The sequence below is a fragment of the Legionella feeleii genome, assembly GCF_001467625.1.
In the GTDB taxonomy this organism is placed as follows: Bacteria; Pseudomonadota; Gammaproteobacteria; order Legionellales; family Legionellaceae; genus Tatlockia; species Tatlockia feeleii.
Map to the genome: position 1 here is coordinate 89,654 of NZ_LNYB01000085.1, position 41,041 is coordinate 130,694.

Below are 41,041 nucleotides of genomic sequence, written 5' to 3' on the forward strand. Positions count from 1 at the left end.
TCATTTTCAGGAAAGTTGATTATAATTAAGGTATGAAACTGCCAAAAAAGATTAAAAATAGTGCTCGCCGAGTACGTGAACACCTAACGCCAGCGGAAATTGATGAACTTATCCATGCAGCAAAAAGCACTGGACGACATGGCCTGCGTGATGCCACCATGATTTTGATGGCATTTCGGCATGGCTTGCGAGTTTCTGAATTGGTCTCCCTACGCTGGTCGCACGTTGATTTAAAACAGGGCCCGCTTTATGTTGTTCGGTTAAAAAATGGCATAGCATCACAGCATCCATTATTTGGCCCAGAGTTGCGGGCGCTCCGCCAATTACAGCGTGATTACCCAGATACAGATTATATTTTTATGAGTGAACGCCTATCCCCTATGACAACGGATACATTTCGTAAAATTGTTGCGAGGGCTGGTGAGCTAGCCAAGATTGGCATGCCGATTCACCCACACATGCTTAGGCATTCCACCGGATTTAAACTGGCTAATGATGGACGAGATACTCGGAGCATTCGGCATTACTTGGGGCATAAAAACATTCAGCACACAGTGCGGTATACGGAAATAGCAGCAATACGATTTAAAGAGTTCTGGAATGACTAACTGTCCGGAAATTTCTGAGGTTTGCGGCTACCCCTCCTAGCCATGAATATTTTTCTGATAGAACAAAAAATCTAGCCATTCAATTAGAAGGTGAAAATGCATTTTCCGATCGAATATTTCAAAAATATTTTGCTGATTTCTATGATGATAAAAACATTCGCGAGCATTATTTATTAGATAAATTCGGAAGTTTGTATTTAATTGATCATTGTAATCAGGACTCATTTCTAATTATTCATACCGATAAAACCCTTAATACCTTTGTGGATGTACATGGCGATGTGAAATGGGCTGAATCCATTATTTCAAAAATAAAAAGCAGAAAATTAATTCCTTTTTTTGGAAAGAATAGAGAGCCTTGGGAGGTTTCTCAAAGTGAATGGGAAAATTGTTTGCATCATGCCAACGTTTTACAAGGTGAAAAACAGAATTACTACATAGCTCATATAGAGAACAATAAGTGAAAATAAAGATTTTCTTAATAGTTTTTCCTTTTTTTTTAGCTTCCCACCAACTATTCTCAAAGTCATCAAATAGAGAACTCAATGTCACCTTGCGCTCATCAGAGATAACTCTCGATCCTGGAGGTGTTCAAGATAGCCAAAGTATGTTGATTTCACATCAAATTAACTGTCAGCTAGTCACAACAGATAGTTCAAAACTCATATACGATGTCGCGGAATCTATTATGTATATTAGCCCTTTAGCAATTATGATAAGGATTAAACCTACATCAAAATTCCACGATAACACTCCAATTACATCTGATGATGTGATAGCTAGTTTTGAATATATAAAAAAATCCAAAACAGTCTTCAATAGCTTTTTCTCCCTAATTAAAGATATTCGTAAAATTAACGATAATAAAATAGTGTTTATTTTAAAAAAAGAAAATCCCCAATTCTTAAAAATTTTATCGTCATCTATTTATCCAATTTTCAAGAAAGACTTTATTGCAGAGGCCGCTAAAAATAAAATATTATGGAACTTTCCGATGGGGTGTGGCAAATATAAAATTTCTCAATTTGAAAAAAATATAATTAAAATAGTTCCTATCAAAGATAAAGGGTTGCCAATAAATTTTCATATTATCAAAGAAAATCAAATTTCTTCAAATGACTTGGATAAATTTGACATAATCACTGTAAGTGTTGTGGGCGACACTTACAATATCGCAAAAAATTTCGATACAATAGAAATTTTCCATCCAAAACAATTTTATATTGGTTTAAACGTAAATAGTAAAAGATGGAAAAATAAAAAGGAGAGATGTGCGTTTTTAACACAATTAGATTTTAGTAAAATTATAAAATTGCATAGATCAGAAATAACTAAAGCAACTGATTTATTACCAAATGGAACATTAGGTTATAGTGATAATGGACAATATCTTAAAAAATTAAAAGAAAATGCCAAAAGATCTGTAGCAAGTGAAAGCAAGAACCCTTTGTGCATATCATATTTAACTGTATCTATTCAGGATGAATATAAGCAGGGTATTTTAGAGCCAGTAAAACAATATTTTCCAAATATATATGAAAAACCAATAAATAATGTAAATAAATTCGGTGGAAAATTTTTAGAGTACAATTGCGATGTGATTTTCTTCTCTTTGGTTAGCACCTATTTTGATGGGTATGAATTCTTAACTATATTTGAGAATAATGGCGCAAACTTCACTGGCATTAATGATAGAAATCTATTTGAAAAATTAACAAAAAGTCAAGAAGCATATTCACCAAAAAAAATGGCTCTAATTTACAGAGAATTAATTAATGATATTGCAAATTATTGCGTCATTAGACCAATCTTTACATACCCTTTTACAAAGGCTCTCATAAGAAAAAATTTAAAAGCACCAAGAATTGGTTTGTCACCCTTATATCAATATGATTTTGGAAATATTAGTTGAATAACAACAAACGAAAACTAGCAAATATAATTGCAAGATTTTTTATTTTCTCACTGATTATTGTTTTTATATTTACATTATTAATTGGACTATATTTTAATGGATTTTATGAAAAAGACAAACTCAATGAAAGTTCGCAAAAAATACATAATATACTTATGCAATTAATTGCTCCTTCATTGAAGATATCCGATATATCGGAAGTAAAAAAGCTTTTATATATGTCTTCAAGTAAAAATGAACAATTCATCATTAGAAATCAAGATAAAACTATCATTATGTCAGATTACGGGCAAAAGGATTTATATAATTACATAAGAAACTACAACCCCTTAAATTGCCCAAGTTCAAATCAATTGGAATCTATATGGCCTGTTAAGTACTTAATTACTTGTTCTCCATTGCTTGACCCGGAAAATCCATCTAGGAAATTAGGAGAGCTTTTTAGTTTAAAGAAAAAGACATCTTTTAGTTTATCACCCTTGATTATTTATATAGTTGCTTTCCTAATTGTACTTTTCTTAATTTTATTTTCTTTGTTGAAAAAAATGCTTGTTAAACTATTTTTAAACCCAGTTATTATCTTAAAACAATACCTTTCCAATTGCCCGCCTAACTCTGTAGAAAATATTTCCGAGAAAATAAACACTATTCCTTATGAGTTATATGAAATTAAATTAACCTTTGATCGGGAGTATTTAAAGAGAGTTGAGGCAGAAAAATATAAAGCTATCGTTGATATTATAGCAGGGCTTTGTCATGATATTCGGTCACCATTGGCATGTTTAGAATTATGTATTTCGGAAGCTAAAACTCATTTACCTAATCCAATTATTGAAATTCAATATGAGGCAATTAAGAACATTAGAAACATTGCTAATAATGTGTTAGAAAAGTATCGTGTGGATAATCAATCAAATTCAATTAATGAAATTTACATCAAATATTTCTTACTTTCATCAATTATTGAGACGGTTGTTTCACAAAAGAGATATGAATGGCGCCATTCCTCTGTGGATCTTGATTTGTCAATTAACGAAGACGCAAGCTCATTTTGGTTAGAATCAGATCCAAATGAAATCAAAAGAGTATTATCAAATCTTATAAATAATGCTTATGAAGCATTAAAACAAGAGAGGGGACAAATTAAAATTTCCATGACCAAAATGAACAATATAATTTCCGTTTGTATTTCTGATAACGGGAAAGGGATACACCCTCAGGATTTAGAGCGAATTCTAAAGGGCTACAGCACAAAACATCTAGGAAAAGGTTTAGGGGTGTCAACTTCTAAACAATTTATAGAACGGATGGGTGGAGGTATATCCATTTCCTCTACCATAAATGTAGGTACAAAGATGTACTTGGATTTTCCAATTAGTCAAAATCCCACTTGGTTTCCAGAATATTTGCTAATCTACAGTGATAGTGAAATTATTGTATTAGATGATGATACTTCGATTCACTCTTTCTGGAAAGAGAAATTAAAAAAATATGCGGTTAAGGTGAAAAGTTTTTTTTCTGAGCAAGAACTCCTTAATTGGCATCATAATAATAAAAGCGAAAATCAAATATTCATAATGGATTATCAATTAGGAACCGAGCAAGCAAATGGGTTAGAGCTCCTAAAAATAATTAACCCAGAAAAAAAAGGGTATCTAATTACTAGCTTTGCCGAAGATATTAATCTGCAAAACGAAATATCCAAGTTGAACTCATGGCTATTCCCCAAAAAACTACTTGGCTCAATTAAAATACATTTTAACGTTTAAGCAAATATCTTTTGTATTCCGCTAAGACTCCAATGATGTAATCGTTTTCATCAAATTTCTCAATGTGTTTTTCATAAATCATTGATTTTAAAAAATACACGGAATTTTCAACTAATAATTTTTTCAATATGGGGGTTCTTTGCATCTTGCTAGAAATAAGAACTATATTTCCATCTTGTGGAGTTAACTGGGGATCTATTAATAGTAAAGTTCCTCTACTGAAATCTTGATAGTTGTCTCCTTCAACTATTAAAGCAAAAGCATCTTTAGAGTAAGAGTTTTCAGATAAGACTGATAGTTGTGAAATATTTTTAACTTTTGATGGGTTAATAGCCTCGTCCCAAGATATCAATGGTAGAGAAGACATAGCTGGCTCAGGAGTCAAGCAGCTTTCCCCAATCAACTGACTAACAGTAATTGAAAAATGTTGAGCTATTGGAATTAATGTTAATAGCGTAGGATTTCCATTGGGTATGCCTTGACGAAGCCGATTTATAGTGGTTGTTGGAATCCCTGTGTAATGACTCAATTGAACACCATCAATTTCATACTGTTTCATCAATTGATTAAGAATTTTTCCTAACTTTTCTGATGGAGAGCTGTTAGTTCGATATTCACTATGCATTTTGTATGTTTTGAATGGCCTCAACACGACATTCTATGTCAATCCCTCTTTTTAGACAATTGGTGATAGATTTAGGTTTATCACTCCAAAACCCATAAATGGGTTGACTAAGACTTTTTAACGCAATAATATAACCATATACGGTTTTTTAACATTTTAAAACCATTCTTGGTTTTCGTTAGAGGACTATAGCTTCTAAATCTATCTTCTTATTTTTCTTTCAAGAAATGTTTGTTTTGCAATGGAAGAAATAAGCGAAGATTTTCGTTGGTGAACTAAATTGCAACAAATAAGCATTTTTAATAAAGCACTACGCCAGCTAGACGATCACCTCTTTGAGCTGCCCCATTTATGCCGGGTTTTGATGCATAGTTTGTTTAAGCACTGTGATTTTAAGACGGGGCGTATCACCAACATTACGATGGAGCAGATGCAGCGTGATCTCTATGTGGCTCCTGCTTCAGGCAGAAAGCGCCAGAAGGTGACTGCGGATACCATCCGTGGCGCCTTTCGCACGATTCAAAAATTTAAGCCAAAGGAATTTATCTTCTCGGTGGAGAAGCAACGCATTGTCATTGAGCTTCCTTTTATTCGAGATCTCTTTGCTGATTTTGACGCCCAGAATAAAGAAGCCACGGTCAAAGCAGGGGAGGGTGAGAGTGAGGAAACGCAGGCCAGCTCTTGCGAGAAGAGTGAAATACCCACTGTCTCAACAGCGGCTAAAATCGCCGATCTGACCTCAACAGCAGAACTCAATACCCCTGTAAAGAAGTTTAATATTAATAATATAAATAATAACAATAAGGCGTTGCCTAAAAAGCAACCAATCACCGATTCATTCACACCAAGTAGCGAGACGATTGAGCAAGCCCTCTCTCTTGGCTACCACGATGCCCATAAGCCCGAAGTCATTGCTGATTTCATTGCCAAAAACAAAGCCTGGGGGTCTGCTTTTGCGGATTACCAGCCGGTTTATTTAAATTTTTTGATGCGCCGTGCAGAGCGCTTACAGCGTAATAATCAACAACCATCATCCTCAGGGAGAGATTTTCATGCAGACCGCCGTCAACCGTCCAAAGCCCGCCCACTCACTGCTTCAGAGCGTGTTATCAGAGCCTATGCCGATGAGTTTGACTACTGTGAGCGAACCGGCCAGTTCTTCGAAAAAGGCTACCTTGCCCAAAGCATTAATCGCTGTGTTATGGAAGCAACTCTCTGACATTTATGAGTCGCGCTTTACCCGTGAGCATGGCGAGAGTGATGCCTCGGGTGTGTGGTATCAGGCGCTTAACGATTTAAGTCGTGACGACCTTCGTCATGGCCTTTATGCGCTCTATCGTGACATCCGTTTTGAAACCTGGCCACCGAACTGTACCCAGTTTCGCCACCTTTGTTTAAAGCGGACAGGGGAGGGGATACCGACAGTGCATGAAGCCTTTCGTGAAGTGCAGGCTCATTTATTGTCGCCAAAGCGTACCCGCTGGTCGCATCGGGTGGTCAAGCATGCGCTAGCCCGTACCGGTGTCGTCTTTATGGATAAGGCAGCTGTGCATCAGAGTTTTGCAGTCTTTAAATCGGTCTATGAGGCACTTTGCCAGCAGCTGGCTGAGGGTGTTTTGTTGGCCGAGGTACCAGAGGAGGCTCTGTTGCCTGTTAGAACACGTTCAAAACCCATTCCCAACCTTCAATCCCTACTGAGGAGAGCTTGATGAGCCAGTGCCTTTTTGATGCTGAAACACCGGAAGAATTACTGGAATTATTTCGCCTCTCAAGCCGCACCTTATGGCGTGCCTGGGATAAAACCCAGCACCCTGATTTATGGCTTGCCTGGGGGAAGGTGGTGGAGGCCTGCCAGCTTTTGTATCGCTGCGAGATGAAGGCGCAAGTGCATTAAAGACTCATTGAGGAGACAGGGATGGTCAAAGGAAAAAAAGAAGAAGCGGGGAAGGGGTTTATTGACCCGTTAATCGCGAAAGTGTTTTGCCTGCATGGTGTTTTTGCAGGATTGGGATTGATGGTTTTAGCGGTATTGCATCATTAACGAAAAAGGAGGGGAGTCATGCTGATAGTAACGCGTCAAGTTGGCGAAAGAATTCGTTTAGGAGCCAATCTTGAGATTGAGATACGGGCGATTGAGGGCAATGAAGTGGCGATTGCCATTCACGCGGATAAGCGCGAGCCTTTTCATGCCACGCCACCCCATAAACTGTACGGCACACAGGAAGGGCGCTTATTTCGTGCGGCCAATGTCGGCCACCTTTAATTATTTACACAGGGAGTTTACTGCAATGACCTTATTCACCCCAGCAACCCGCTTGACCTTATTAGGCTTGAGCACCGGCCTTTTAATGAGTTGTGCTGCCACCCAGACGGTACTCGAGCACGGCAAATTAAGTAGCGATACCAAATTAAGCAAGACCATTTTTCTAGACCCTGTTGCACCCAATCAAAAGAGCGTTTTCATTGCGGTGAAGAACACCTCTCAGGAGCAGCTGGATTTCTCGAAACCCTTAGCCCGTGCTTTAAAAGCACAGGGCTATCAGGTGATGGCAAGCCCTGAGCGTGCACACTATCTTCTGCAGGCCAATATTCTTAAGGTTGGCAAAATGAGTCAGTCGGCAAGCCAGACGGCCTTAGGTGGTGGTTTTGGTTCAGCACTGGCAGGCGCTGGAACTGGTGCGGCTATCGGTGCCTTGACCGACAGCGGCCACAACGTCTTAGTCGGCGGTCTTGCCGGAGGTGTTGTGGGGCTGGCTGCCGATTCGCTGGTTAAAAATGTCAATTACACCCTGATTACCGACGTACAGATTTCCGAGCGGGTGGGCAAAGGCGTTAAGGTGTCTGAGCAGTTTAATGCCTCTCTGGATAATGGGTCATCGTCAGGCACGGTTCAAACCTCCACCAGAGACAGTCAATTCATGCGTTACCGCACCCGTGTGGTCTCCACCGCGAACAAGGTGAATTTAAGTTTTAACGAAGCAAGACCCGTCCTTGAGCAGGGGCTTGTGAAAACCCTAAGCGGTCTTTTCTAAGATAAAGGACGCCTTTTAAGCGTCCTCACAACTTAACAAATTTTATTGAAACATCAGGCCATTAACGCCTGTCAGGGGAGCTTTGACCGTGAATTTCGCAAAACAACGACTACTGACGCCTGTTGCCTTGGCATCCATTCTTTTCACTGCCACAGGTCTTGCGGGCAACGTCACTCAGATTAACCGCTATGCGACGGTTGATAACAAGCCGATGGCTTCGCAGATAAATCCGTTACTGACCGTGCAGCAAATCCATTTTCCGCAGCAGGTTCATACGGTTGGTGAGGCGATGGAATTCTGGCTGCAGTACTCAGGCTTTGTTCTGGCCCAACCAGAACAGTTGCCGCAGGCTTTACGCGAGGTACTCAAACAGCCGCTGCCTCAGGTAGACCGTAACTTAGGACCGCTGACGGTGCAGGATGGGCTGGAAGTTCTGGCAGGGCAGCAGGTGTTCACCCTGGTGCAGGATCCTTTGCATCGCAAAGTCAGTTTTAAACTAAAGCCCCGCTATGCCGCGCTTTTAACCAGAACAAAAGGAGGCAGGGCATGAAAGCACTTGCTGCGCTAAAACACCGTATTCTGTTTCCGAAACGAAAAACCATGGCCTTTGTTCTACTTGGACTCACCATGTCCGCAGGCGCTTTCATGGGGCTTGTGGCCCGTGAGGCGGATGCTGCCGGCACTTATGAGGAGGCGAGCACAACCCTTGTCATGGCTCGGTTAAATGCCTTGCAGACTCAGATTACTTCGTTGCAGGAGTCCGTTGCAAAGCCCTTCTCTGAGGTTGACTTAGGTGCCATTGCCCGACAAATCAATGCGCTTGCCCTGCGTGTTGACGCCTTGAAACCGGCTGACTCCGAAGCGCTCACTCATCAGCTTTCCCAAAGTCTGACCAAGACGGAATCAACACTTGGCAGCCAGCTTAGTTCGATACAGGAGGCGGTCAGCCAGCTGCGGCCTGCAAAAACCCCTCGCTACCTAAAGCCTGCGAGCCTGCCCTTTAAGGTAGTGAGCGTGGACTCGATTCAGCAAACCCCTGTGGCCAGCGTGGCTTACGATTTTAAAACCATTCCACTGGAAAAAGGCGACCAGCTGGCCGGATGGCGGTTTTTAAGCATTGACTATGGCAGGCAGCGTGTGGAACTTGAAAACAGCCGCAAAGAGCGGGTTCTGCTGACGCAGGCTGAGATTGGCTAAGGGGAGACGCACATGATTTATCTCGTTCTTGCAGCAGCCCTGGTTGTTTCGACACTGGGAATGCATCGAAATCAGGCGGAGCCTGTAAAAAAGACGGCTGTGGCCATGACGAAACCGGCTCTGCCTAAACCGTCACCTGCCAGAAAGCAGGTACAGGCTCTCGATGCACGGCTGATGATGGATGGCATCGAGCTGATTAATTTAAGCGAGACAAACCATGCCTAACCGATTGCCAGCCCTCATGCTTTGCCTGCTCTGCAGCCCCTGTTTTGCGCAGTTAACCATTCCAGGTCTTACCGGCGGGGAGATTCAGGCACTGGCACTTCGTGATAAGACGCTCGCAAAAACAGGACTTGGGGTGAATGAGGATGAACTTGCGGCAGCAGAGAACAGCCGCAGCCTGGCACTGACGGAGGCCGAGCGCCATGAGGCATTGGTCTGGGGGCTTGGCGAGGAGGAGGAAAAGCGTTACCTGGCACTGATGCAAAGCCGCAGTGGTCTCTACTATAAGGGGCTTAACTTAAGTCCTGTTGATATTTTGGGTATCAATGCGCGCGATGAGGCCGAGCGTGCGCATTTTGCCGATTTAGCCGCCCGGCAGGAAGCACAGAAGGTCGCTAAGAACATCGCCTGGAATAACGCCTTTTACAAAGCCTACAATCAATTGTTTGCCCATGTGCCGGTAGTTGGTGACTTTGACCCATCGCCTTATTCGCCAACAGCCTACAAGCCGATACGCCTTCACGAAGGCGATACCTTGTTTCTGTTCATCAAACCAGAGGATGCCATAAAAACAGTCCTTTTGACCCTGATAGACGCAATGAATGCCAGCGCCAATACACGACTGCATCTCATGCTGATGAGCATGGATGACAGTGCGATTCAGGCGTGGGCAAACCAGCATCAAATTCCGCGCGAGCTGGTAAGCGATGGACGTCTTACCCTCAATCACGGTGAATTAAGTTTTGGCGCGCTGAGCACCCCTAATAAAACCACGCCCTTGTTGCTGTTGGCACGAAACGGCGCCTCAAGCGTTGTTGATTTGGGGGTATTTTAATATGCGGACCCTGTTTTTTTTCATTACCTGGCTTTTCATTGCGACCTGTTATGCGCTGAAAGTGATTGCGCTTGAGTCACCTGTTATTGATGCCGCGCCATACTTAGGGGCAGGACCGATTCAATCGACAAGGGACGGGATAAAACCGAGACCGCAGGCGTTTCCCTTGCCTGTAGTAAGCCGTATAAAGCCTGGCGTCGTTGGCAGGCATGCCATTAACAACAGCCGATTAAGCCATGTTCTTTTTGTCGTGGGGGATGACCTTGGCTCACGCGCCTGGTTAAAGGCACATGCAGCGCTTCTGCAAAAGAAAAAGGCGCTGGGTTTCGTTACCAATGTGGCCACCTCAGAAGCGCTGCATGAATTGACGCAATTAGCTGGCCTTCCCTTGCAGCCCGTTGATGTCGATGAGCTGGCCGCGTTGCTGGCTGTGCATCATTACCCCTTTGCCTATGATTCGGGGGTTGTATGGCAGTAGCCAGCAGACAAAGACCGATTAAAAAATCGTCCTGGGTTAAACGCATGCTGGTGAGCTGGGTTTGTGTGGCCTTTCTTGGGTGGCTGGGTTTAATGGGCTGGGCAATAGTGTCTTTGGCTCGTGCGGGGTTTGAGCCAACCGTTGATGCCATTGAAGCCCTTTCCCTAAAGCAGGCGATGGCTGTCAGTGCATTTGGCGATGCCTCATTGACAGCCTGGCTGAATCAACGAATTACTTTAAGAATCAGGGCTCAATCGGCGCGCGTCCTTGCCAGGGCAGAAGAGGCTTCCGGCAGACTTGCCCAACGTGCTCAGGCGCAAATGGATGCACGGCTCTGGTCGGAGACGGCTTCCATGTCGCCAGCGCTCACCCAAACCGTCAATGCCTTTTGCTTAAAGGCACACCAGATTTGGGTTTTAGCAACGCTTACCGGCCATTTACTGATGACCAAAAGTGCGGCACTGGTTGCCGCCATTCCCCTGTTTTTACTGGCCACTGGTGCAGGACTTGTGGATGGATTAAATCAACGGGCCATTCGCACCGCCTCCCTTGGGCGTGAATCAACCTATGTTTTTCATAAATCGATTCCTTTGGCGCGACGCGCCTTGTTTTGGCTCCTCTGCCTGTGGCTTGCCATCCCTCACGCCTTATCGCCAACGGTCGTGTTTGTGAGTTTAAGCGTGTTGCTCGCCTGCCTTGTCAGCGTGGCCGCCAGTCGATTTAAAAAATATTTATAGGAGATGCGATGAAAAAAACCGTGTTTGGATGGGGATTAATGCTCGTTAGTGCGGTGAGTTTCAGCAATGAGGCAGCACTTAATGAAACCCTGGTACGGGTGATTAATCAAATCAACGCCACGCTGCCCTTATTGGCCGAGGCGGAAGATGAAATTTCACCCAATGCACGCGTTCAATTGCATATCAGTGCGTTTGAAGGCAGCGATAAAAAGACCCATCCAGGGGTTCGCGATGATTTAGTGGCCATTCGCAACGCCTTGATTGACTACATCAACAAGCCTGCGATTGAACCGAAAACGGTCAAGCCTCTGGCCTTTGATTTTGTGGGGAAATAGCCATGAAAGAACAACTTGCCGGTGATTTTGCCAAAGCATTTAACGAAGCAGGGGGGCAACAGGCCCTGACCTACAGCGGCCTCATTCGCTTCGTGGCGTTGATGTGTGTGATTTTAGCCATTCTCTGGTCGATTGTGCATTTTATGAGTAACGAGGCGAAGGCATCGGAGGTCTTCCTGGTGGCTTTAGGCTCAAGAACCGTGCGCCTGCTCATCGGGCTCACCGTATTTATCGGTTTATTAACAACAAAAGGAAGTTAGACATGACGCAAACAATCAATCGCTGGGCAGCAAGGGCAAGCCTTGCTCTTGTCAATTTAAGCTACGCACCACTGCTCCTGGCTGATGACGGCTGGTTTCCGAAAGTGGCCGCAGCCGATGACATGTCTCAGGGTAGCAAGAGTGCCATGACCGTCTTATCCAGCGTGGTGAAACAGGGTCTGATGATTTTACTGTTCATCGTTTCGGTGGTGATGTTCACCAAATTTATAGCCACGGTATCCCATGGCATTGAGGAGGCTAAAAAACATGAAGGCGGCTCGCTGGCAGTCTTTGCCAATTTTGCAGTGATGGGCATTGTCTATCTGACCATCAGCATTGCAACGGGCTATCTGGGATACACCGTCATCAATAAATTCCAGCTCTAAGGAGGCAACATGACTACCCCGTCAAGCCGTCATTTATCCCACGATTTCCCTGCCTACAAGGGGCTTACTTTACGTGAGCTGATGAGTCTTGTGTTACTCACTACAGGGGCTGCCACAGCCCTGTTCACCCTCATCGGGTTTTTCTTAAGCTTTCCCGGTGCATCGGGATGCCTGGGCCTCGTACTCGGTTTTATTATCGGGGTAAGCCTCATGCCCAAACCGATTTCCCGCTTAAAGGCCGGGAAACCACCGGGGTATTTAATGAAAAAAGCAAGACTGAAACTTGCGCAATGGGGTCTGATGCAATCCCCTTATCTGACCCATGTCGGTCTCTGGCATACCTCCAAACGAGTAGGAGTGCGTCGTGTTTAATTACTGGAACAGGATTGATGCGCTCAATCAGGTTAATCGTGTGCTGGTCGTCTTTATTGTTCTTCTGGCACTGCTTGCTGCAGGACTCATCGCGGCCTTAAGCATGGCGCCTAAGAAGATGGAATTCTGGCTGGCACCCGGCATGGGTGCGAATGGCGGCTTAATGAAAGCAGGGGAGGTGCCTGATGAATACGTGCATGGCTTTGTTACCTCCTTAGTCCCGTCCCTGAATACCTGGTCTCAAATGGGAAAAGAGGAGTTTGCAGCGAACATTCAAAGCTTTCATTACTATTTCACCCCTCGCCATCAGGCGCTTATGACCGAGACCTTAACCGCCTACCAGCAGGCCCAGCTTTTTAATCGGGCGCAGGTAGCGAGCCTGTATCGTTTTTTAGAGCCCGCCGATGTGAAGCGATTAAGCAGCACCAGCTGGGAAGTGCATGTGGTCTTACGCATTACCCAGCGCCTAAACGACAAAAGCCCCCTGGTGATTGCAGATAAAATAGTGGATTACCACCTGCGGGTCGTCAAGGTGACCCTGTCCCGATTGCTCAATCCCTTTCAGCTGGCGCTTGATGGCTACACGAAGCCTGAGCGTCTGGTCAAAGACCTGTTAAGCCTGGAAAAGGCAGGAGACGACGATGCACGTTAAACGATGGCTTCTCACTATGATGCTTTTTGTCGGCACAGCGACTGCCAACGCGCTGCCCACACAGCATGTGCTCTGGGATAAAACACCCATCCACATTACGCTGCCATTGAATCAGGAGCGCCTGATTCGCTTTCCATTGGCCATTCGCATTGTGGATTCTGAACTCGACAAGGACGTGGGGCTTATGAAAATTCAGGAAGCACTTTACCTGCACGCCAAAAAACCCTTTGGCAATAAACGACTGGTGGTGCAGTTAATGCCTGAGGGCGAGCCCATTGTGCTGAGCCTTTCAGCAGACAAAGAGGCGACGGATGCAGCCCCCATTGATGTCTTAATGGCACCCGATGAGGACGATTCGCCAAGAGAAGGGCAGGAGGATGAGGTACAGCACAGCAGCACAGCAGCGAATGCAAATCCCGTGTCATTAACCCGGTTTGCCATTCAGTCGCTGTATGCGCCAGCGCGTCTGCTGGTAACCCCTCCCGGGGTGGTGCGCACAGCGATGCGCACCCATAAAACCATCACCCTGGTTTATGGCGCCGCTATTTTGGCAAGGCCCTTAATTTCCTGGCGGGGTGGGGATTTGTATGTGACCGCCATTGAATTAAAAAACGAGCTTAAAAAACAAGTCGTCATCTCGCCACGTCATTTAACAGGCAACTGGCAAACCGCGGCGTTTTTCCCAACCAATACGCTTGAGGCACGGGGAGGGGCTGATACGACCACGGTGTTTGTAGTCTCTGACCGACCCTTTGGCGAGGCATTATCACAGCTGCAGGAATTTGTCCGATGAAAAAGAACCTAAGCCTTAAGGTATTAACAGGGGTTGTGGTCGGTGTGGTGGCGCTGGTCTTAATCAATTCCGGAAAAAGCAGGGAGCCTGCTGCCGAGCGCTTAAGCAATCCCAACAACATCAATGAAGCCATCGCCAGTCAGTTTAATGACAACATTCGTGATGTCTCGGCCCGCCTGGTAGAGACCGAAGAAAAAATGCGCGCCATCGAAGCGCAGAATAAAACATTAAGCGAGCAGAATAGAGCCCTTAGCGCCTCGAAGGAAGACGGTGGGGTAATCGTTCGCCAGGAACTTTCGCCAGAGGCCGCTCAAACCATCGACGAGCTGAAAAAGGAGCTGATGCAATTAAAAGAATCACGCGCGTCTGCCAACAGGGATGCAGGCTACCCCGTAGGAGAGCTTGCTCAAAATGAAACGCGTCCTGCAGTAGTCGGCGTCACTGATATTGATGCACAACTGATGAAAAATCCCTTAAGTGAACAGGAAGTGCGTTACTGGACTAAATTCAATGAACGTCGAAAACGCGCTCAAAAAAAACGGACTCGTACCGTTAAAAATACCATGCCCAGTCAGAAAGCTGACAGGCACAGCATACCTTATTACACCATTCCCGCAGGAAGTGACCTGGGCAATACAACCCTGTTATCGGCACTCATCGGTGAAGTTCCCATTGACGGCAAGTTGATGCAGCCTTTATTTCCCTTTAGCGCCATGATTAGTCGCGGGGATTTAATGGCATCGAATGGCATCGCACTTCCTCCTGATATTTCAGGGATGAAAGTCAGTGGCTACGCCATTGGGGTTGGCTCCTTTTTAGATAATATTTCCTGCGTCAGGGCGTATGTCACCTCCGTTTTATTCACCTTTCAAGACGGTCATTTTGTCGTGGTCGGCCAAGAGCGGATGACCAGTTCGGTTGATTTAGTCAATAACGACAGCTTAGGCTATCTAACGACTGCCTACGGGAATCCGTGTATTCATGGCAACTACTACACCAACGCCCCGGCCGTTCTTACTGCCATGCTGGCAGCGGGGGGCATGGAAGGCGCAGGAAATGCCCTGTCACAATGGCAAATGACCTATTTTGCAGGCCCCAACGGGGCCAGTGCCGCCCCGACTGGCTCCTTTGCCCCTTATGCCGCAGGCGGCGCGCTGGCGCAGGGCTCTGCCAAAGCCGCTGACTGGCTTGAAAAGCGGATTCAAGGCAGTTTCGACATGGTGTTTGTCCCTGCCAGCCTGCCGTATCGGATGGGGAATCAGACCCGTTACCGCCCTAACCGGATGTCACTTCATTTCACTCAAACCATTCAACTCGATAAAGAACCCAAAGGGAGGGTATTGGATTATGGTCACTTACAACACTATACGCATGATTTTAGTCTCAGGTAGCCTGTTGCTGTTAAGCGCCTGTTCAAGGTCGGTCGCCTCAGGAATCATTCCTGAGGAAGGGCTTACTGTCAGCCAGATTTACAACCAGAGTGTAGAGGCATCCGCGCCTGCCTGGACTGCGCCCCGTTTTAAACGCAACGCCCGAGGGCAGATGGCAGTCAACTATCAGGGTGAAACACGAACTGCCGTGAATGAAACCAGCGCCCTGTTCAAGGCGCTCGATAATCCAGCGGTTCCGATTTACATCTACCCGCATGTGGCGCTCATTGGTGATGAACAGCTGATAAAACCAGGGTACACCACTGAATTTTTTCTCTATAAGCAAAACCAGTTCGCGCTCGCCAGTGAACGCTACTGATTAAGGAGAAGGGGATGAACCGTGTAAACAAGGCCATCAACTGGCTGTTAGGCGAGGGCAGCGAAAGCCCTCTGAAAACAAAAACCATCGAGCAGGGCTATGCCAAAGAGGGTCCTTCCCTGGCAGAGCGTCTGGGCTTTGTTGATTTTTGTGATGAAAAAAACCTGTTCTTACTCAATGACGGGGTGAGTGTCGGCAGCGGCTTTGAATTAGGCGACATTCCCGCTGAGGCCACCTCCCCTGAGCACCTGCAGGCGGTCTTTGCTAAAATCCGCGACACGTTTGCCAATGTGGTGCCCTTACACAAAGACGACCCCTGGGTTATGCAGATGTATGTCTGCGACGAGTTCACGTTAGAGCCGGTGCTAAGGCACATTCAAAACGCCATTGAGCCTGCGCTTTTAAAATCCGGATTTACCGAAGACTACCTCCATCGACTTCAGGATTTATTTCAAAAAATGGTACGCCCCGAAGGATTGTTTTTAGATCCCAAAACAGGGGCGGCCTTTCGTGGTCGACGAAGGCGAATTCGCGTGCTGTTTTATCGCCGCTATCAGCAGATTAAAACAACGCGGGAGGCGGCAGTAACGGAACATGAGGACGTATGCGCGCAGATTGCTGCCAAACTCATCTCGCCGGGACTGACGTTAAAACGCCTGACCGGCAAAGCCTTTTACAGCTGGTGGGTCAACTGGTTTAACCCAAGACCGGCACTGACTGGCGGCGACAGCGAAGCCCTGTTAAAACGCTTCCCCTATCCCCAAAAGAATAAGCCTGCCAGTTTTTGCTTTCCTCAAAACATCTTCTTTAGCCCTGTGGCAAGCGATGAGAAGGGGTTTATTTTTGATGGTATTAAGCATCGCGTACTCTATGTGGACGGCTTAAAAGAAGCCCCCGAAATTGGTCTGATTTCCCGTGAAAAACCGCAGGCCAATCCCAGGCATCGCTATGCGCTTCTCGACCGTTTGCCTGAGGGCTCTATTTATACGCTCTCGGTGGTCTTTGAGAGCGACGAATCACTTGATGCGCACCTGATGCGCATCGAAAAGGGGGTTATCGGCACAAGCCTTAAGCCCACCGAGGTGCGTCAGGACATTAAGTCTGCCCGTGATGAGCTGGCCTGTGGCAACCGTCTCTTTTGGGTGAATCAGGCGGTGTATTACCGGGGCGAGGATGACAGCAGGCTCTTGCAGATTGAAAAAGAACTGCACTCGCTGTTCATTGATGCCAGAATGCCGCTTATTCCTTCCCAGTTTGATTTACATCCATTAAACAGCTACCTCAACAGCCTGCCCTTTAGTTTTGTTCCCTCTTTTGCACGCAGACATCTCTGTTACGACCGCTTAGTGTTTGCATCAGAGCTTGCCGCCCTGCTCCCCGTGTATGGGCGCAATCAGGGGGCCAGACACCTTCCCTGCCTTACCTTCTTTAATCGCTTAGGGGAGCCTGTTCTATTTGATATTCTGCACCATGACTTCATCAGTCAAAACTCGCATATGGCTCTTTTTGCGAACTCCGGGGCTGGAAAGTCGGTGGCAACCGGCTGGATGATTAATTCCCTGATGGCCACTAAAAATGCGCGCATTGTTTTGTTTGAGATGGGCAACTCCTTTGACCGCATGCTCATTCACGCCAAAGCGATGGGGAAGGCCACCAAACAATTATTACTCAGCAACCAAAAGAGCAAGGCAATTCCCCTAAACCCCTTTTGTGAAGCCTACAAGGCGATACCTGAAATCAGTGAGAATTTAACGGAACAGCAGGCCGAAAAACTGGCGCAGAAGATGCTCGATTTACAAAGCAGCCTCGATGTCAAAGCGCAAAGCGTTGAGCTTGATTGTGATGAGGAATCACGCAGCTATTTAGGTGAGCTTTTGTTAGCCCTGCGCACCATGATAACGGAAGCGAACGAGAAGGAAGAAGCGCTCTTTTCCTTAAGTGATGAAACCCTGCTGATTGAAATTTTAAATGATGCCATCCTGACGTCCTTTAAAAATGACGTGCCGCAGATGCTGACTGAGCACGTATTGGACGCCTTTGCCAGGCGACTGGCACGTGAGGAGAACCCGCGCAAGAAAGACCGTATTCTGGAGATGCACGACCGGCTGAACAGTTATGTGATTAACAGCAGTAAATCGCGCTTTTTTAACGTCCCCACGGAACCACTGGGAGACTTTGACATTTTTCATATCGATATTTCAGCCATTAAAGACGATAAAGGCAAACTGGCTTTGGTCATGGTCTCCCTGCTGCCGCGCATCCTCGCGATGGCCGAAGCCACACAAAACGACAACAGGCCGACCTTTTTATTCATTGATGAAGCCCACTTACAGTTTCAGATTGAGGTCATTGTGTCCGCTTGTCTTCTGGCCGCAAAAGTGGCCAGGAAATTAGGGTTATGGCTCGTGCCTGTTACCCAGAACGTTGCGGACATGAGTTCAGAAAAAGCCACGAAGATTCTCTCACTGATTGAAACCTGGATTTTGCTGGGTCTTGATGAAAAAGAGCTTGCCAATATAAAAAAATTCAAACAGTTAACCCCGGAACAGGAAGCCCTGATTCGGGACATTGACTCGCAAAAAGGCGTCTATTCGGAAGCGGTTTTATTAGGCTCACGCTATCAGGGTTTGTTTCGCGTGATTCCACCGCGTTACCTGTTAGCGCTACTCCTGAATGAAAAATCAGAAAAAGCAACCCGACATCGTCTGGAGGAAGAACATGGCGTACTTAAAGCGGCAGAACTTGTGGCTAAAAGCCTTGAAAACAAAGACAGCAGCAGTCTTGAAGCGGATTTTTTTTATGACGATTAGCCTGCTGAGCACGGACACCAGTGCTGCGCGCATCGAGGTCTTTACGACCAGCGCACACCCTGTGGCGCTTAATGGGGTAAAGGCTCAAGTCTGTGTGCTTGATGCACTCACCGACTTGACTGCGGCGTTAAACCGTCCTGGTGCGGCGATTGCCAAAGTGGGGCAGGTCGATTCGGTTCACAATGCGCGTCTGACTGCCTTTTATCGCTGCCAGGCGCAGGCAGGACTGTATGGTCTGGCCTCGCTTCCCGCCATCGTTATTGACCGTACCTATGTAGCCTACGGTCTGCGGTCTGTGGATAAAGCCCTGATTGCAGGCCGACGTTATAGCGAGGTTCATCATGATTAAGTGGCTCCTCTACTCTGGCCTGCTTTTTTGCTCCATGACTGCGCTCGGCGTTGAAAGCACCCGACCGACAACGCCTGCCAGCACCCCTCAGATTGCCGCCAGAGTCTTCAAAAAAGGCATGGAAAACAGCCATTTTCGCATCATCGGCAGCTGCCTGTGGCTCGAAGGTCATTTTCCACCGAAAGTAACCCCAGGCCCCGCAGTCTCGCAGTTTATTCCTGATTTAATCGTGACCGTGTCCAATCACCCCGGTGAAAATCCCTGGGCTGAGGCGAATGGGCTTTATGAAAACAAAGCGGCATTAGCCGCCTGGCAGTCCGCGTTTAAAGCAGCCTTAAACCTGCCTCTTGGCTTTGGCGATGGCAGTGGGCAGCTGGCCTCACAGCGCCTTAATGAAGACCGAACCCGCGTGGTCAGTGTCATCGGCTCGCCCTCTGCGGTCTATCCACTCAAAGGGGTAACCCATCGCCCGGAAACCACGTTCATGAAACTGTATTACTCAAGCCTTGCGGATGCGGTGAATGAGAGGACGGAACTTGGCGAGCTCGCTTATATGGCAACGCATCCGCAGTTGTTAATCAATCATGAGATTGGCAGTGCGTCTTACTTTTGGGGTCATGAACTGCCTCGGTTAATGCGCATAACGCAACCCTCACGCTTTAGAGCCTCCGTCGTGGCGGCCATGCATGCGGCTGATATCGTAACCAACGAAGGCATGCACTTAAAAGTACCCACGACCAATGCCTGCGGCCCTCACTGCGTGGTCGCCAATGTGGTGTTTGACCCTAAGCAGAAGCAGGTTATCTGGCAGGAAGTCTACCCGAAAAACCGCAACATCATTCCAGGCGACAGCGCGGATGAGGGCATCGATGATGAGGCAAAAGGCAATGGCAATTATATCTTTGTGGTGTGGCGCAAATACAAGGGCTGTGTCACGCAGCCAGGTAAGCTCTTATGGGGAATGCCGCCTGTGGGCAGCCCTCAAAAACGATAGGAAGAAACAATGAAATTACGTGCAGCGGCGTTTGGTGTTTTATTCAGCAGCGGGGTTTTGGCAGGGTCGCTCTTTCCAGAGCAGTCCGACTATTACTATCAATTAGGGAGTTCCTCGGATGTGTTCGTTCCACCGCTCAATCGCGACCAGACCGTGACCATTGAAGGGTTTATTCATGGAGGCGGGTTAAGCTGTAATTTATTCAATCCGGTCGTCTCTATTACCAACACCTTTCAGGATTTAAAAAACTCCGTCAATGGCATCCCCGCCGGGGTCATCGATAATTTAAAAGGCTCGGTTGCAGGGTTCCCCATGTACAAGCTGCAACAGGCCATGCCGGGTCTTTATAATATTTTACAAAATGCCTCTGCCGGGGCGCAAAATGAATTTGCCTTAAGAGTCGCTGATTGCCAGGAAACAAAGCGAGCACTTGAGGAGGGCAATTCTCCGATTAGCGGCATGCTGTCCATCTCCGATTCTCAGGGGTGGCTGGATGCGGCAAGGCGCGCTAAAAATGGCGAGGCTGTTGATATTTCAAAAGCGGCCAAAGACATTGCCAATAAGGGGGAAGAATACGGACTGCCTTGGCTGCATCGAGGCAAAGGCAATGCAGGCGGGAGTAAACAGGTTCCGATTAAAGTCATTAATGATGTCGTGATTGCAGGGTATAACGTGCTGCTGAGCTCATCACGCGCCCTTGATGATACCACCGCGGTTACCGATGAGACGCTTAAAAAAAATCGGTTCGTACAACGCTGGCCTGCCCCGGAGGATGCAGCCAACTGGGCGGTTCTCGTGTTAGGCGATATTCAGGTGAGCCATAAAAAAGAGAAGGGCGCACACGATGCCCGTGCAGGCATTGGTCTATCCCCGCTACTTAAGAGTTGTCCTAAGCGTGCCAGCAGTTCCACCTGCGTGGCCAGTGTCAGTAAAACCCTGTGGAAACTGGTTGACAACGCGTTGCCGTTAACCGAGGAGAACCTGCGTAAAATCAGCGCGTCGAATGTGATGATTACCGATGAAATCATTACCGCCATTCAGCGTATGCCACGCGAGCAGCAAATCATCACAGTCGCCAAATTAGGCGAAGAGATTGCCATTCAAAACCTCTTGGAAGAAGCGATTATGTTACGCCATCTCTTACAGGCAGGCATGCAAATACAGGAAGTGCAAAATTTAAAACCAGCGCATGACATGGTCAATTCAGCGCTTACTAAACTCGATAAGGAAATCCACTCCTTGGCCTTTGAAAGTGACGTTCGTAAAAAAATGATGACCCAGACCTTAAATCTGATTATGGCCATACGCCGCCATGAGTTAGCGAAGGCCGTTCCTGGCAGCACGCATGAATCCAATCTGATTAAAAGCGGTGCGGTTTATCAAAACAGCGGCAAGAAGGAGTAGCGCCATGATTGTGTTCAGTCCCTTAGCGTTGTATACCACGTACCTCGGCTGGCAACAATACGATGTGCTGTTTGATGCCCTGTGGCAGACGGGGTTCTTATATCTTGGGTTTTTGATGGTGGGGTATCGCTATCTAAAAAACGTGCTGGCACCGGAAGGCTCGACCCATCATGCCGCAGAGCATGCACTCAACAGTTTTTTGTATGAACTGACCCTGACCTTCTTCATCTGCGCGATATTTGTCTACCCCTGCGTTCCTTTAGAACAAAAAGGCCTGTCATTTAAGCCGATGTGTACGATGAAAAAAGGCGCTGAGGTCAGTGAATCGCATATTAACAACACAGGAACGACTTATGATGAAGCCTTTGCCAACATACTGAGCAATCAGGTCAGAATGCCTATTGGCTTTGCACTTATACAAAACCTGTTTTCCAGTTTTAGCTATGGGCTTATGAAAGTTGCAGGATGTACTGACAGCCTCCAGTCAATCCAGGGCGATTTGATTTCAACCTACATTCCAGGGGCGCTGCGTCAGCAGGCCCTGCAGTTTCATCGCCAGTGCTTTTTAGAGGCACGTGGCAGTTATTTAAACGAGCCTCGCAGTGAGGCGGAACAGGAACAGATTAAAAAAATATTGAAGCGTCATGGTGGTGAGGACGATCTGAACTGGATGGGTTCTAAAACCTTCCGTACCTTTTATTACGGCAAATTAAGAGCAAGGGAACCAGTGCCCGGGTTCTCCTACAGTCAATACCCTAATTCCAATTTTGAGTCGGCAGCAAAAGAGGATGCATCGATTAAAAGCCACAAACCTGCCAATGGCTATCCAACCTGCAATCAATGGTGGGACAAAATTCAGGCTGACCTGGTGAAGGCATCCGAACGGGCAGGGTATTTCGACAAACACATTGGCAGACTTGATGTCAGTAAACGGGTTCTTGATTACAAGGAAAAGCATCAGTCTGCCTGGAATTCTGATTTAACCCCACAGGACTACATCGCCAAAGTCTTAATCCAGGACAACCGTGATTTGCAGGAACAAAGTGCTGAATCGCTGATGAATACCACCAACAGCAGCATCGGAACCTCGCTTTCCCGCGGTCTTGTGAATATAGGGCAATCCGTTAAATCGTATACCTCGACGCCTTTAAAAAGAGAGGCCACCCTGCAGACCCTGCCGGTCATGCATGCATTCTTCACGTTTTTCCTGATTGTCTTTACCCCGCTTGTTCTTGCTTTAAGCGGTTACAGCCCGCGTGCTTTAGGCGCACTCTGCGGCTTGTATGTCATGGCGATTTTTGTGCAATGCATCTGGCATTACGTGGGCATTTTAGAGCGCAGCGTCATTGACCCCATGGGCGACAGTGATTTGGTCGCTGCCATGCGCAACATGGCCGTGCTTTTTTACTACGTCGCCCCTTTATTGCTTTTTAAATTATCCAGTCATTTTGGCGGGGATGCAGGGGCTGGGCTGGCGGGTCTAATTTCGTCTTCACAGAGTGCCGCAGAAACATCTGCTGATTCAGGAGAAAAGACTGCCAAAATAGGGCTTAAGGTTGCATCGCGGGGGATGTTATGAGCGGGTTACTTCAACTAATCATATCTTCTCGTAGCCTCCCGATAATCTTTAAGACTTATCTCTCCTTTATGGAAAAGCTCACGGGCATCCAATTCATTATACCGTGGCGTTTTTTTGTCGAGGCCGGATATGGTTATCGCCGCATCAGCGACCAGCAAAGCTATCTTAAACAAACCCCAGGCCAGTTTCAGCACGCCTTTTGCGATGTTCAATGCAGTACTCATCAGGAGTCATCTCCATGTTAAAAAAGTTCCTTAGACCTTCGATTATAGTAGTAATCCAATTGATTTTGCCAGTGATTTTCATTGCCTGCATCACGCCATTTTTATTAAGAAATACGGACTCCCTGAATCAGTTTCGCCAGCTCGTTCAGCACTTCAAGTGGCCTTTACTCCTGATTCATGTCCTTTTTTATGCAGCTCTCTATGGTGCATGGCCATTTTTAATCAACCTGCTGCGTCAAAAACACGCCTGTTCCCCTGATGAGGGGCAGCTGCGATGTGCGCTGAATGTGCGGCTTTATTTAATTGGCGCCTTTGTCATTTTCGAAGTGTTAAATTTATTAAGGTAAGACCATGGCTAACCGATACCCTGTTGAAAATTTATTAAGAGAGCCCACGGAGATTTACTCTGCGCTGACCATTGGAGCACTCGCTCTTTTAGCGTACTGCCTGCCTCATGTGCTGTTATTAACCCAAACCATGGGACTTTATGCGGCGGCAGGCTTAGGCGGGCTGGGTGGTTATCGTGCACTGCAGGCTTATCGCGTCATTCGCTATCAAAAACGGTTGATGGCAATGCCTTATTATGCCATGTCGACCACTCAGGTTCCCCTGTCAAAACGCTGGCTTTTTGTAGGGCGCGGCTTTCGCTGGCTTCCCCGTCATACCCAGCGCCTTCATCAAATCAAACAGGTTGAAAATGAGCGTTTTTTACAACGAAACGCAATGCACCGCGCCGTCAGTGCTTTTTGTCAAAACCATGAAGCCACACGACTGGCTTCATGGCTTGGAAGTCCTTCCTGGTTAAACCCCTTTCGTCCCCTGCCTGACGTTGGCGGTAAACCCTATCTGCATGGGCTTGGTGACTGCGATAAGCCTGTTTATATCCCACAATCCATTCGTGTGGGACATACCTTTGTCGTAGGCACGACCCGAGTCGGAAAAACACGCCTGGCCAGCATTTTAATCAATCAGGATATCCGAAATGGAGATGCGGTGATTGTGGTTGATCCGAAAGGGGATCTGGAACTGGTCAGGGATATGTATTCCGCCTGCAAAGCCGCTCATCGCCTGGACGATTTTCGTATTGTTCATTTAGGATTTCCAGAACTGTCTGCCTGCTACAACCCCTTAAAGAATTTTGACCAGGTGAGTGAGGTGGCCACACGCATCACGGATGCGATTGCCGCTGAAGGGGAGGGCAAACAGTTTGCCGCCTTCGCCTGGAAATACATCAATATTGTAGCGATTTGTCTTGAGGAAATGCGCCAGCCCATTACCTACAAAACCATCGCTTTTTATATCAGTCGTCTTGATCAATTACTCATGGCCTATGCTGACACCATTATGCCGTGTCGTGAGCCTGGGTATTTGAATGAGGTTGCATCAATCATTGCCGATAATGATGCGCGCGTCGATAAATACGGCAATCCTTATCCGCCAATGGACAGGGCAAAAGCGGTTGCACAATACTTTAAACAATACATCTCCCACACCATTGCCCAGGGCAATGTGGAGTCGTTGCACGATCAGGTGATTATTGATTTATACGATGCAGCACGCATGGATAAAACCTATTACGACAAAATTACTGCCAGTGTTGGACCGGTCTTATCCGAAATTAATAAAAGCAATGCCTCGGGTATTTTTTCGTTTCATCAGGCGAGGTCTGAAATTGAGTTGATGGCCTCTATTAAGCACAAAAAAGTCATCTATATCGGGCTTGACAGCTTAACCAACCCCAATATCGCCCAGGCGGTGGGTAAGGCTTTTTTGTCTGATTTAGTCTCTACTGCGGGGAAAATCTACAAAGAAAGCCATGCCAGTTACCGCTTGAATCTTCATTGTGACGAGCTGTCGGAAATCATCCAGGATTCCTTTGTAAAAATATTAAATAAGGCGGGTGGGGCTGGTTTCCAGGTCACCGCTTACGCCCAGACCAAGCAGGATTTAGAAGTGGCTTTAGGCTCTAAAGCCATGGCCGAGGTTACGGAAGGAAACTTAAATACACTGATTATTCTGCGCCCAAAAAATGATGAGACGGCGAATCTGCTCATTAAGCTGCTGCCCACTGTCGATGTGGTCTCGCATACCCAGGTCTCTATGGTGAGTGATACCCCACATGGTGAAGAAGGCGTTTTTTTCAATACGACCAATGAAGACCGCGTGCAAAAAAACGCCATTGGCATGCTGGAGGTCAGCGACATTACCTCGTTGCCTAAAGGCCAGGCGTTTGTTCTGGTGAATGGCGGGGAATTGTATAAGGTTCGAATTCCTCTACCTCTCAATGATGGCCTTGCACCTGATGATATTAAAGAGGTTTTATGCGACATCAACAAACTCGAACAGCCCTTAACGCCTGCTGAAAGTCCAGACCTTACGCTTTGTCATCCGCTGCCAGAGGTTGACAAACCGGTTCAAGCGCCGTCAGAACCACGTCAGGAAGAGCCTAAACACACGCAGGCATCTCCAGAGATAGTGCCTGATTTCATTAAGTGGCTTGAACACCGCATGCATTCCGGTAACAAACAATTTTCATTGGACGCTCAGGAACTGGTTCTGCGACAAACACAGGCGCAAGACGACCATATCGTTTTTTTACTGCCTGAAGTGTTTGCTAAATACCAAAGTCGCTCCGGCGTTGAGACAGCGGTTTTAGAGTCTGCATTAACCGAATCCTTTGGTGAGTCAACCCGTTATTTTATCACCAAAGCAGGGCTGCAACAGGAGGTAGTGCCTTGTCGCTTAAGCCAACCCATCCGTACGGACTATTCTACTGACATTAAACAAGGAAACCCATAATGACCACTACAATCAAACTGACGTTACGTAATCATGAGGTGAATCGTCTCTTTACCCGTGAGCTAAAAAACGGCGTGAATTTTTATGAAAAACTCATGGGCAAGGTTGCACGGTTAACCAAGTGCTGCCAGGAGCAGCGTGTTTATGCCGTCCTAAGCCTTCATCAAATGAATGAATCCATTCATGCCATCATCCAAAAATTTTATGATGACATTGATAAGTTTGAAGGAATACTGGAGAAGAAAAAACATTTGGCCGGGAAAACAATCACCTGCCAGCCCGTGCACTTTCCGGAAGTACGCTTTGACAGCGCACTGGCCGCAAGCCTGGTGGAGCTTTTTGAAGTCTACGATCGCCTCATCTCGCTTCTTAAAACCTTAAGAACAGCGGGATGCTTTAACAATGATGATGATTACTTCAACAATTTAAGGCGCTATTTTAAAGCGGTGAATCGTCTTTTAAGCGCCCTTTTATTAAGCGCTGTGAAAGAGCTGCCCTCGATGACATTCGAGGAGATGATTAATCAGGATGAGTCTTGTCCACACCCTGCCACACAGCATGGCGCGATGGATTACGCCCTCCTTGTTAAGGCACTGACCTCCAATGTCGCACCAAGGCTTGAAGAAAAACGACGGCAGCCGCTGCTGTCTTTTTTAAACAGGCGACTACAGGCGGATAGCAAGCCTGCGAGCAATCAACCGTCAGAGGAACGGGGTAGCGCATGAAATTGTTTATTTGCGAAAAGCCTTCTCAGGCGAAAGACATTGCGGCAGTTCTTGGGGCTAAGACCAGAACCCAATCCTGTTTTGAAGGATCAGGTATCGCTGTCACCTGGTGCATTGGCCATTTACTGGAACTCATGCCGCCCGACTACTATTGCGAACACTTAAAACCCTGGCGGATGGCGGTTTTACCGGTTGTGCCTAAACAGTGGGTTTTAAAGCCGCAGGAAAAAACAAAAAAACAACTCAAAGCCATTGAGCAGCTGTTAAAAAAAGCAACCTCGGTGGTGATTGCTACGGATGCTGACCGCGAAGGCGATGTCATTGGCCGTGAGGTATTGGATTACTTTCATTATAGAGGGCCTGTTGAGCGGTTATGGCTGTCGGCTCTCGACGAGTCGTCCATTCAAAAAGCCCTGAGCGCCATTCGTCCTGGCAGCTCTACCGAATCGCTCTATCAGGCAGGACTTGGCAGGGCGCGTGCCGATTGGTTGATTGGCATGAATTTAACCATGGCAGCAAGCTGCCTGTTCGGTGCTCCTGGTCAGGGTGTGTTGTCTGTGGGAAGGGTACAAACGCCAACCCTTAAGCTGGTTGTAGAGAGGGATTTGAGTATTGAGGACTTTAAGCCCTGCGATTATTTTGTGCTGAAAGTGCAGTGGCTCTCAATGACGAATGACTTATTCTGGACGACCTGGGAGATGCCTGAGGCGGTGACCGATCCCGAAGGGCGATGCATTAATCAATCATTGATTGATAGTGTCGCTCAGTGCATCAAAGGCCAGACGGGGGTTGTTAAAGAGTACAGGGAAGTACAAAAAAAAGAAGCGCCTCCTTTATGTCTGTCGTTATCCGCCCTGCAAAAACAGGCCTCAGTGAAATGGGGTTTCAGTGCCAGAGAAACCCTTGATGCCGCTCAGTCTTTATATGAAAAGCACAAAGCAACCACCTACCCCAGAACCGATTGCGGCTATCTTCCTGTCAGCCAGTTTGCAGAGGCAGCAACGGTGTTAAAAGCGCTTGTGAAGGTCGATAAGGACATCGACTCCTTAATCGCCCTGTGCTCCCCGCAACATCGGTCAAGAGTATGGAATGATAAAAAAATGACAGCCCACCACGGCATTATTCCAACAGCCAATGCGCAGGTAGCACTGCAGGCCATGACCATGCAGGAACGCCAACTCTACGAACTCATACGAGCCTGTTATCTGGCACAGTTTCTTGGTGATTATGAGTTTTTACATCGTGAGGCGGTGATTGCGGCTGAAGGGCATCTCTTTAAAGGTTCAAGCAGGACCCCCTTAGTTTCCGGCTGGAAAAAAGCGATTAGCGAGAGTGAGAATAATGACGCATCAGACGAGCCTCCCAATCAAGACCATGGCCCCATTCCCCAATTAAGCGAAGGGCATGCTGTAACAGTAACAACGACGCAAAAAGACAGTAGAAAAACCAAACCGGCTCCCCGTTTCACAGAAGGAACGCTGATAAGCGCCATGAAATCGATTGCCAGCCATGTGGAAAACCCACAGCTTAAAAAGATTTTGAAAGAAACAGCAGGCATCGGCACCGAAGCCACACGAGCCAATATTTTAGAAACGTTAATTAACAGAGAATACATCAAACGTCAGGGCAGGCAACTTATCTCGACACAAAAAGGGCGCTCTCTTATCGAGAAATTACCGGCCAGCATTACCAATCCGGCTACCACGGCACTCTGGGAGCAGGTACTGGATGACATTGCCCAGGGCACCAGGGCGATTGATGATTTTCTCGATGACCAGTCCGACCTGCTTGCAGGCATACTCGAACAATTGGCGGCACAGGGGAAAAAGCCCATACAGCCTGGTAATGAACAACCCATTGATCTAAGGAATTAAACCGAATGAAACGAACATTGCTTTGTTTACTGGCCAGCTGCCTGGCAGGTACCACGTTTTCAGCAGCCCATCCATTGTATGCGGAGGCAGGTTTTGGCATGGCCTCCTGGTCTGCTGGCGCGGCCAAAGAAAGCCAGTCCCCAACCGGCCGCCTCTCGATTGGGCTTGCCGTCTCAGACAGCCCCCTGGCCGTGGGAATTGAAGCAGGCATTCAAAGTGGTGCCACCCTGCGTCTTGCCATCCCTAAAGAAAGTATTGAGGCGCTGGGTGGTGTGCTCATTGAGGGGCAGCTCCGTCCTTTGCTGGATGCGCTGGTCAGTCTCAAAGCCCCCTTAGGCGATACCCCCTTTTTTGCCATGGTCAAAGGAGGTGTGGCCTATCGGCAGATGAACACAGACCATGATTCGGTGAATAACCTCAATGCCGTTTCACTCGAAGGGCAGGCCGGATTGGGATATCGCTTCACCCAACAGGTGAGCGCCTCACTGGCCTATCAGCAGATTGCCGGCAAAAAGACAACGGTAAGGGTTAATGAGCTGACTGAAACAGGTCGGTTAGAAAACATCCCCGCCCAGCAGGCTCTGCTGCTCTCATTCTCGCTGAGGTTTTCTTAAGAGACATTACCATTTTAATAAGGAGTCTAATCAAATGACAGAAGTATTCAGCAACTTTAGTTGTCCACACTGTGAAGGGACCATGTTAAAAAAGCAACGCAATCAGGCTGTTTGGTGGGTTTGTTCTGAATATCCGCGTTGCCCTATGACCGCTTTTGAGTATCGCGGAAAGCCTAAGTTTTGTCACGAGCCTCCTAACGTAGAACCCCCCACAGAAATGCCACTTTATCTCGAGGCTGAGTGTCTTTCAGGGTAACAGACCGCAACAGCCTATTCGCTCTGCCGTTTGATGGCAGTGGACTGATGACTTTTGTGCCATGCCTCTGGGTGAAATAACCTCGTTGCATGGCGCGCAGGCTCATCAATGGTGCTAAATTAATGGATTTTTAATCACTGCATCGTGAACAGCACCTCGGCTGCCGTGGTTCCGAGCTGCTTCATTTCTCTGCTCGCTTTTTCTTCTCATAAATTTCTTTTCGATTAACGTCGATATGTTTTGGAGCGGTAATGCCTAAAACAACACAATCAAATTTATCCTTATCTAACGCCCTCAGGGTAATGAGGTCTTCTTTTACCTTAATTTTCAATATGACCCCAAAGTTAATTGTTAGAACATCCATATCACGCTCCCATGAACACCGTACCTTATTTTACTGCATATTCTTATCGATCGTGAACAATCATTATTAAATGATCGTCGCCCTTGGGGAGCAATAGAACAGCCAAGTCACTTAAGCCAACTCTATTGAATTCTGTAAGCGATAAATTGTGGCCTTATGGACGTTAAACGTTTTAGCAATTTCACTAACTGATTTATCTTCCTCAAGTAGACGCCTGGCTAACAGTTTTTGTTCTTCCGCTTCATTTTTTTAGGTCGTCCAAATTGAACCCCTCGTTGTTTTGCAACTATCACCTTTGTATCAAACATCAACTTTTATTGTACTGAAAAATCATTGGATTCTTTGTCGGATAAGTGGCGATCAGTAATGATCGCTACTTATCCGACATAAGATGACACCTTTTGTTAAACGTCAATTATGATTTCCGCAGCAAACGGCTATAATTTAACCCAATTGTCTTAAATCAAAAAATCCCAGCAAATTACTAAATATTGTATATAATTAAGATATACATTAATATATGACTCTTATATACGAGGGGAATAAAATGACTAATGTATTGATTCGCATGAAAGACGAGACTCTTAACCAGACTGATAGGTTACAGAAGAAGTTTGGAGCACCGAGTCGTTCAGATGTAATACGTAGAGCTATCGGATTGAGTGATGCTCTAACTGGCGCGATTCAGAAGGGCGATAAACTTATTATCGAAGGGCATGGACAGAGACGAGAAATTATTATACCTGGACTTACTAATGAAGAATAAAGAAGAAATATTAGCAGAAGCCGATGATAATATAGATATACAAGATAGTGGTGAGTTATCAGAAGAGCCTTTTATTAGGTCTGGTGAAGTTACTCCAATTCACATCCTTTCCTTTGCAAAGGAGATCCTCTTAGGATTGGGTGTTATATTCATGGTGGCGTGTATTTTAGAGTTTATCTCTCCCAACAATGCTGTCTTCGAAGCATGTAAGGTTACACTGCCATCATTAGCAACTCTTGTAATCGGATATTATTTTGGAACAACAAAAGGGGGGTAAATGGAGAATCAAAACAGTAAGACGAGTAACTTATGAATATTATTCATGATGGAGCTTTTTACTAGATAGTAACGCTCAAAAATATTGGGATTCCAAAGTTTTTAAATTCTCATGGCAGCTTCGTGGAAGCAAAAAACTGCGTTGAACAACAGGCAGTTAGGAACATCCTGGAAGAATATATATACTCCTCTAGAATTTTATACTCAATTTCTTATCCTCACTTTTATCATAATTTCTACCTCAGCCCTTTATTGTTCAGATGACTCGCATTTCTGCTTATCATTCTTGCAAGCTACTTTGTTTGAGCTAGATAACGTCTCTGATCCACCCCAAACAAGAATAGTAGAGAAAGGGGGGATTAATGGGCATGTGAATTTCGGAGAATCCGAACTTTAAAAAGGATTAATTGTTGTTGCTCGCACTTATAACTCACCATTCTCGCATTTATCGGTATTTTCTTGCTCAAACCTTTTAAGTGTCTTGCAGGATGATTTTGTGGCCAGGTCAGGCCAGAAAATTATCCGCAACAAGACCAATATCCCCTTTAAGGGGAGGCAAAGCCTGGGGTAATTAGTCTGTTATTCCGGAAGAAATAACAGACTACTCTTGCAGCATCGCTTTCATTTGCTGCAACGTTTTAGCCTCGGGAACGAGGCGCTTTTCCCGGGCCATTCGCTGCGTCACTGGCTTTTTACTGCCAGTGACGCAGCGAATGGCTGCATCAAACAACAGACTTTACAAGGGATATCCTTGTAAAGTCTGTCACAATTTAAAAACGATTACTAAAATGTACATAAAGTGCACTCAAATAAATGCAAAAAAACCATCAAAAATCACTCCTTTTCATTGTGAGGCATGCATGCCTTTGCTACACTCATTTCCACACAACTGATGATTCCGTGCAATCCGGATGAAACCAGGAACACCTGGTCTTGTGAATTGCTGCCCTAATTCCCAAATCACCGCAGCTGAACGTTTAGTCGGGAACCATAACTAACCTGTTTACTCAGGACCAAAAAATTAACCGCAGATTTTTTACGGTTAGTCACTAACAACAGGACTCCTGTTGACCTTTCATAATCAACACCTTGCCTTGCAAGTCGTTGAACCCATTGAACTATCGATGATGACTTTTTTATCTATTGATTTTTCGAATAAAACTTTGACTGTTAAGCGTTGACCTTTGAACCAGTGAGACTTTGGTGTTGTAAATCAATACCTTGGTTTTTTGATGGTTTTACCTGTGAAATGCTGCCTTTAATGACTGCATTTTTTTTATTTTAACACCTTAAACTGGAGAACTTGTGAACAATTCCGTCCGTGATATCAGCCACCAGGAAACGCTATCTGTTATTGATGAGCTTAAAGACAAAAAAGACTATTTATTAACTCAGGAGAATTTTGAACGATTAATGCAAGTACAAAAATCCGTAGAACAAGCAACTGAAATGCGACCGACCTTTAAAAAACTGATCAATAGCTTAGTGACTGAAGACGCTTTGACTGATTTAACAGAGCGGTTGATTAAACAAATGGCGTAATCGAAACATTGACCTTTAAACCAGAAACCCAATAAGGAGAATAAGACTTTAGAACAAACTGCGGTATCGATTAAAGAAGTAACTACGGGTTTACCCCCGAATCGAGCCTTGTGGCCCTTGCCAAGCATCATGTATATGAGCTGCTCGAATAACACTAAACACAATCCTGGGTAAACGTAGTGACATTATCAGGAACTTAAGCCAATGAGCAGAAAACAAAAACTAACCAAAACCATGGTTCAATATCTGAAACAGGACAATCAGGGATCATTAAACACAAGGCAGGTTCGCCTTTTTGCGATGAATCGAATCATTAACGATTTATTTGTAGCGCGGACAGCGCCCATAACCTGGTATGCACTCACAACAGAGCATATTAAAAAGTTAGTAAATTACTGGCACGATAAAGGATTAAAAGCGGCAACCATTATGAATTATCTGGTTTGTCTGCGCTATTTTTTAAATAAAATTAACCACACGATAGAGGGTATAGATAATCAATCCTTGCGTCTTGTAAAATTACGAAACAATAAAAGACCAGAAATTCATAGCGACACTGTTTTAAGCGCAATCAACGAGCCCATTGCTTATCTGTTATTCGCGTTACAAGCCAAATTTGGTCTCACACTCCTTGAATCCATGTTTCTTGTACCAGCCATCCACATTCATGAAAACGAACTCTGGATTACCAGAGAAATCAGTACCAATCGTAAAGATCGCCTAATCCCCATTATCAGCGAAGAGCAACAAACAATCATTAGCAGATTAGTCACCCTGACAGATTACAAAAAGAGCCTGCATCAACAGTTTGGTGAACATCATTTACGCCTTGCGTATAAATTTGCATTAAGTACCTTAAAACTACCGACTCAGGTGAACTATCGATATTTATACGCTAAATCACGTTTTGATAATTTATGTATAAACCACAGCAGACAAGAAGCAAAAAAAATAGTGATTAAGGAAACAAATATTAATAAAACCAGTCCTCTTTGGAGCACAATCCATGAGTAAAACAAAATTAAGAAGTGCTACGTATTCCATTCATAATCTGGTGAAACAGATGAAGATCTCCTCCTTCAATACTCGCGCCGATACGCGTGTCATGCTGGTTCGTTGCATTAAGGACCTACATAGTATCGGCTTTAAAGTAGGGCATATCAAAGGAATTAAAGAGCGGCATGTCCATGCCTTAATAGCGCATTGGAAAAGCCAGGGGAAAAATCCAGCCACCATTAAAAATTACATGGCCAAACTGCGTAAAATGGCAATACAACTCGGCACTCCAGAACTGATTAAATCAGAAAACAGGGCTTATCAAATTGAAAGTCGCACTCACATCCCCTCAGTCAATAAAGCCATTACTGATATTGATTTTTCACAGTGCAAAGACGCTCACATACGCTTATCGCTTGAAGGGCAGGCATTATTTGGATTTAGACGTGAAGAATCCCTTAAATTTACCTTAAGTGAGGCTTATGAAAGAAACCATCTTAATATCAAACCCAGCTGGACCAAGGGTGGGATAGGCCGGATTATTAAAATAAGAACTGATGAGCAGCGCCAATGGCTTCATCGAGTCAGCCAGCTGGTTCGTCCTGGACAATCGTTGATACCACCAGAGAAGTCCTATAAAGAACAGGTTGGCCACTATAAAACGATTACAGAACAGTTAGGTCTCTCGAATTTACATGGCCTTCGTCATGCCTATGCACAGCGTCGTTATCACGAACTGACCTGCTGGTTTGATGACAACAAAAAAGGGCTTTTGCCACCAATTGCCGGAGGAAAACCGTTTAAAGAATTGTCACCCAAAGAACGGGACTGGGACATGCGTGCCAGACAGATTATATCGAGAGAATTAGGCCACTCCCGCCTGTCCATAACTAAAATTTACATAGGGTGATCTGGCTGTTTTTGCTTGAATTTTATGGTTTATTGCCGCAATTCTTAGTATAATAATCTTCAAATAAAACGACTGATGAATCCGTGAAACTCGGAAGAAACCAACAAACGCTGGTCTCGTTAAATTGCTACCCTAATTCCCCAGTCATCGTAGCTGAGCGTTTAGTCGGGAATCTGCTATACCTTAATTCAATAGACAACTATTGAACCATTTAAAAATAGAGGCTTATCCCTTTATTTTCATTTCATTAAAGCAATTAATCTTGTTTTGAACCCGTTTGAATTCATTGTCTGATACCTGTCAGGCAAACCCATTTTGAGAATGCATTCTTTAACAATCTGGGTTATTCAACCATGTTTAAAAAAAGGTGAATAACATAAGCTTACGCTGGGGAAAAACTCAGCGTTTGCTGATTATTTCTCCGGTTTTTTACAGGAGAAAGGGTCGTGCGTATTCAGACAGATACCTTAAAATTAATTCACTTCAATCACTAAGCCTGTTTTAAGGTTTATAACCCATAGGGGAAATCACACTTCCTCCATGGGGCAAGGGTAATTTCCCCTTATTTAAGGAGAAAACCCATGCAACATCCGTCTTTTGCCGAATATACCAGTCAATGCACTCGAACTGATTTAGCCTTTTTTGATTTATTGCGCTCTATTGCCGAACTGTATGCCAATCAGCATGCGTTATCGGAAGAAGAGCTGGCACAACTTCAAATTGGCACTCGAACATTGAATGGAATCATCGCAAGGAATACTGCAACGAACCGTTCCATGCAGTTGGCCTAAGTAACCGAATTAAACCGGTTGCTGTTTTACCCATTTTAATCCGCACAATCGGATAGCTACTGCCTTGTGCGGGAGTTCTCCGATTGTGCGTTTTATTAATACCACTTAAAGGAGAACAAAAATGGCAGTATTAAACAAAGTCCAATTGATAGGCCATGTCGGGCATTCACCTAAAACGACTCAAACAAGGGAAAATCATCCTGTTGCCTCCGTGTCACTGGCCACGAATGAATCCTATCGCAGGAATGATGAGTGGGAGACGGTGACCGAATGGCATAGCCTGGTGTTTTTTGGGAAATTAGCGAATTTTGCTGTGGAGCGCCTGCAAAAAGGCAGCCAGATTTATATTGAAGGCAAACTGCGTTCAAATAGCTGGACTGATGCTGAGGGTGTGAAGCGGCAATCATTCAATATTGTGGTGCAATCCATTCAGTTGCTTGATAGCGCCAGACTAAAAGAACTACCAGAACAGACTGACAAACCAACAGCAGAGGAGTATTTAACGCAAATGCACTCGCTTCTGGAATGTGATGACGTTCCCTTTTAATCTGTTTTATTAATCCCGAAGGGCGTTTCTCCTTCGGGAACAACGCCTTATTAACGTAAGGAAACTACTTAAAATGAATCTATTTGAACTGACAGCAGTCTCTAATTTCTTGAGCTGCTTCCCCGATGATATGACCTACCCAGTCCTTATCAGTCGGTTAACGAATGGAGAAATAGAGGCTGATGATGCAATCGTCTTTTGGCAGCCTTTTGAAGGCTACTGCAGTGGATTTATCGCCGAATGCATAGAAACCCTGCGTCAGCAGTTAGTGGAGCGGTTTATAGTAAATCCCCAGGCTGTTCAAAGCATGTGCATTGAAGGGCGTGTTCTCTGTACGAGGTGTCTCTGTTATCCAAGGAGAGAGAAGAGTGACTCTTATTGAAAAGATAATTGAGGCCATCCTCAGTGACGATGCTTCAACAGCCAAACAGTCAGAAATCTTAATTAGAATCTATGAGAACAGTTCTAATCAGGCCCTTATCGATGACTGTTTCATCTGTCTTTGTGGCTATGGCTTAAAGACACTGATGAGTCAATAATTTGTTTATAACCCGTGCGGGACAGCAGTCCCGCATGGGACTGTTGCTCGCTCTTTCAGGAGCAGAAAATGTCAGATAATGTGTTCAATGTTCAACGCGTTGCCCACAACTTAGAAGTACTCGCAGAACTTAAATCAGCAAGCCCCAACCCAGATGTCTTAAAGCGATATACCGGCTGGGGAGGTCTTCGTAATGCGGTTTACACCTCGAATGTCTATCGGGTGCTAAAGCAGCATTGCTCAGAGAGTGAAATTGCCAGCATTAAAAAAACCATCAGCAATGCTTACTACACCCCTTCTGCTTTGATTGAGTGTGTCTTTGATGGATTGCTACGCCTTAGCAGGCCCTTCCAGACCATCCTTGAGCCGAGCGTGGGTCATGGCCTTTTTTTTGAGCACATGCCGGATGAGTGGAGAAGAGGGGCGCTTTATGCAGTCGAAATGGATGAAGTCAGCTGTCAGTTGTTTCAACAGCTCTACCCCGATGTATCCCTGCATCAGGGCGGATTTGAAACCTGTCAGCCCCCGATTGCCTTTGATTTAATCCTTGGCAACCCCCCTTATGGACAAGCGGTTGTGGCAGATGCCAGCCATCCTGATATCTCAAGGTTGCGAATCCACCACTTTTTCGTAGCCAAATGCATGCGGCTACTGGCACCGGGAGGAATTCTTGCCATGGTCTTGCCACGCTATTTTCTGGATAACCGGCAAGACCATGCCCGAGGGATTATTCATCAGGAAGGAGGCTCTTTACTTGCGGCCTATCGTTTGCCTGATAATCTCTTTGCCGATGCAAAAGTCACCGTGGATTTGGTTTTTTTAGTCAAGGAGAAAGGGGAAGAGGATTGGCTTTATGTTGACAAAATAAAGATTGATAACAGGGTAAGTCACATCAACCGCTATTTTTCAATCAATCCTTCCCATATTATCGGGGAGCTTGCGATGGTGGAAGCCTATGGACGATATGAGCTGGCCTGCCGACAACCATCCAAGGGAGACCCCTTTGCCCTGTTAAAACAACTGTTGACTTATTTCCCTCCGAAAAAACTGCCGACCCTTGACGAATGCAAAATCAAACTGAACAAACGATTGGAGTTAGTGGACAAGGACATTCAGTCTTTATCGCTCATGAAAAATCGGCTGCTTCAGGCGCAACGTGATTTACAGCGCATGGAACGACAGTTCTTACAGCGATGTGTTGATACCGTTAACGTTCAATCATTGTCCTGACTGCTCCTGGCAAGACTTCCGTAAGGAGGCTTGCCTTTTTTTAAGTCCACGGCAGGGAAACGTTTCTCCTGCATGGGCTACTCGACCTTTTTAAATGAACAATCTGAAAACCCCGATTTTTTAATTAACACCAATGTAAGGAATTAAGGATGAATAAAACACCCATGACGGCACTAATCATGGCGCTGATGCTGGGATTGGCGACAGCCCACAGTAACCAGGCATCCACCGAGTATGTACAGAAAGCCATTGAGGGCTTACGCGCTGATTTTTCTTCACGCCTAACAAGCCTTGCCGCAGCAAACAATCAACTTGCCAATGAGGTTCGCCTTCTGAAACAGGCGCAGCAGGCAGCCGATACGGCTCGCAAGGCAGACATAGCAAGCCTGATGCCAAGGCGTTTTTCGCTCGGTGAGCTTTATCAGGGCGGTGTCGTGTTTTATGTCGATGAGTCTGGCCAGCATGGTCTGGTGGTTTCGCGAACCGATTTAGGGGAGCAGTCCTTTGAATGGCGCAACGGCGAAAGTGGTGAACGTATCACCAATGCCAAAGGGGTAAGCCTTTACAGCGGGGAAACCAATACCAGCCTGATTATCGCCGCCCAGACCATCGATAACCAGGAAGGGCAGTTTGCTGCCTTGACCGCTGCTCGGTATCAGGTTCTTGCCGATGGGATAACCCCCTGCGAGGCGCTCAGCCAGGCCCCCTGTTATGGCCACTGGCACCTGCCTTCCCTGCATGAACTCCTGACGCTCTATAGTGCCTTCCAGTCAGCAGGCATTGGGGAATTGACGCAGGCCCCTTACTGGTCCTCTACGGAAAATGCTACCACCGACGCCTGGCTTGTGGATTTTTCCAGTGGCCAGCCCCTGGTGGCTGAAAAATCAATCGCAGCACGCCTTCGTGCCGTACACGCCTTTTAAGGAGAGAGAATGAAACTGAACCACATCATCGGATGCCTGCTGCTGATTAACTCAGCGGGAGTCCTTGCCAACGACAGTGACATTTACAGGCGCCTGGATTCGCTCTTTATCCGCGCGAGCAGCAGTGAAAATAAAATCACGGCGCTTGAGAGCAATCTCGCCACCCTTAAAGCGCAGGTTGCCCAGATTCCACCACCGACCCGTTTAGAGGCGGGCGAGGGCGTAAGCCTTGAAGGCAACCGCATTACCGTGCATTTTCCAAGACATCAGGTCGGCGAGCACTACCATGGCGGCCTTGTTTTTCAAGTCGATGAATCAGGCCAGCATGGTTTAATTGCCGCCTTAAAGGATGCCTCTGACGAAGGGCTTGCCTGGCGTAATGGTGTCGCGGGGAATAAAACCACCAATGCGCGGGCAGATGGTATTGATGCCGGAGAAACCAACACCCGCTTAATTGTCGCCGCGCAAACCATTGATAATCAGAAAGGGCAGTTTGCCGCTTTGGCTGCCATGACGTTTAAGGTGGCCTCGGATGGGTTAACTCCCTGTGCGGATGATGGCACCCCTTGCTATGGGAGCTGGTATCTGCCCTCAGCCCATGAACTGAAGCTCATGCATCAAGCCCTTTATCAGTCGGGACTCGCTTCCTTTGAGGCGGGCAGCTACTGGAGCTCCACTGAAAGCTCGGTAACAACCGCTTTTCTCCTTGATTTTTCAACAGGAAAACTGGTGAAAAGCCTGAAATCAACCCCAAGCGGCCGGGTTCGCCCCATCAGCCGTTTTTAACCAGGAGTTCATCCTGTTTAAACCAACGCCGATTAATGAGCAGGCCGAACTCGGCTTTTCCTACCAGTTTTAATCATTTTTTTAACCAACGAGGATTTAACCGATGAAACAATTAACCCCCTTCCAACAGGCTCGCCTTCAAGAAATCATTCTGCACCATGTGCAGGGTGAGGCGCTTGAGGTAAGTACTTTTCGCTTAAAGGCTGAAGCAAAGGCGCTTGCAGCTAGCGCCATCGCCCTTTATGAAGGCATACCCCTTGAGCCGGACGATGCCTTTTTAAACGCTATCTTTTTGAGCTTAAATCTAAGTGCGAGTGCGAAAGCCCATTTATTACAGCGCTGCGATAACTTGCATGACCTGTTATTGACGCTTCATCGTGAAGGGCAGGCTTTCTTAAAACCACTACTGACACTTATCCGCCACACCAAAGCCCCGCAAAGTAACCTTACCAGTGCACTGGCAGTCGCAGGTCTTGCCGGTGTTGGCGCCATCAGCTACCAGCAGGGATTTTTAAACACGCTCCCTGCGCTACTTAAAACGGCCGCGGCAAAAAGTTCAGCCTTCTTTCGCAATACCGCAGCACTGGTTAAAAACCTGCCCCTGCTGGGGATGGGGATGGCCAGTGCGCAATGGGCTTACCGGGTACGAAAAACGCTGCTATCAGACAGCAAAAGTACCTTGAGCAAGCTCACCTCCCTGTTGATGACAACCCTTTCTTCAAGCCTGCTGCTCGCAGGATTAAGCCTGCTCTACTTAGCCCCTGGCCAAATCAATCCGCTGATTGCCGGCCTGCTGGCTGCCAGCAGCGGGGTAAGGGCTTTGAAAGCACTGGTTAACTGGCTCTGGGTGAAATCAACGCCTGCCAAATCCTCCTTATCACTGGATAACTGGCAGACTCGCGCCCAAACGATTCGGGAAGCACATCAGAGTCGGCAGGCAGGCTTAACCTTCCTGGTTAAACTAGGCTCCACGTTGTTAACCACAGCCCTTCTCGCCACAGCCTTTCTCTTTCCTCCGACAGCGATTCTCTCAGTGGCCTGCTTAAGCTTAATGGCCTTCACTGGTCTTTTAGAGCAAGGCGTGCTGACAGCGATTAAAAAGAACGGCGCTGATACGCTCCAGGTGCAGTTACGCGCCATTGACTTAGCCCCCGATGCCAGCCTTTGCCCCTCCACCCATCCCACGGCATTAAACTTAAACCGCCTTAAAGAAGAGCTCACCCAGCAGGGGGCAAGACTTAGCGCCATGGAAGCCTCTTTACGCCAGCGTGAAGAAGCCATTGACGAAACCCTGCTCGCCCTTGAAAAAGGACGCAGCAGTCCCGCGCAGGCTTTAATACAGTTAGGGGGTCGAAAAGACAAAGCACCCCTTCAGGCTGCCAATGAGGAGATAGATAACGACGAACAACAGCCCCAAATCATTCCGATACCACGGGTAGAGCACAGAGTAGACGAACACCCTCTGCAAGAAGAGGAAGGACGCCGGTTTGGGCAGCAGCAATAAAAAAATCAATCATTCAGAAGCGCCCCGTTTGGAAACGGGGCGACGCGGATTTGCGGCCAAAGGAATCAACGTATTTCAATGTTTATTACTAATCGTGGGCAGTCAAAAATTTAAGTGCACAGCTTATTTTCTTGAACAAAATGCTTGGCGAGAGCTTTTAGGGGTTTAGGTAAGCAAATTACCATTTTATGCTGTGGCGTATTATGCGAATAATTACAATGAAAAACAAATAAGGATGAGTGAAACTACTGATTGGATTATTTTAGTGTATTCGT

Annotated in this window: 50 protein-coding genes; 46 read left to right on the top strand and 4 right to left on the bottom strand. The window is 46.2% G+C overall.

What is annotated here, in order from left to right; translation table 11 throughout:
• Positions 1–32: 32 nt before the first annotated feature.
• From Lfee_RS12600 to Lfee_RS12615, 3 genes are all read left to right on the top strand, one after another.
• Positions 33–608, top strand: a complete 576-nt coding sequence (locus Lfee_RS12600; protein WP_058447360.1) for a tyrosine-type recombinase/integrase — start codon at positions 33–35, stop codon at positions 606–608.
• 460 nt (positions 609–1,068) lie between these two features.
• The gene (locus tag Lfee_RS12610; RefSeq protein WP_058447362.1) at positions 1,069–2,520 is read left to right on the top strand and encodes an ABC transporter substrate-binding protein; all 1,452 of its coding nucleotides are present in this window, start codon (positions 1,069–1,071) and stop codon (positions 2,518–2,520) included.
• Positions 2,517–4,292, top strand: a complete 1,776-nt coding sequence (locus Lfee_RS12615) for a sensor histidine kinase (RefSeq protein ID WP_058447363.1) — start codon at positions 2,517–2,519, stop codon at positions 4,290–4,292. The genes Lfee_RS12610 and Lfee_RS12615 overlap by 4 nt, the downstream gene beginning before the upstream one ends.
• Here Lfee_RS12615 and Lfee_RS12620 read toward each other — a convergent pair.
• Positions 4,282–4,917, bottom strand: a complete 636-nt coding sequence (locus tag Lfee_RS12620; RefSeq protein ID WP_112854831.1) for a helix-turn-helix domain-containing protein — start codon at positions 4,915–4,917, stop codon at positions 4,282–4,284. The two genes, Lfee_RS12615 and Lfee_RS12620, sit on opposite strands and share 11 nt — an antisense overlap.
• Positions 4,918–5,197: 280 nt before the next feature.
• Here Lfee_RS12620 and Lfee_RS12625 point away from each other — a divergent pair, with 280 nt between their 5' ends.
• From Lfee_RS12625 to Lfee_RS12740, 25 genes are all read left to right on the top strand, one after another.
• Positions 5,198–6,136 (top strand): hypothetical protein, encoded by a 939-nt coding sequence (locus tag Lfee_RS12625; protein ID WP_058447365.1) that lies wholly within the window; start codon positions 5,198–5,200, stop codon positions 6,134–6,136.
• A complete protein-coding gene (locus tag Lfee_RS12630; protein WP_058447366.1) occupies positions 6,114–6,626 on the top strand; it encodes a hypothetical protein in 513 nt (170 codons plus the stop codon). Before Lfee_RS12625 ends, Lfee_RS12630 begins: the two co-directional genes overlap by 23 nt.
• On the top strand, positions 6,626–6,811 hold the full coding sequence (locus Lfee_RS12635) for a hypothetical protein (protein WP_058447367.1): 186 nt from the start codon (positions 6,626–6,628) through the stop codon (positions 6,809–6,811). The genes Lfee_RS12630 and Lfee_RS12635 overlap by 1 nt, the downstream gene beginning before the upstream one ends.
• 21 nt (positions 6,812–6,832) lie before the next feature.
• The gene (locus Lfee_RS17825) at positions 6,833–6,958 is read left to right on the top strand and encodes a hypothetical protein (protein WP_256593821.1); all 126 of its coding nucleotides are present in this window, start codon (positions 6,833–6,835) and stop codon (positions 6,956–6,958) included.
• Between the two features lie 18 nt (positions 6,959–6,976).
• Positions 6,977–7,180, top strand: a complete 204-nt coding sequence (locus Lfee_RS12640; RefSeq protein ID WP_058447368.1) for a carbon storage regulator — start codon at positions 6,977–6,979, stop codon at positions 7,178–7,180.
• A 25-nt stretch (positions 7,181–7,205) separates the two neighbouring features.
• Positions 7,206–7,949: a complement resistance protein TraT gene (locus tag Lfee_RS12645; RefSeq protein ID WP_058447369.1), complete on the top strand. Its 744-nt coding sequence runs from the start codon at positions 7,206–7,208 to the stop codon at positions 7,947–7,949.
• 112 nt (positions 7,950–8,061) lie between these two features.
• Complete coding sequence (pilL2, locus tag Lfee_RS12650; RefSeq protein ID WP_238584948.1) at positions 8,062–8,499, top strand: PFGI-1 class ICE element type IV pilus protein PilL2; 438 nt, start codon at positions 8,062–8,064, stop codon at positions 8,497–8,499.
• Entirely contained in the window at positions 8,496–9,146 is a 651-nt protein-coding gene (locus Lfee_RS12655; RefSeq protein ID WP_058447371.1) for a hypothetical protein, read from the top strand. Before pilL2 ends, Lfee_RS12655 begins: the two co-directional genes overlap by 4 nt.
• Before the next feature lie 12 nt (positions 9,147–9,158).
• Positions 9,159–9,371, top strand: a complete 213-nt coding sequence (locus Lfee_RS12660) for a hypothetical protein (protein ID WP_058447372.1) — start codon at positions 9,159–9,161, stop codon at positions 9,369–9,371.
• Positions 9,364–10,203, top strand: a complete 840-nt coding sequence (locus Lfee_RS12665; protein WP_058447373.1) for a TIGR03759 family integrating conjugative element protein — start codon at positions 9,364–9,366, stop codon at positions 10,201–10,203. Before Lfee_RS12660 ends, Lfee_RS12665 begins: the two co-directional genes overlap by 8 nt.
• Before the next feature lies 1 nt (position 10,204).
• Complete coding sequence (locus tag Lfee_RS12670) at positions 10,205–10,681, top strand: PFL_4695 family integrating conjugative element protein (RefSeq protein ID WP_058447374.1); 477 nt, start codon at positions 10,205–10,207, stop codon at positions 10,679–10,681.
• Positions 10,672–11,418 (top strand): DUF4400 domain-containing protein, encoded by a 747-nt coding sequence (locus Lfee_RS12675; protein WP_058447375.1) that lies wholly within the window; start codon positions 10,672–10,674, stop codon positions 11,416–11,418. Before Lfee_RS12670 ends, Lfee_RS12675 begins: the two co-directional genes overlap by 10 nt.
• A gap of 38 nt (positions 11,419–11,456) precedes the next feature.
• Positions 11,457–11,753, top strand: a complete 297-nt coding sequence (locus Lfee_RS12680; protein WP_370447018.1) for a hypothetical protein — start codon at positions 11,457–11,459, stop codon at positions 11,751–11,753.
• A 2-nt stretch (positions 11,754–11,755) separates the two neighbouring features.
• Entirely contained in the window at positions 11,756–12,013 is a 258-nt protein-coding gene (locus Lfee_RS12685) for a hypothetical protein (protein WP_058447377.1), read from the top strand.
• Positions 12,014–12,015: 2 nt separating this feature from the next.
• On the top strand, positions 12,016–12,399 hold the full coding sequence (locus tag Lfee_RS12690; protein ID WP_058447378.1) for a hypothetical protein: 384 nt from the start codon (positions 12,016–12,018) through the stop codon (positions 12,397–12,399).
• 9 nt (positions 12,400–12,408) lie between these two features.
• Positions 12,409–12,771 carry a TIGR03750 family conjugal transfer protein gene (locus tag Lfee_RS12695; RefSeq protein ID WP_058447379.1) on the top strand — a complete coding sequence of 121 codons (363 nt, stop codon included), beginning with the start codon at positions 12,409–12,411 and terminating at the stop codon, positions 12,769–12,771.
• Positions 12,764–13,423 (top strand): DUF2895 family protein, encoded by a 660-nt coding sequence (locus tag Lfee_RS12700; protein WP_058447380.1) that lies wholly within the window; start codon positions 12,764–12,766, stop codon positions 13,421–13,423. Before Lfee_RS12695 ends, Lfee_RS12700 begins: the two co-directional genes overlap by 8 nt.
• A complete protein-coding gene (locus tag Lfee_RS12705) occupies positions 13,413–14,216 on the top strand; it encodes a TIGR03749 family integrating conjugative element protein (RefSeq protein WP_058447381.1) in 804 nt (267 codons plus the stop codon). The genes Lfee_RS12700 and Lfee_RS12705 overlap by 11 nt, the downstream gene beginning before the upstream one ends.
• A complete protein-coding gene (locus Lfee_RS12710) occupies positions 14,213–15,607 on the top strand; it encodes a TIGR03752 family integrating conjugative element protein (RefSeq protein ID WP_058447382.1) in 1,395 nt (464 codons plus the stop codon). Before Lfee_RS12705 ends, Lfee_RS12710 begins: the two co-directional genes overlap by 4 nt.
• Positions 15,564–15,965: a TIGR03751 family conjugal transfer lipoprotein gene (locus Lfee_RS12715; protein WP_058447383.1), complete on the top strand. Its 402-nt coding sequence runs from the start codon at positions 15,564–15,566 to the stop codon at positions 15,963–15,965. Before Lfee_RS12710 ends, Lfee_RS12715 begins: the two co-directional genes overlap by 44 nt.
• Before the next feature lie 14 nt (positions 15,966–15,979).
• Entirely contained in the window at positions 15,980–18,775 is a 2,796-nt protein-coding gene (locus Lfee_RS12720) for a conjugative transfer ATPase (RefSeq protein ID WP_058447384.1), read from the top strand.
• Entirely contained in the window at positions 18,765–19,124 is a 360-nt protein-coding gene (locus tag Lfee_RS12725) for a DUF1525 domain-containing protein (RefSeq protein ID WP_058447385.1), read from the top strand. The genes Lfee_RS12720 and Lfee_RS12725 overlap by 11 nt, the downstream gene beginning before the upstream one ends.
• On the top strand, positions 19,117–20,118 hold the full coding sequence (locus Lfee_RS12730; RefSeq protein ID WP_058447386.1) for a TIGR03756 family integrating conjugative element protein: 1,002 nt from the start codon (positions 19,117–19,119) through the stop codon (positions 20,116–20,118). Before Lfee_RS12725 ends, Lfee_RS12730 begins: the two co-directional genes overlap by 8 nt.
• Positions 20,119–20,127: 9 nt before the next feature.
• A complete protein-coding gene (locus Lfee_RS12735) occupies positions 20,128–21,522 on the top strand; it encodes an integrating conjugative element protein (protein WP_058447387.1) in 1,395 nt (464 codons plus the stop codon).
• A gap of 4 nt (positions 21,523–21,526) precedes the next feature.
• Positions 21,527–23,101 carry a conjugal transfer protein TraG N-terminal domain-containing protein gene (locus Lfee_RS12740; RefSeq protein ID WP_058447388.1) on the top strand — a complete coding sequence of 525 codons (1,575 nt, stop codon included), beginning with the start codon at positions 21,527–21,529 and terminating at the stop codon, positions 23,099–23,101.
• A 14-nt stretch (positions 23,102–23,115) separates the two neighbouring features.
• Here Lfee_RS12740 and Lfee_RS12745 read toward each other — a convergent pair whose 3' ends face one another.
• The gene (locus Lfee_RS12745) at positions 23,116–23,325 is read right to left on the bottom strand and encodes a hypothetical protein (protein ID WP_058447389.1); all 210 of its coding nucleotides are present in this window, start codon (positions 23,323–23,325) and stop codon (positions 23,116–23,118) included.
• A gap of 14 nt (positions 23,326–23,339) precedes the next feature.
• Between Lfee_RS12745 and Lfee_RS12750 the strand changes: the two genes are divergently transcribed.
• Genes Lfee_RS12750 through Lfee_RS12770 form a run of 5 tightly spaced genes read left to right on the top strand, consistent with a single transcriptional unit; the run spans position 23,340 to position 29,337 of the window.
• The gene (locus Lfee_RS12750; RefSeq protein ID WP_058447390.1) at positions 23,340–23,672 is read left to right on the top strand and encodes a hypothetical protein; all 333 of its coding nucleotides are present in this window, start codon (positions 23,340–23,342) and stop codon (positions 23,670–23,672) included.
• A 4-nt stretch (positions 23,673–23,676) separates the two neighbouring features.
• Positions 23,677–26,124: a type IV conjugative transfer system coupling protein TraD gene (traD, locus tag Lfee_RS12755; protein WP_058447391.1), complete on the top strand. Its 2,448-nt coding sequence runs from the start codon at positions 23,677–23,679 to the stop codon at positions 26,122–26,124.
• Positions 26,124–26,849 (top strand): AcaB family transcriptional regulator, encoded by a 726-nt coding sequence (locus tag Lfee_RS12760; protein WP_058447392.1) that lies wholly within the window; start codon positions 26,124–26,126, stop codon positions 26,847–26,849. Before traD ends, Lfee_RS12760 begins: the two co-directional genes overlap by 1 nt.
• Entirely contained in the window at positions 26,846–28,723 is a 1,878-nt protein-coding gene (locus Lfee_RS12765) for a DNA topoisomerase III (protein WP_058447393.1), read from the top strand. The genes Lfee_RS12760 and Lfee_RS12765 overlap by 4 nt, the downstream gene beginning before the upstream one ends.
• 5 nt (positions 28,724–28,728) lie before the next feature.
• Complete coding sequence (locus tag Lfee_RS12770) at positions 28,729–29,337, top strand: outer membrane beta-barrel protein (protein ID WP_058447394.1); 609 nt, start codon at positions 28,729–28,731, stop codon at positions 29,335–29,337.
• Positions 29,338–29,774: 437 nt separating this feature from the next.
• On the opposite strand, the gene Lfee_RS12780 is transcribed toward Lfee_RS12770, so the two are convergent.
• Together Lfee_RS12780 and Lfee_RS16810 are read right to left on the bottom strand one after the other, a co-directional pair.
• A complete protein-coding gene (locus tag Lfee_RS12780; RefSeq protein ID WP_058447396.1) occupies positions 29,775–29,957 on the bottom strand; it encodes a carbon storage regulator in 183 nt (60 codons plus the stop codon).
• A 111-nt stretch (positions 29,958–30,068) separates the two neighbouring features.
• Positions 30,069–30,182 carry a helix-turn-helix domain-containing protein gene (locus tag Lfee_RS16810; protein WP_238584949.1) on the bottom strand — a complete coding sequence of 38 codons (114 nt, stop codon included), beginning with the start codon at positions 30,180–30,182 and terminating at the stop codon, positions 30,069–30,071.
• Between the two features lie 322 nt (positions 30,183–30,504).
• On the opposite strand from Lfee_RS16810, the gene Lfee_RS12785 reads away from it, so the two are divergent.
• The 13 genes from Lfee_RS12785 to Lfee_RS12840 all read left to right on the top strand — a co-directional run bounded on the left by Lfee_RS12785 (position 30,505) and on the right by Lfee_RS12840 (position 40,766).
• A complete protein-coding gene (locus Lfee_RS12785) occupies positions 30,505–30,723 on the top strand; it encodes a ribbon-helix-helix domain-containing protein (protein ID WP_058447397.1) in 219 nt (72 codons plus the stop codon).
• A complete protein-coding gene (locus Lfee_RS12790; protein WP_058447398.1) occupies positions 30,713–31,000 on the top strand; it encodes a hypothetical protein in 288 nt (95 codons plus the stop codon). Before Lfee_RS12785 ends, Lfee_RS12790 begins: the two co-directional genes overlap by 11 nt.
• A 1,304-nt stretch (positions 31,001–32,304) precedes the next feature.
• A complete protein-coding gene (locus tag Lfee_RS12795) occupies positions 32,305–32,541 on the top strand; it encodes a hypothetical protein (RefSeq protein WP_058447399.1) in 237 nt (78 codons plus the stop codon).
• A gap of 204 nt (positions 32,542–32,745) precedes the next feature.
• Positions 32,746–33,555, top strand: coding sequence for a hypothetical protein (locus tag Lfee_RS12800; protein WP_058447400.1), 810 nt, complete (start codon positions 32,746–32,748; stop codon positions 33,553–33,555).
• Positions 33,548–34,447 (top strand): phage integrase N-terminal domain-containing protein, encoded by a 900-nt coding sequence (locus Lfee_RS12805; protein ID WP_058447401.1) that lies wholly within the window; start codon positions 33,548–33,550, stop codon positions 34,445–34,447. The genes Lfee_RS12800 and Lfee_RS12805 overlap by 8 nt, the downstream gene beginning before the upstream one ends.
• 581 nt (positions 34,448–35,028) lie before the next feature.
• The gene (locus tag Lfee_RS12810) at positions 35,029–35,238 is read left to right on the top strand and encodes a hypothetical protein (RefSeq protein ID WP_058447402.1); all 210 of its coding nucleotides are present in this window, start codon (positions 35,029–35,031) and stop codon (positions 35,236–35,238) included.
• Positions 35,239–35,359: 121 nt separating this feature from the next.
• Complete coding sequence (locus Lfee_RS12815; RefSeq protein WP_064088336.1) at positions 35,360–35,785, top strand: single-stranded DNA-binding protein; 426 nt, start codon at positions 35,360–35,362, stop codon at positions 35,783–35,785.
• 73 nt (positions 35,786–35,858) lie between these two features.
• Complete coding sequence (locus Lfee_RS12820) at positions 35,859–36,167, top strand: hypothetical protein (protein WP_058447403.1); 309 nt, start codon at positions 35,859–35,861, stop codon at positions 36,165–36,167.
• On the top strand, positions 36,154–36,324 hold the full coding sequence (locus Lfee_RS17075) for a hypothetical protein (RefSeq protein WP_156413394.1): 171 nt from the start codon (positions 36,154–36,156) through the stop codon (positions 36,322–36,324). Before Lfee_RS12820 ends, Lfee_RS17075 begins: the two co-directional genes overlap by 14 nt.
• Positions 36,325–36,392: 68 nt before the next feature.
• Positions 36,393–37,553 carry an Eco57I restriction-modification methylase domain-containing protein gene (locus Lfee_RS12825; protein ID WP_058447404.1) on the top strand — a complete coding sequence of 387 codons (1,161 nt, stop codon included), beginning with the start codon at positions 36,393–36,395 and terminating at the stop codon, positions 37,551–37,553.
• A 149-nt stretch (positions 37,554–37,702) separates the two neighbouring features.
• Entirely contained in the window at positions 37,703–38,476 is a 774-nt protein-coding gene (locus Lfee_RS12830) for an Lcl C-terminal domain-containing protein (RefSeq protein ID WP_058447405.1), read from the top strand.
• A gap of 9 nt (positions 38,477–38,485) precedes the next feature.
• Positions 38,486–39,262 carry an Lcl C-terminal domain-containing protein gene (locus tag Lfee_RS12835; protein ID WP_058447406.1) on the top strand — a complete coding sequence of 259 codons (777 nt, stop codon included), beginning with the start codon at positions 38,486–38,488 and terminating at the stop codon, positions 39,260–39,262.
• A gap of 103 nt (positions 39,263–39,365) precedes the next feature.
• On the top strand, positions 39,366–40,766 hold the full coding sequence (locus Lfee_RS12840) for a hypothetical protein (protein WP_058447407.1): 1,401 nt from the start codon (positions 39,366–39,368) through the stop codon (positions 40,764–40,766).
• Positions 40,767–41,041: the final 275 nt, after the last annotated feature.

Excerpts from the sequence above, each read along its gene's own strand:
- Lfee_RS12600 (WP_058447360.1), top strand. The coding sequence starts at position 33 with ATGAAACTGCCAAAAAAGATTAAAAATAGTGCTCGCCGAGTACGTGAA.
- Lfee_RS12620 (WP_112854831.1), bottom strand. The coding sequence starts at position 4,917 with ATGCATAGTGAATATCGAACTAACAGCTCTCCATCAGAAAAGTTAGGA.
- Lfee_RS12635 (WP_058447367.1), top strand. The coding sequence starts at position 6,626 with ATGAGCCAGTGCCTTTTTGATGCTGAAACACCGGAAGAATTACTGGAA.
- Lfee_RS17825 (WP_256593821.1), top strand. The coding sequence starts at position 6,833 with ATGGTCAAAGGAAAAAAAGAAGAAGCGGGGAAGGGGTTTATTGACCCG.
- Lfee_RS12640 (WP_058447368.1), top strand. The coding sequence starts at position 6,977 with ATGCTGATAGTAACGCGTCAAGTTGGCGAAAGAATTCGTTTAGGAGCC.
- Lfee_RS12645 (WP_058447369.1), top strand. The coding sequence starts at position 7,206 with ATGACCTTATTCACCCCAGCAACCCGCTTGACCTTATTAGGCTTGAGC.
- Lfee_RS12655 (WP_058447371.1), top strand. The coding sequence starts at position 8,496 with ATGAAAGCACTTGCTGCGCTAAAACACCGTATTCTGTTTCCGAAACGA.
- Lfee_RS12660 (WP_058447372.1), top strand. The coding sequence starts at position 9,159 with ATGATTTATCTCGTTCTTGCAGCAGCCCTGGTTGTTTCGACACTGGGA.
- Lfee_RS12665 (WP_058447373.1), top strand. The coding sequence starts at position 9,364 with ATGCCTAACCGATTGCCAGCCCTCATGCTTTGCCTGCTCTGCAGCCCC.
- Lfee_RS12670 (WP_058447374.1), top strand. The coding sequence starts at position 10,205 with ATGCGGACCCTGTTTTTTTTCATTACCTGGCTTTTCATTGCGACCTGT.
- Lfee_RS12675 (WP_058447375.1), top strand. The coding sequence starts at position 10,672 with ATGGCAGTAGCCAGCAGACAAAGACCGATTAAAAAATCGTCCTGGGTT.
- Lfee_RS12680 (WP_370447018.1), top strand. The coding sequence starts at position 11,457 with ATGCTCGTTAGTGCGGTGAGTTTCAGCAATGAGGCAGCACTTAATGAA.
- Lfee_RS12685 (WP_058447377.1), top strand. The coding sequence starts at position 11,756 with ATGAAAGAACAACTTGCCGGTGATTTTGCCAAAGCATTTAACGAAGCA.
- Lfee_RS12690 (WP_058447378.1), top strand. The coding sequence starts at position 12,016 with ATGACGCAAACAATCAATCGCTGGGCAGCAAGGGCAAGCCTTGCTCTT.
- Lfee_RS12695 (WP_058447379.1), top strand. The coding sequence starts at position 12,409 with ATGACTACCCCGTCAAGCCGTCATTTATCCCACGATTTCCCTGCCTAC.
- Lfee_RS12705 (WP_058447381.1), top strand. The coding sequence starts at position 13,413 with ATGCACGTTAAACGATGGCTTCTCACTATGATGCTTTTTGTCGGCACA.
- Lfee_RS12710 (WP_058447382.1), top strand. The coding sequence starts at position 14,213 with ATGAAAAAGAACCTAAGCCTTAAGGTATTAACAGGGGTTGTGGTCGGT.
- Lfee_RS12715 (WP_058447383.1), top strand. The coding sequence starts at position 15,564 with ATGGTCACTTACAACACTATACGCATGATTTTAGTCTCAGGTAGCCTG.
- Lfee_RS12720 (WP_058447384.1), top strand. The coding sequence starts at position 15,980 with ATGAACCGTGTAAACAAGGCCATCAACTGGCTGTTAGGCGAGGGCAGC.
- Lfee_RS12725 (WP_058447385.1), top strand. The coding sequence starts at position 18,765 with ATGACGATTAGCCTGCTGAGCACGGACACCAGTGCTGCGCGCATCGAG.
- Lfee_RS12730 (WP_058447386.1), top strand. The coding sequence starts at position 19,117 with ATGATTAAGTGGCTCCTCTACTCTGGCCTGCTTTTTTGCTCCATGACT.
- Lfee_RS12735 (WP_058447387.1), top strand. The coding sequence starts at position 20,128 with ATGAAATTACGTGCAGCGGCGTTTGGTGTTTTATTCAGCAGCGGGGTT.
- Lfee_RS12740 (WP_058447388.1), top strand. The coding sequence starts at position 21,527 with ATGATTGTGTTCAGTCCCTTAGCGTTGTATACCACGTACCTCGGCTGG.
- Lfee_RS12745 (WP_058447389.1), bottom strand. The coding sequence starts at position 23,325 with ATGAGTACTGCATTGAACATCGCAAAAGGCGTGCTGAAACTGGCCTGG.
- Lfee_RS12750 (WP_058447390.1), top strand. The coding sequence starts at position 23,340 with ATGTTAAAAAAGTTCCTTAGACCTTCGATTATAGTAGTAATCCAATTG.
- traD (WP_058447391.1), top strand. The coding sequence starts at position 23,677 with ATGGCTAACCGATACCCTGTTGAAAATTTATTAAGAGAGCCCACGGAG.
- Lfee_RS12760 (WP_058447392.1), top strand. The coding sequence starts at position 26,124 with ATGACCACTACAATCAAACTGACGTTACGTAATCATGAGGTGAATCGT.
- Lfee_RS12765 (WP_058447393.1), top strand. The coding sequence starts at position 26,846 with ATGAAATTGTTTATTTGCGAAAAGCCTTCTCAGGCGAAAGACATTGCG.
- Lfee_RS12770 (WP_058447394.1), top strand. The coding sequence starts at position 28,729 with ATGAAACGAACATTGCTTTGTTTACTGGCCAGCTGCCTGGCAGGTACC.
- Lfee_RS12780 (WP_058447396.1), bottom strand. The coding sequence starts at position 29,957 with ATGGATGTTCTAACAATTAACTTTGGGGTCATATTGAAAATTAAGGTA.
- Lfee_RS12785 (WP_058447397.1), top strand. The coding sequence starts at position 30,505 with ATGACTAATGTATTGATTCGCATGAAAGACGAGACTCTTAACCAGACT.
- Lfee_RS12790 (WP_058447398.1), top strand. The coding sequence starts at position 30,713 with ATGAAGAATAAAGAAGAAATATTAGCAGAAGCCGATGATAATATAGAT.
- Lfee_RS12800 (WP_058447400.1), top strand. The coding sequence starts at position 32,746 with ATGAGCAGAAAACAAAAACTAACCAAAACCATGGTTCAATATCTGAAA.
- Lfee_RS12805 (WP_058447401.1), top strand. The coding sequence starts at position 33,548 with ATGAGTAAAACAAAATTAAGAAGTGCTACGTATTCCATTCATAATCTG.
- Lfee_RS12810 (WP_058447402.1), top strand. The coding sequence starts at position 35,029 with ATGCAACATCCGTCTTTTGCCGAATATACCAGTCAATGCACTCGAACT.
- Lfee_RS12815 (WP_064088336.1), top strand. The coding sequence starts at position 35,360 with ATGGCAGTATTAAACAAAGTCCAATTGATAGGCCATGTCGGGCATTCA.
- Lfee_RS12820 (WP_058447403.1), top strand. The coding sequence starts at position 35,859 with ATGAATCTATTTGAACTGACAGCAGTCTCTAATTTCTTGAGCTGCTTC.
- Lfee_RS12825 (WP_058447404.1), top strand. The coding sequence starts at position 36,393 with ATGTCAGATAATGTGTTCAATGTTCAACGCGTTGCCCACAACTTAGAA.
- Lfee_RS12830 (WP_058447405.1), top strand. The coding sequence starts at position 37,703 with ATGAATAAAACACCCATGACGGCACTAATCATGGCGCTGATGCTGGGA.
- Lfee_RS12835 (WP_058447406.1), top strand. The coding sequence starts at position 38,486 with ATGAAACTGAACCACATCATCGGATGCCTGCTGCTGATTAACTCAGCG.
- Lfee_RS12840 (WP_058447407.1), top strand. The coding sequence starts at position 39,366 with ATGAAACAATTAACCCCCTTCCAACAGGCTCGCCTTCAAGAAATCATT.